The sequence below is a fragment of the Pseudomonas taiwanensis DSM 21245 genome (genome assembly GCF_000425785.1).
Taxonomy (GTDB): domain Bacteria; phylum Pseudomonadota; class Gammaproteobacteria; order Pseudomonadales; family Pseudomonadaceae; genus Aquipseudomonas; species Aquipseudomonas taiwanensis.
Map to the genome: position 1 here is coordinate 511,836 of NZ_KE384450.1, position 56,168 is coordinate 568,003.

A 56,168-nucleotide genomic window follows, 5' to 3' on the forward strand; every position below is an offset into this window, starting at 1 on the left:
GTGGCCGAGGATCATCGGGCCCCAGGAGCCGACATAGTCGACGTAGCGCTTGTCGTCCTCGTCAACCACGTAGGCGCCTTCGGCGTGCTTGAAGAACAGTGGCGTGCCGCCGACGCTCTTGAAGGCACGGACCGGCGAGTTGACGCCGCCGGGGATGTGCTTCTGGGCTTGGGCGAACAGGGATTCGGAACGGGACATGGAGTTATCTCTCGAAATCAGGAAGCGAACAGGGCGTTGAAGGCGCGGGCGCGGCGGGTAACTTCCTGCGCGCTGTCGGCACCGAACAAGCCATGGATCACCGCCAGCAGGTCTGCACCATGGGCGACCAGCGGGGCGGCGTTGTCGAGGGTGATTCCGCCGATCACGGCGATCGGCAGCTTGACCTGGGCACGGGCCTGTTCCAGCAGCTCTACGCTGGCGGCCGGCGCACCGGGCTTGGTCACCGAGTTGAAGAAGCGCCCGAAGGCCACATAGCTGGCGCCTTCGTTGGCCGCTTGTCTGGCCAGGTCGAGCTGGGCGTGGCAGGTCGAGCCGATGATGGCATGGCGGCCCAGCAGGGCGCGGGCGGGTGTCAGTGGGCCATCGGTTTGGCCCAGGTGCACGCCGACGCCCAGGCGCGCGGCCAGTTCGGCATCGTCGTTGATGATCAGCTGGGTGCCGTAGCGCTCGCAGAGCTGCTTCAGCGCCTCTGCTTCGCGCAGGCGGCGGGCGGCATCGTCGCTTTTGTCACGGTATTGCAGCAGGCACACGCCGCCTTCAAGGGCTGCCTCGACGTGGGACAGGAAACGGCCGGCGAGCAGCTGGCTGTCGGTGATCGCGTACAGACCGCGTAGCTTCATCGGAAAGCCTCGTATCAGGAACAGAAGTCCAAGGGCAGACGGCGCGGGACGAACTGGCCTTTGCCCAGTTGTTCGGCATCGCGCAGGGTTCGCCAGGTGTAGTCCAGGGCACTGCGTACGGCGCTCTGGAGCTGCTCGCCAAGTGCCAGGCGACCGGCTAGGGCACTGGCCAGCGTGCAGCCCGAACCATGGTAGCTGCCGGGCAGACGTTGGCAGGTCCAGGTGTGGCTCTGGCCGTCGCGGCTGTACAGGCGGTTATGGATTTCGTCTTCGTCACCGTGGCCACCGGTGATCAGCAGGTGTTTACAGAACGGCAACAGTTTTTCGGCACACTCGTCGGCGCTGCCGTCGGGCAGTTCGGCCAGAATGCGTGCTTCGGGTAGGTTTGGCGTGGCGATGGTGGCACGCGGCAGCAGGCGTTCGCGCAGGGCATAGCCGACCTCGTCCTTGCCCAGGCGGCCGCCGCCACCCGCGCGCAGCACGGGGTCGCAGACCAGCGGGAGGTGAGGGTGGGCGCTGAGCAGTTCGGCAACGGTGTCGACCATTTCGATCGACCCGAGCATGCCAAGCTTGACCGCAGCGACATCGGAGTCGGCCAGCACGGCGTTGGCCTGTGCCAGTACCCATTCGCGGTCGAGCACGCGGAAATCGGTAACGTTGACGGTATCCTGGACGGTCAGGGCTGTTACCGCGGGCGCGGCGTGACAGCCTTGGGCGATCAGGGCTTCGATATCTGCCTGCAGGCCGGCACCGCCACTGGGGTCGTGGCCGGAGAGACAGAGGACAACGGGGCGGGAGCTGTAGGTATTCATGGTCGGCGAGCTTACCACCAATCCCATTTGCGCGGATCGTCCTACAAACGCTATTTGTTGATCAATCGGTCAAATTATTGGTTTCGGATGTCTGCAAGCCATTGATCTAGAGCGGTTTCTTTAAAATATGAAGTGGCCCAATGCTATCGTTGAAGGCTATGCTAGAGTGCTCGGATAATTCGACTAACGGGTACTGCCGGGGTACGTCGTCTCAAAGGGATGGGGGGCAACCACGACGCGACCGGACAGGCCATGCTGGGGCTGTATGCGCTATTTGCTGATTGTGCTTCTGGGCTGGCTGCCCGTGCTGGCCGGTGCGGTCGAAATAACCGACGCGACCCGGCATCTCCCGCTTGGCAGGGTCATGCAGGTCTACGAGGACCGCGACGGCAGCGCCAGTATCGCTCAGGTCAGCGCACCTGCGTTCGCCAGCCGTTTCCGCCAGCATGGTCAGGACGTGCTGAATGCTGGTTACTCGACGTCGGTGTTCTGGCTCAAGTTCGACCTGCGTTACGCCGCTGCCCCGGGTGCGGCGCCGCGTCAGTGGCTTCTTGAACTGGCCTACCCGCCATTGGACCATCTCGAACTGTATCTGCCTGACGCCAGCGGAGCCTACCGCCTGGCCCAGCGTACCGGCGACGCGCTGCCTTACCACAGCCGGCAGATACGGCAGAACAACTACCTCTTCGAACTGCCCTTGCGCCCGGGCCAGGCGGTCACGGCCTATCTGCGCCTGCACAGCCAGGGCTCGGTCCAGGCCCCCTTGGCGCTGTGGTCGGCCGAAGCCTACATCGAAGAGCAACCTGCGCGTTTGTACGTGCTAGGGATCATCTACGGCGTTTTGCTGGTGATGCTGGTGTACAACCTGTTCATCTACCTGAGCGTTCGCGACGTCAGCTACCTCTATTACATTGCCTATATTGCGTCGTTCGGCTTGTATCAGGTATCGGTCAATGGCGCGGGCGTAGCCTACTTCTGGCCCGACAGCCCCTGGTGGGCGAATGCGGCGACGCCGATGTTCATTGGCGCTGCCGGCTTGTTCGGGTGCCAGTTCGCCCGGCATTTCCTGCAGTTGAGCAGTATTGCCCGTGGTTTCGACCGGCTGTTGCAACTGTTGATGCTGGGCGGTGCGCTGGTCATGGTGCTGGCAGTGAGCATGCCCTATGGCGTCGCCTTGCGCATGGCCACCTTGCTGGCGCTGGCGTTCACCGTGAGCATTTTCGCGGCGGGGCTTTATGCCTGGTGGCATGGCCTGCGGGTGGCGCGCTGGTTCATCATCGCCTGGTCGGCGTTCCTGCTCGGCGGCCTGGTCAACACCCTGATGGTGCTGGGCTATCTGCCGAATGTGTTCCTCACCATGTACGCCAGCCAGCTCGGCTCGGCCCTCGAGGTGGCGCTGCTGTCCTTGGCCCTGGCCGACCGGATCAACAGCCTGCGCGAGCAGCAGGCCAGCACGTTACGCGACACGGGGCGGACGTTGGAGCAATTGAACCAGCAACTGGCACGCAGTAACCGCCTGAAGGACGAGTTCCTGGCCACTGTGACCCACGAACTGCGCACGCCGATGAATGGTGTGATCGGTTCGCTTGAGTTGATGCACACGCTACCTATGGACGCGGAGATGGCTCAGTACCACCGGACGGCGGTGGGCTCGTCGCAGGACATGATGGACATGGTCGACGACATTCTCACCCTGACCGAACTCCAGGCCGGCCGCCTGCGTGTGCAAGGCACGCCGTTCAGCCTGCGGCGTCTGGTCCAGGACCTGCGGGCGGGCTACGCCGGGCGTGCGCTGGGCAAGGGTTTGTACCTGAGCCTGGACATTCCTGCAGAATTGCCTGACGCGCTGGTTGGGGACGCGCAGAAGCTGGCCCGCTGCCTGGGTTGCCTGGTGGATAACGGCCTCAAGTTCACCCATCAGGGGGGTGTCATGATTCAAGCCCGAGGCCGGCGTCTTGGCCCGGACAGCCTGTCGCTGACCTTCACGGTCAGCGACAGTGGCATCGGCTTCGATGACCTGGACCAGGCGATTCTCTACCAACGCTTCTTCCAGGTGGATGGCTCGATGACCCGACGTTATGGCGGCCTGGGTATCGGCTTGTCGATCTGCCGACAGTTGGGCGAGTTGCTCGGGGCCACGTTGTCCCATGAGTCGACGCGGGGGTTGGGTAGCCGATTCGAACTGACGCTGGAGGTGGCCATCGAGCAGGTGCAGATGCCTCCCGGGCGGACGGCCTCCGGGGCAACGCGGTTCTAGGTCATTCCGTCGCCGTCTGTTTAGTCATATTTGTCACTATGACTGCCTGGCAGGGAGTGCTTCACTGGGGTTTCAGGCTTGCCCGGATCCAGGAGCTCGACGATGAACCTGCACCAGTACGCTGAAACCCACGAAGTGACGAACCAGCCGCCCTCCCTGGATGGCGCCAACCTGTACCGTCTGGACCAGCCGCTACAGGAGTGGTCGCAGCGTTGCGGCGCGGGCTGGGCGGAGTCGCGGATCGACGCCTATGGCGCCCTGGCCGGCGGACCGCTGATGGCGGCTGGCTTTCTGGCCAATGCGCACAAGCCGGAGTTCAGCAGTCACGACCGTTATGGCCATCGGATCGACCTGGTGGAATTCCACCCCGCGTATCACGAGCTGATGCGCACGGCCGTCGAGCACGGGTTACCTTCACTGCCCTGGGCCGAACCACGCCCGGGCGCCCACGTGGCCAGAGCGTGCATGACCTACCTGCACAGCCAGGCCGAAGCCGGCACGGGCTGCCCGCTGACCATGACCTTCGCTGCGGTGCCGGCTTTGCGCGTGCAGCCGGAGCTGGCCGAGTACTGGTTACCGAAGATCCTGGCGCGGGAGTACGACCCCCGAAACGTCGGTGACCGGCACAAGGCCGGGGTTACCCTTGGCATGGCCATGACGGAAAAACAGGGCGGCACCGACGTGCGTGCCAACACCACCCGGGCCTACCCGGTTGGCGCTTCCGGGCCCGGCCAGGCGTACGAGTTGGTCGGGCACAAATGGTTCTGTTCCGCGCCCATGTGCGATGCCTTCCTGACGCTGGCCCAGACGGAAAAGGGCCTGAGCTGTTTCCTGTTGCCCCGGCATCGGCCTGACGACAGTCGTAACCAGTTCTATATCCAGCGGCTGAAGAACAAGTTGGGCAACAGCTCGAATGCTTCGAGCGAAGTGGAGTTTCGTGGTGCCTTGGCGTGGATGATCGGTGAGGAGGGGCGGGGCGTGCCGACCATCATCGAGATGGTGGCCATGACCCGTTTCGACTGCATGGTGGGTTCCAGTGCCTTGATGCGGCAGGCGTTGACCCAGGCGGCCCATCATTGCGCGTATCGCAAGGTGGGTGGCCGGGTATTGAGCGAGCAGCCGTTGATGCAGAACGTGCTGGCTGACCTGGCCCTGGAAAGCGAGGCGGCGCTGGCCTTGAGCTTGCGCATGGGGCAGGCGCTCGATCAGTTGGACGATCCTCAGCAAGCGCACTTCGCGCGGTTGGTGACGGCGGTGGGCAAGTATTGGATCTGCAAGCGGGCGCCGGGGATGATCAACGAAGCGGCGGAGTGCCTTGGGGGCGCGGGTTATGTCGAGGAGAGCATCTTGCCCCGGCTGTACCGAGAGGCGCCGGTCAACTCGACTTGGGAGGGTTCTGGGAACGTGCAGTGTCTGGATGTGCTGCGGGCGTTGTCCAAGGAGCCGGGAGTGTTGGACGCTTTGTTCGCCGAGTTGGGCGATGGCCATGGTGACCCGCGGCTTGCAGCGCATATTGGCAATCTCAAGGGGGCTTTTGCCGACACCGGAGACATTCAATACCGCGCCCGGCAGTTGACCGAAGATATTGCGCTGGCGCTGCAGGCCAAATTGTTGCTGGAGGCAGGTAATACAGCGGTGAGTGATGCATTCATTGGCAGCCGGTTGTGCACGGGTGGCCGGGTGTATGGGGCGTTGCCCAGGGGTATTGATGTAGGAGCGCTCGTGGCGAGAGCTACGCCTGTTTGGTCAAATTGAGAAACGCCTCATTTTGAGTTCTTGCTCTTGCTTTTGCTCTTGCTCTTGCTCTTGCTCTTGCTCTTGCTCTTGCTCTTGCTTTTGCTTTTGCTCTGCTTTTGCTTCTAATGCGCGATAGTCCAGACGCCACGAATTGCGACGTCAGGAGGCCGAGCGTAGGGCTTGCGGAGGGAGGTGACGGGCATGGATGCCCGTCAAGCGCTGCGGCCCAGGATGGGCCGTTCAGCGCGGTCCTCCCGGGAGCAAGACCGTAGCGAGGGGACCCCGAAGCGCAGCGTAGGGGCCGGATGATAGGAGCCAACGGTTTTGGTTACTTTGGCCACGACCAAAGTAACCCGCCGGAAGGGCGGAAAGGTGAATAGGCGCCTCCATGGCAAATGGATATTCACGCTATTTGAATGCCAGTACCAAGTATTCGCTTTGAGGTTTGAGGTTTGAAGTTTGGTATTTAGATTTATGAGCATATCCATTTGCCAAGGCGACGCTCAATCACCTTTCCGCTCTTACAGCGGGTCACTTTTTGGCAGACGCCCCAAAAAGTAACCAAAAAAGTCTGGCTCCTATCATCCGGCCCCTACGCTGCGCTCCGGGGTTCCCTCACTCCGGCCTTGCTCCGGGAGGACCGCGCTGAACGACCCATCCTGGGCCGCAGCGCTTGACGGGCATCCATGCCCGTCACCTCCCTGCGCAAGGCCTGCGTTCGGCCTCCTGACGTCGCAATTCGTGGTGTCTGGACTATCGCGCACGAAAAGCCAGAGCAACAGCCAGAGCACAAGCCACAGCACAGCCAGAGCACAAGCCACAGCACAGCCAGAGCACAAGCCACAGCGACAGCCAGAGCGACAGCCAAGCCACAGCGACAGCCAAGCCAGAGCGAGATACTCCTGATCAATGGGGATGTAATTACCCGCGAAGGTAGGCAAGATGACTCCCATGCATGTCCAGACAGGAAGCCCAGTGTGAGCCAAGCTTTTGTAGTCGTTGATACCCCCGAACAGGCCGTCGATCGTCTGGCGGCCTTGCATGAACAGGCCACCGGGGCCCTCAGCCAGGCCCTGAAGCTTTACCTGAAGGACCGTACCCAGCCCAATGACGACGAGCGGGCCTTGTTCCGCTACCCGGCCCTGCGCCTGACCTACTACAGCCATGGCGAAGTCGCCGCCACCACCCGGGCCTACGCCAAAGTCCAGGTAGCCGGCACCTACAGCGTTACCGTCACCCAACCCGCCGCGTTCAGAAGCTACCTCCTGGAACAGCTGCGCCCGCTGATGAGCGACTACACCGTAACGGTGGAAGTCGGTGTCAGCGAACAGAACATCCCATACCCCTACGTGGTCGACCAAGGCGACGAACTCGCCGGCAGCGGCATCACCGCCGCAGAACTCGCGCGGGTATTCCCCAGCACCGACCTGTCAGCCGCCACCGACAACATCGCTGACGGCCTGTGCGACTGGGGCAGCGCCGAAACCCTGCCGCTGGCGCTGTTCGACGCCGCCCGCGTCGACTTCTCGCTGCGCCGCCTGGTGCACTACACCGGCAGTGACTGGCGCCACATGCAGCCGTGGATCCTGCTGACCAACTACCACCGCTATGTCGACCAGTTCATCAGCCACGGCCTGGAGCAATTGCGCGAGGACCCACGCTTCGTACGCATGGTGTTGCCAGGCAATGTAGTGATCGAGAAGGGCATGGACCACGGTGAGGCCCAAGCGCTGGTCGCCAGCGTCGTCTGGCACCGTTACCAGATGCCGGCCTACCACCTCATCGCCGGCGATGGTGATGGCATCACCCTGGTCAACATCGGTGTCGGCCCGTCCAACGCCAAGAACATCACCGACCACCTGGCGGTGCTGCGCCCGCACTGCTGGCTGATGATTGGCCACTGTGGCGGCCTGCGACAGTCGCAGACCATCGGCGATTACGTGCTGGCCCACGCCTACATGCGCCGCGACGGTATCCTCGACCGGGTCGTGCCGCCGAACATTCCGATTCCGGCCCTGGCGGAAGTGCAACTGGCACTGCAGGAAGCCGCGGCGCAGGTGACCGGCGAGCGTGGCGAGGCCTTGAAGAAGCGCCTGCGCACCGGCACCGTGCTGACCTACGACGACCGCAACTGGGAGCTGCGTTGGGCCCAGGAGCGTCCGCTGATCAACCTGTCCCGCGCCGTGGCGGTGGACATGGAAAGCGGCACCATCGCCGCCCAGGGCTACCGCCTGCGTGTGCCGTACGGCACCTTGCTGTGTGTTTCGGATAAGCCGCTGCACAGCGAGATCAAATTGCCTGGCTCGGCCAATGCCTTCTACAACCGCGCCGTCAGTCAGCACCTCAAAATCGGCATCGCTGCCCTCGATCTGTTGCGTACCGAGCTCAATTCGTTGCACTCGCGTAAACTGCGCAGCTTCGATGAGCCGCCGTTCCGCTGAGGATCCATGCCCCTGCCACCCCGTTCCAAGCCGCGCCGCCCCTCGGCGCGGCCTGCCGGTCCCCGTCGCCAACCCAAGGCGCCGCCGGCCGAGCCCCGCCTGATCCTGTTCAACAAGCCGTTCGACGTGCTGACCCAGTTCAGTGACGGCGAAGGGCGTGCCACCCTCAAGGACTACATCGACATCCCGGGCGTCTATCCAGCCGGGCGGCTGGATCGTGACAGTGAAGGCCTGCTGCTGCTGACCAACGACGGTGGACTGCAAGCGCGCATCGCCGATCCGAAGCACAAGTTGGCCAAAACCTATTGGGTGCAGGTCGAAGGCGAGCCGAGCGACGAGCAATTGCAGCGGCTGCGCGACGGCGTGGAACTCAACGACGGGCCCACCTTGCCAGCACAAGCGCGGCGCCTGGATGAGCCTGATCTGTGGCCGCGCAATCCGCCGGTGCGGTTTCGCAAGAGCGTGCCGACCAGTTGGCTGGAGCTGGTGATTCGCGAGGGGCGCAACCGCCAGGTGCGGCGGATGACGGCAGCGGTAGGGCTGCCTACCTTGCGTCTGGTGCGGGTACGTATTGGTGACTGGACCTTGGATGGCCTGGACCAGGGCTGCTGGCGCGAGGTGGCGCCAAAGCTCGTGCGCTAACCCAGCGCCGTCGGCAGGGGCAACACCGCCCCTGCAGGAGCTGGCTTGCCGGCGCTGAGCTCCGCCAAACCGCTAAACCCCCTCCAGAAACCCCACCACCACGCTCTTGATGATGAAGGCCAGTACACCCAGGCCCAACACGAAGAACAGAATCAGCGTACCAAAACGCCCCGCCTTGGATTTCTTGGCCAGGTCCCAGACGATGAAGCCCATGAAACCGATCAGCACGGTCACCAGGACGATCATCATCCACTCTTCAAATACAGCCGGATCCATCTGTTTTCTCCTGTTGCGATCAGCGCAGGTGGGTCAGCGGCATTTCGGTGCTGGCCAGCACCTGGTTGAGCACGAAGCTCGAACGCACGCTGGTGACGCCTTCGATACGGGTCAGGCTGCCTAGGAGCAACTTCTGGTAATGGTCCATGTCGGGCACCACGACCTTCAGTTGATAGTCAGCGTCCATTCCCGTGACCAGGCTGCATTCCAGCACCTGGGGCAGGTTGCGGATGGCGGCTTCGAAGGTTTCGAAACGCTCCGGGGTGTGACGGTCCATGCCGATCAATACATAGGCAGTCAGGCTCAGGCCGAGTTTCTTGCGGTCGAGCAGGGCGACCTGGCGCGAGATATAGCCGTCGTCTTCCAGTTGCTTGACCCGACGCGAGCATGGGGAGGGCGAAAGACCGATACGTTCTGCCAGCTCCTGGTTGGAGATGCGTGCGTCACGCTGCAATTCGGCGAGGATGCTCAGGTCGTAGCGGTCAAGCTTGCTCATGGGAAAGGCCTTTTCTGTTCAGATTGCGATGAATTATCAATCCAGGGTGAAAAATTGCGCAAGTGCTATTTATCCGAGCAATCTTCGCAATCATCTGCTGCACCGTCTCCCGTATCGTTACTCACAGAATCACTGCCCGGACATGAGTCCACGGCGACGCGCCCTAGGCGGGCGGTCGCGGCCAGCCATCCAACAGGATCCGCCAGGCCCCCGGGCTACACACCGTCCAGAAGACGATGTGAGGTGAGCCGGTGCCACAAGCACCGAGCACGGACGACAATTCCCAAAGGGAGGCCCAGCGGCCTCCCTTTTTTCATGCCTGCGTTTTTCATCTGCCCTTGCCATGGGCGCGGTAGACTGGCGGCCAGTGCAGTGCATTCACCGAGAGGAACAACATGAAGTCGCGCATCTGGCAGTTGGCAGGTGTTGGTGTGTTGGGGCTGGGCATCAGCTTGGGCGCTTTGGCCCAAGGGCCGGGCGAGGGCTATGGCGGTCAGGGCGACACCCCCCAGCAAGGCGCCAATGGTGGCGCCCCAGGCCGTGCGCTCAACTCGCGCGACGAAGTGCGTCAAACTCAACCAGCGCGACAGGGTTACTACCAGGACATCCCGCGTCGCAATGGCGAGGTGCGTTCGTGGGAGGCGGGTGGCCCAGGTCAGCGGCCTGGGGGCGACTGGCATGGGCGTCCGGACGGGCATGGCAATGGCTGGGGGCCTGGGCCGCAGTACCGCCCTGGGCATACGGTAGACCGCTTCCCCGACCGTTACTGGAAGGTGCCCTACCGTGGGCAGGATTACTTCTACTCTGGCGGTTACTGGTATCGCCCTCATGGGGGCCGCTATATCGTGGTGACCCCGCCGTATGGTGTGCGGGTCGATTACCTGCCGCCTTACGCCCGCGAAGTATGGCTGGGCGGGGCGTTGTTCTTCCTGGTGGCCGATACCTATTACCAGTACCTGGCCGATAGCCGCGAATATGTAGTGGTCAACCCGCCTGTGGCCAGGCCTGCACCGGTAGTGCCCGCCGCCAACGGTTATGACGTGGTGGCCTACCCGATGTATGGCCAGGGGCAGGAGCAGCAGGATCAGGATCGCTACCAGTGCCACCGCTGGGCCGTAAGCCAGTCGGGGTTCGACCCCGCGAACGCCAGCTATGCGCCCGCCGCCAACGTGGCGGACACCTACCGACGTGCGCTGGGCGCTTGTCTGAGTGGGCGGGGATACAGCATCAACTGAGGCTGTGTGTCGCCTGGATAGACCCTATCGCCGGCCAGCCGGCTGCCGCACCCGTTGGCGATAGGGGGCTCAGACAGGGTCCGCATGCACCATCACATCCGCCTTCGGATACCGCTGGCGGATCGCCGCAGATGCTGCCACGCACAATGCATGTGCCTCGTGCAGCGGCAGTTCCCCGGGCAGCTCCAGATGCAGTTGCACGAACCATTGGTTGCCTGACATACGCGTGCGCAGGTCATGCACGCCTTTTACCCCAGGCACCGCCAGCACTTGTTCGGCCATGCCTTCGGCGACATCCGCAGGCAGCTCCTGGTCCATGAGGATCGCCGTGCTCTCCCGGGCAATCTGCAGCGCGCTCCAAAGGATGTATACCGCGATGCCGAGGCCGAACAGCGCATCCACTTGTGGCCAGCCGAAGCGGGCCAGCACCAGGGCCAGCAGGATGCTGCCATTGAGCAGCAGGTCAGAGCGGTAGTGCAGCGAATCGGCGCGTACGGCCGTGGAGCCGGTCAGGCGGATGACCTTGTGCTGCAAGGCCAGCAACGCCACGGTCAGTACCAGCGACAGCAACATCACGGCGATGCCGATGCTGGTGTCGCCCAGAGGCTGCGGTGTCTGCAGGCGCTCGACCGCTTGCACCGCGATCAGCACCGCGCTGCCACCGATGAACAATGCCTGGGCCATGCCGGCCAGGGCTTCGGCCTTGCCATGGCCGAAACGGTGGTCGTCATCGGCCGGGCGCAAAGCGTAGTGCACGGCCAGCAGGTTGAGGAACGAGGCGACGGCGTCCAGCGCCGAGTCGGTCAAGCCCGCCAGCAGGCTCACCGAGCCGCTGAGCCACCAGGCGACCGCCTTGCTCAGGACCAGGATGCTGGCCACGGCCAATGAGGCGCGGGTAGCCAGGCGCAGCAGGCGTTGGTGTTCAGCCGGGGTGATCATGCCGGAGGCGATGTCCTTGTGTGGTTCAGGCGGCCGGGACCAGGCCGTAAGCGGCCAGTTGCTCGACGCTGCCACGGTGCTGGATCAAGCGCGGGTCGTTCAGCGGCAAGCGCTGGCCCAGCTCGCTTTCGAGAATGGCCTGCAGCTTGAGGTTGTCGACCTTGCCGTCGGGCGTAACGGCTTGGCGCAGTTTCTCCGGCGCGACCTGGGCCGTGGTGCCGCCGGGGTAATAGATGGCACCGGTGGCGAAGTCCACGCCGAAGGCGATCAGGCCAGGAATGACATAGAACAGGATACCGATGGCATCGAGCGCGGCGACCACAGGGTCGATCTTGCCTTCGATCTGGCCGCGACGGTCAGGGTAGAACAGCGTGCCACAGGCCGTCAGCTGGGTCAGCAGGGTGGCGATGAGTACGCTGCCAATGACGCGGGAAGGGATACGCATGTGAATCTCCGAAAAAGGTGTACTGCAAGGCTAGGCGTTACGCCAGCACCTGATGCTAAGACCATGATAGAGCAGGCTCGGTTCGCCGTTATACTCGGACGATTGTTCGAGGACCACCATGATTTCATTACCAATCGATGCTGTCTTGCCCGCCCTGCGCCGGGCGCTGGAAAACCGTGACGAAGCGGTGCTCGAAGCGCCTCCCGGTGCGGGCAAGACCACCCGGGTACCCTTGGCGTTGCTGGACGAACCTTGGCTGGCCGGCCAGACCATCCTCATGCTCGAACCCCGTCGCCTGGCCGCCCGTGCGGCGGCCGAGCGCCTGGCCAGCGAGCTGGGCGAGAAGGTCGGGGAAACCGTGGGCTATCGCATCCGGCTGGACAGCAAGGTGGGCCCCCATACCCGCATCGAAGTGGTCACCGAAGGTATCCTCACGCGGCGCCTGCAGGCTGACCCGGCGCTGGACGGGGTGGGCTTGCTGATTTTCGACGAGTTCCACGAACGCAGCCTGGACGCCGACCTGGCCCTGGCGCTGAGCCTCAGCGGCCGCGAACTGCTGCGCGACGAGCCGCCGCTGAAGATCCTGCTGATGTCCGCGACCTTGGAAGGCGAACGCTTGTCGCGGCTGCTGGACGATGCGCCGGTGGTCAGCAGCGAGGGTCGCATGCACCCTGTGGATATCCATTGGGGGCGCCCGTTCCAACCCGGTGAATTCATCGAGCCACGGGTTGTGGACAGTGTGCTCCAGGCCTTGGCGGACCAGACCGGCAGCCTGTTGGTGTTCCTGCCCGGTCAGGCCGAGATTCGACGTGTCAACCAGAGCCTTCGCGATGCCCTCGGCGAACGTCCCGAGATCCTGCTGTGCCCATTGCACGGCGAACTCGACCTCAACGCCCAGCGTGCGGCCATCGACCCTGCGCCCAAAGGCCAGCGCAAGGTGGTGCTGGCCACCAATATCGCTGAAACCAGTCTGACCATCGACGGTGTGCGCGTGGTCATCGACGCCGGCCTGGCACGCGTCCCGCGTTTCGACCCAGGCAGTGGCATGACGCGCCTGGACACGCAGCGCATCTCGCGGGCCAGTGCCACCCAACGTGCCGGGCGGGCTGGACGTCTGGAGCCGGGGGTGTGCTACCGACTGTGGTCCGAAGCCCAGCACGACCAGCTGGCGGCCCACGGCAGTGCCGAAATTCTTCAGGCCGACCTGGCAGGCCTGGCCCTGCAACTGGCGCGATGGGGGGTTGAACCAGGGCAACTGCGCTGGCTCGACCAGCCGCCGACTGCTGCGTTCGCTCAAGCCCGGGACCTGCTGGCACGGCTGGGCGCGTTCAAGCCGGGCAGCCGCGATCATCTCAGCGAGCACGGCCAGGCCATGGTCGAGCTGCCTGCCCACCCGCGCATTGCGCACCTGCTGTTGCGCGGGCAGAGCCTGGGGTTGGCCGACATGGCCTGCGATGTCGCCGCCTTGCTGGGCGAGCGCGATATCCAGCGCGGGGCTGGCGCCGACTTGCACAGCCGACTGGCGCTGGTCAGCGGCGAGGCCAAGGCCGGTCGTGACAGCCAAGGGGGCGTGCAGCGTGCGCGCCAGCTGGCCCGTCAGTACCGGGGGCTGTTGCGCGGCAAGGCCGCAGCGGCGGTTACCGACCCTGATCATCCTCGTTGGCTCGGTGCGCTGTTGGCGCTGGCCTATCCCGATCGGGTCGCTCAGCAGCGCCGCGAGGGCGGTGCCGAGTATCGCCTGGCCAATGGCCGCGCAGCGCTGTTCGCCGAGGTCGATGCTCTGATGAAGTGTCCATGGCTGGTGATCGCCGACCTGGGCAGCCGTCAGGGGCAGCGGGAAGAGCGCATCTACCTGGCGGCCGAGTTCGACCCGGCGCTGTTGGACGGCGTGCTGGCCGAGCAGGTCGATGTCCTCGATATCCTTGACTGGGACGAGCGGGAGAACGTTTTGCGTGCCGAGCGTCAGCGCAAAGTGGGCGAACTGGTACTCAGTCGCGAACCCTTGCCTGGTTTGGATGAAGAGGCGCGAACCAAGGCCCTGCTCGGTTTGGTGCGACGCAAAGGCCTCAACCTGCTGACCTGGACGCCGGAACTGCGCCAGTGGCAGGCGCGTATTGCGTTGTTGCGCCAGCTCGATCTCGCGCAGGACGGCCAAAGCGAATGGCCTGATCTGAGCGACGAGGCATTGTTGGCGAGCCTCGATGTCTGGCTGCAGCCGTACCTGGGCAACGTGTCGCGGCTGAGCCATTTTGCCGCGCTGGATGTGTCCTCGATCCTGCGCAACCTGCTGCCCTGGCCGTTGCCGCAACGTCTGGATGAGCTGGCGCCGCAATCGCTGACAGTGCCTTCGGGTTCGAACATCAGGCTCGATTACAGCGAGTACCCGCCGATTCTCGCCGTGCGCCTGCAAGAGCTTTTTGGCTTGGCGGATACGCCACGTCTTGCGCAAGGACGCCTGCAGGTGAAGCTGCACTTGCTGTCACCCGCGCGCCGACCGGTGCAGGTCACTCAGGATCTGGCCAACTTCTGGCGCACGACCTATGCCGAAGTGAAGAAAGACTTGAAAGGACGTTACCCGAAGCACTACTGGCCGGATGACCCGCTGGTGGCCGAGGCCACGGCGCGGGCCAAACCACGCGGCACGTGACAGCGCCGGCACCGTTGCTGAAATGGGCGGTGCCGGTCAGGTATCACACGCCAGCTTCGCCTTCGAGCAGCATGAACAGGCGGTAGAGCACCACGGTGCTGAACAGTTGCAAGAACCCGCTGAGGCTGTCCATGGCCAGCTTGGCGGCCGGCGAAGGCTCTGCAATGGCCATCAGCAGCGTGCCATCGATCAGCCAGATCGGCGCCAGCACGCCCACCACGCAGATCATGATGCGCATGAAATGGCCGGTGGTCATCCGCGCGCTTTCGCGCATCGCTTGCACCACTGGCAGGCCGCGCAGAACCAGCAGGTACTCGGCGAACACCAGGTTGATCATGATCCACACGCCCGGGAAGATGAACAGCGCCAGGCCCGCCATGATCAGCAGCGAGCTGATCAGGATCAGCAGCGCCAGTTGCGGCCACAGCTGCACGGCGCGGGCGAACAGGTTGCGCTTGGGGATGTCCTGGCCGTTGCTGCGGGTGTCCAGGTAGAGGATCAGCGCCGCGCTGTAGAGCGGGTAGAACAGAAGACTGACCAGCATGCCGTAGGCAGGTGAGGCCTGCTCGCCCATTTGCCGGTACAGCAGTTGAGTCAGCAGGGCTTCGAGCACCACCAGTGGCAGGCACAGCGCAATGATGCTCTGCAAGTGGCGGCGGAAGAAGTACAGGGAGTCGCGCAGAACGCTCAGCGGATTCATCAGTCAACATCGCATGGCTGTAGAAGCAGGGGCCTTACTTTAGCCCAGAGCGGCCAGTTGCTAAAAAATGTTTCACCGTCTCGATGATTGAATCCTCTGGTTACGCGCCCCATCTTTGACACATCCGATGTCCTGCTCCCCCATGAGGTAGCTCCATGAACACTGAAGAACAAACCCTGATCGACGGCCTGTTCGGTCGCATCAAGCAAGCCGAGGACCCGAGCCAGCCTCGCGATGCCCAGGCCCAGGCGCGCATCGAGGACCACCTGCGACAGCAACCGGCCGCGCCTTACTACATGGCCCAGGCCATTCTGGTCCAGGAGGCTGCGATCAAGCGCCTGGACGAGCAGAACAAACAGCTCGAAGCCGAACTCAAGCAAGCCCGTGCCCAGCTTGAGGCAACCCGCAGCAGCAACAGCAGCAGCGGTGGTTTCCTGTCCAGCATCTTCGGCGCAGGCACACGCAACCCAGAGCCGGTTCAGCAACCTCAACGCCCAGCAGCGCCTGCTTCCGGTGGAGGCGGCTGGCGCGAGCCGTCCGCACCTGGGTTCTCCCAGCCCCCTGTGCAGCAGCCAGGTTTCGGTGCAGCCCCGGCCCGCAGTGGTGCCAGCAGCTTCCTCGGCGGTGCCATGCAGACCGCGGCCGGTGTGGCGGGCGGCGTCTTGCTGGCACAGGGCATCAGCAGCCTGTTCAACCATCACTCGCAGCCGGATGAGGTGGTCGAGGTGATCAAGGAAGAACCGGCCCCGGCCAGCGACAACGGTGGTTGGAACGACGCTTCCGAGCCTCGGCAGGTCGCCGACAACGGTGGCTGGGGCGCTGATCAGGGGGGGTATGCGGATACCGACTATGGCAGCGATGACGGCGGGTTCTTCTCCGACGACGACACCTTCGTCTGACCGGTCTGGCATACTGGCGGCATTTCAGGGGTGCGTTGCGCCCCTTCCTGCCGAGAGTGAGTCGTGAAGAAGATCGCGCTGTTCGCCGATGTGCAGAACCTCTACTACACCGTGCGCCAGGCCTACGGTTGCCACTTCAATTACACCGCGCTATGGGCCGATGTGTGTCGCGAGGGCGAGATCGTCGAAGCTGTGGCGTACGCCATCGACCGTGGCGACACCAAACAACAGCAATTTCAGCAGATCCTGCGCAACCTCGGTTTCGATGTACGTCTCAAACCCTTCATCCAGCGCAGCGATGGCTCGGCCAAGGGCGACTGGGACGTGGGTATCACCCTGGATGTGATCGATGCCGCCAGCCGTGTCGACCAAGTGGTGCTGGCCTCAGGCGATGGCGATTTCGACCTGTTGCTCGAGCGCGTGATCCAGCGCCATGGCACCGAGGCGGTGGTCTATGGCGTGCCAGGGCTGACCGCGTTGTCGCTGATTCGCGCCGCCAGCCGCTACGTACCTATCGAGGGGCGCCTGTTGCTGCGCCATTGAACTCAGCTTTTCTTGCCATTGCTCTGCAGGTGATCCAGCGGCACCCGCCGTTCCACCGCGCTGGACAGAATGATCGAGGTCTTGCTGAAACCCAGCTGCGAAACGCGGTTGATCAACGCTTCCAGTTCAAGCATCGAACCCACGGCAGCCTGCATGATCACGCAAGGGTCGCCGGTCACCCGGTGGCACTCGGTCAGCTCGGGTATGCGGGCCAGCTCGTCGTAGCTCTGTTGATTGCCATGGCTGGCCAGCCGCAATTCGATCACGCACTGTATCGGCAGGCCGATCTTGGCCAGGTTGACCTTGGCCGTGTAGCCAGAGATGACCCCTGTGGCTTCAAGCTTGGCCACCCTTTCCGCGACCGCCGGCGCCGAAAGATTTACCTGGCGAGCCAGTTGTGCGTAGGTGGCCCGTCCGTTTTCGAGCAGGGCGGCGAGCAGCATGCGGTCGTATTTGTCCATCTGAGGTTCCTGCTTTGCATTCAACGGCAAAATGGCCGAACAAACGTTCATTGCAAAGTGTAAGGGCGTGTTAAACGTGTTTTGTAACTTAAGTTTGCACGGAAGCCTTTCTAAACTAAGTCACCCGTAAACGGATTTCGAGTCTTTTTCCATGCCTGCCTCCCGTCGCCTTCCCTGGTTGCTCATTGGTGCCTTCCTGGCCTTGTATCTGGTCTGGGGTTCCACCTACCTGTTCATCCGCATCGGTGTCGAAACCTGGCCGCCGATGCTCATGGCCGGGGTGCGATTTTTGATTGCCGGTAGCCTGTTGTATGGCTTCCTGCGCTGGCGTGGGGTGCCGGCACCGAGCTGGACGCAGTGGCGTGCGGCAGGCGCCATCGGCTTTCTGTTGCTCAGTTGCGGCAATGGCGGTGTGACCCTGGCCGAGCATGCCGGGGTTGCATCGGGTGTGGCGGCCTTGGCGGTCGCCACCGTGCCCCTCTTCACCTTGCTGTTCGGGCTGCTGTTCGGTCACCGCAACTCGCGGTTGGAGTGGGCGGGGATCGTCCTTGGCCTGGTCGGTATCGGGCTGCTGAACCTGGGGTCGAACCTGCAAGCCAGCCCCATGGGCGCGGCACTCATCCTGTTCGCGGCGGCGGCCTGGGCGTTCGGCTCGGTGTGGAGCAAAAAACTGCCCTTGCCCCAGGGCGCGATGGCCAGTGCCGCCGAGATGCTGGTCGGCGGCGCGGTATTGCTGCTGGGCAGTGCCCTGAGCGGCGAGCGCTTGACGCAGATGCCCACCGCAGCCGGTTGGGGCGCGCTTGCCTACCTGGTGTTCTTCGGCTCGATCCTGGCCTTCAGTGCCTACATGTACCTGCTCAAGCACGTACGTCCGGCGGCAGCGACCAGCTATGCCTATGTCAATCCGGCAGTTGCGGTGTTGCTCGGCATCGTCTTTGCCGGTGAGACCATTGGCGCCGAAGAATGCCTGGCCATGGCGGTGATCATTGGCGCGGTAGTGCTGATCGGCCTGCCACAGTGGCGCAGGCCGCCGCAGCCCGTGCAGCCGTTGAAAGGCGAAATCTGCAAGTAGGGTGGGGTGTTGCGGTAAACTTGCCGCCTTCGCTGAACCCCCCTGACGGTATTGCCATGAATTTCGCCAAACTCGGCCTGATCGAACCCTTGCTGCGCACGTTGCAGCACCTGGACTACAACACTCCGACCCCAGTCCAGGCCAAGGCCATTCCCGCCGTGCTGGCCGGCCGCGACCTGATGGCCGCGGCCCAGACCGGTACCGGCAAGACCGCGGGTTTTGCCCTGCCGGTGTTGCAGCGCCTGGCCCTCGAAGGGGAAAAAGTCGCCAGCAACTCGATCCGAGCGCTGGTGCTGGTGCCGACCCGTGAACTGGCCGAGCAGGTGCATGCCAATATCCGTGAGTATGCCGAAAACCTGCCGCTGAGCACCTATGCGGTGTATGGCGGTGTCAGCATCAACCCGCAGATGATGCGCCTGCGCCGGGGTGTCGACCTGTTGGTGGCAACCCCAGGGCGACTGCTGGACCTGTTCCGTCAGAATGCGGTGAAGTTCGCACAAGTGCAGACCCTGGTGCTCGACGAAGCCGACCGAATGCTCGACCTGGGGTTCGCCGAGGAACTGCAGGCGGTGTATGCCGCCTTGCCGCGCAAGCGCCAGACCCTGCTGTTTTCCGCCACCTTCTCCGACCAGATCCGCATGTTGGCGGGCCTGGCCCTGAACGATCCGCTGAGCATCGAGGTCAGCCCGCGCAACACCACGGCTTCGACGGTCAAGCAGTGGCTGGTGCCGGTGGACAAGAAGCGCAAGGCCGACCTGTTCTGCCATCTGCTGCGCAAGCAACGCTGGAAGCAAGTGCTGGTGTTCGCCAAGACCCGTAACGGTGTCGACCAATTGGTGGAGCGTCTGATGGGCGAGGGCGTGAACGCCGATGGCATTCATGGTGACCGGCCACAAGCCACGCGCCAGCGTGCGCTGGACAGTTTCAAGGCCCGCGAGATTCAGGTGCTGGTGGCCACCGATGTGGCGGCGCGCGGCCTCGACATCGACGACCTGCCACTGGTGGTCAACCTGGACCTGCCGATCGTGGCCGAAGACTATGTGCACCGCATCGGCCGCACCGGCCGGGCGGGCAACAAGGGCGAGGCCATTTCGCTGGTGTGTGCCGACGAAGTGCAACTGCTGGCCAGCATTGAAACCTTGATCCGCCAGACCCTACCGCGTCATGAAGAGCCGGACTTCATCCCCGATCACCGGGTGCCGATGACCGATGCCAGCGGCCAGGTGATCAAGAAGCCGAAGAAGCCCAAGAAGCCGAAAGAGAACAGCGCCAAGCGTGGGTTGGGACGGTGGATGGACAGTGCCGAGTCTGGCGCCTCGGAAGCCCCGGTCAAGGCAGTACGCAAGGTGCCGAGTTTCAACAGTGGGCCGCGTAAGCGTAAGCCTTGAGGTGGTCGGGGCCGCATTGCGGCCCAATCGCCGGTGAGCCGGCGCCTACCGTGCGGGTTTGGGATGGGCCAACCACTGTGCCGCAGCGCGCCCCGCTCGCAGCCCGCTGGCAAAGCACGCCGTCAACAGGTAGCCCCCGGTCGGGGCCTCCCAGTCCAGCATCTCTCCGGCACAAAACACGCCGGGTAGTTGCTTGATCATCAACCCCTCATCCAGCCCCTCGAAGCGCACGCCGCCGGCGCTGCTGATCGCTTCATCCAGCGGCCGTGGACGCAGCAACTCGATGGGCAATGCCTTGATCGCCTGTGCCAACGCTTGTGGGTCGGCAAAGGTGGCCTGGTCGGTCAGTTCGCGCAGCAAGGCGGCTTTCACGCCGTCGAGCCCCAATTGGCTGTGCAAGTGCTTGGCCATGGAACGCGAGCCTCGTGGCTTGGCCAGGGCAAAAGCGATTTTATCCACAGGCCGGTCGGGCAGCAGGTCGAGTCGCAACGTTGCTCGGCCATCACGGTTGATCGCCTCGCGAACCGGCGCCGACCAGGCATACACCAGGCTGCCCTCGACACCCTGGGCGGTAAGAATGAATTCGCCCTTGCGCGGCGCACTGCCAGGCACGCTGAGGGCGATGTTCTTCAGTGGTGCGCCGGCGAACTTGTCCTTGAGCAATGCACTCCAGCCTGCGACTTCAAAGCCACAGTTGCTCGGTTGCAGCGGCGAGATATCCACACCCCGGGCGGCCAGCAGCGGCTGCCAGCTGCCATCCGAGCCCAGGCGTGCCCAGCTACCACCACCCAACGCCAAGACTACCGCACTGGCGCGTACACTCAGTTCGCCCTGTGGATAAGCAATCCGCAGGCTGCCGTCATCGTTCCAGCCCAGCCAGCGATGGCGGGTGTGGATAACCACGCCACTGTCGCGCAGGCGCTTGAGCCAGGCACGCAGCAGTGGCGCGGCTTTCATGTCGCGGGGGAAGACACGGCCCGACGTGCCGACGAAGGTCTCGATGCCCAGGCCGTGGATCCACTGGCGCAAAGCATCGGCATCGAAGTCGTGCAGCAGGGCGTCGACCTCACCCTGGCGTTCGGCGTAGCGCGAAACGAAGGCCGGGTAAGCCTCGGAATGGGTGATGTTCATGCCACCCACGCCCGCCAGCAGGAACTTGCGACCCACCGAAGGCATGGCGTCGAACACCTCCACGGCGAGGCCGGCCTGGGCCAGGGCTTCGGCGGCCATCAAGCCAGCGGGGCCGGCGCCAATGACGGCGACCAGGGGAGGGGAGGCAGGGTGTAGATCGGGCATGGTGGGGGGCAGGCTGTGGAAAAGAGCGCGCATTCTACCGCAGGCAGGCCTGTGGCGGCACTGAACAAAAAATGATCAGTACCTTGTACGCCAGGTGTTCAGAGGGCTGCAGCCGCTTTCCCGCAGGTTATCCACAAGCGGTTCCACAGTCATTGTGAACAACCGATGACTTTCGCAGCGCTGTGGTGAAGGATCCCGTGGCGCTTGGCCAGGGCCAGACGGTCCTTGCTGTAGCCGCCACCGATGACGCCCACCACCGGGATATCGCGGCCCAGGCAATGGCGCAGGACCTGTTCGTCACGCGCAGCCAGGCCCTCATCGGTCAGTTGCAGGTAACCCAAGGCATCGTCCTTGTGCACATCCACCCCAGCGTCGTACAGCACGAGGTCGGGCTGGTACAGCGGTAACAGGTAGTTGAGGGCATCGTCCACCACCTTCAGGTACGCAGCGTCGCCCATGCCTCGGGGCAACGGGATGTCCCAGTCGCTTTGCGCCTTGCGGGCCGGGAAGTTCTGTTCACAGTGCAGCGACACGGTGATGGCATCGGGGGTGTCATGGAGAATGCGCGCGGTGCCGTCGCCCTGATGCACGTCGCAGTCGAAGATCAGGACCCGGTGCACGCGCCCAGCCTCCAGCAGGTAACGGCTGATCACCGCCAGGTCGTTGAAAATGCAGAAGCCGGCGGGGTGGTCATAGTGGGCATGGTGGGTGCCGCCGGCCAGGTGACAGGCCACCCCATGGCGCAGCGCCATTTCGGCGGTGAGCAGCGACCCGCCGACGGCGCGCACGGTCCGCCGAGCCAGGGCCTCGCTCCATGGCAAGCCAAGACGGCGCTGGTCTTCGCGAGACAGTTCGCCACTCATGTAGCGCTCGATGTAGCCCCTGTCATGGGCCAGGGCGAGGACGTCGTTCGGGCAGATTTCCGGACGCAGCAGCGCCTGGTCGGTGGTCAGTCCGCTGTCGATCAGGTGATCGTGCAACAGGCGGAACTTGTCCATCGGGAAGCGGTGCTCGGGGGGAAATTCCGGGCTGTAGTCTTCGTGGTAGATCAACGGCAACGGCATGGCAGGTTCGCATTCAGGGCCAGCGGCCATCTTGCCAGCAGTTGCCGTGTCGTTGCCAATGCCAGCGTTGCAAGGCTACCGCTCGGTCGTGGCCAGTACCCGCTGCCAGTCCGGCGCGTTCATGCGCCCCAGGATCCTTGCCTTGCCGGTGCTGTCCACCGAAACGAACAGGGCGCTGGCGTATCCGCTGTCACGCTCGCCGCCAGCCACCTTCTGCGCGCGCTGGAAATGGTCGATGCAACCATTGTGGGTGACCAGCACCAGGTTGTGGCCTGGGCGCTTGCGAGCCAGCGCATCGTCGACGAACGAGCGGTCGCAGCGCTCCAGCCAATCTTCGCTGGGCACGGCTTGGCCAAGAATGAAATGAGCCGTCTGGCGTGTGCGCAGCTTGGGGCTGCTGAGCATGTCAGCGTTGGCCAGCCCCAGGTGTTGCAAGCCCTGGCCGACGCGGGTGGCGGCCTCACTGCCGGCCACGGTGATGCCGGTGGGGTCGTCCAGGCACGGGCCGGGGGCGCTGTCGCAGCGTTCGGCATGGCGGACCATGACGATCACCGCACCCTCGGCCCAGTCCTGCAGTAGGCCGCTGTCACTTAACTGTTGTTCGTTGCCAAGGTCCACGATATGCGTCCTCGTTGCCAGCCAGGTGCTCAACGCCGCCAGTATCAGGCACAGGCCGAAGGCGGCACCGAGAAGCGTGCGCAGGCGTCCACTTCGCTTGCGTTGGGTGTGGGCGATAGGGGCTTCCAGTGTGTTGCTCGACTGCATGCGTCACTCCGATGGCATGACCGCGCCAGGCGCGGCGTTGGATGCCGGCATTCTGGAAAGCGTGCTGTCGGGAGGCGGTGAAGGGGTTGTGAAAATTGCATTCAAGGCGCCCTGGCCGCGCCTACGCTTTAAACTGCAAGACCGTGAAACCGGAGCCTCATCGATGACCCCTATCCTGCATCTGGAAAGCGCACGTCTGGTGCTGCGTCAATGGCACGACGACGACTTGCGTGAGTTCGCCGCCCTGTGCGCGGACCCGCAGGTGATGCGTTATTTCCCTGCCCCCATGACGCGCCTGGAAGCGGCAGCCTTGATCGGACGGATCCGTGGTCACTTCAACGAATACGGCTTTGGCCTGTGGGCGCTCGAGCGCAAGGACAGTGGTGCCTTCATCGGCATGACTGGCCTACTCAACGTCAATTTCGACGCCCCCTTCGCCCCGGCCGTCGAGATAAGCTGGCGCCTGGCGCGGCGGCACTGGGGGTTGGGTTTCGCCAGCGAGGCGGCCTGGACGTGCCTGCGTTGTGCTTTCGCCCAATTGCGCCTGGATGAAGTGGTGTCGTTCACTACCGAGGGCAACCTGCCGTCGCAGAAAGTCATGCAGGCCATTGGCATGGTGCAGGACGTTTCTGGCAGTTTCGAACACCCCCGCCTACCCGCAGGTCACCCTTTGCGCCCCCATGTGCTGTATCGCATCGACCGAGCGCACTGGGAGCAGACCCTGCGCGGCTGAATGGTTGGCCATGCGCGGTGCCGATGACAAACCCTGTATCATTTACCCCGATGAGCGCGCCGAAGAGCTGTGATGCCTTGCTAGGAGAACCCCCGATGAGCCATGTGTTGGACGACCTGGTCGACCTGTTGAGCCTCGAGTCGATCGAGGAAAACCTGTTCCGCGGACGCAGCCAGGACCTGGGCTTCCGCCAGCTGTACGGTGGTCAGGTACTGGGCCAGTCGTTGTCGGCGGCCAGCCAGACGGTCGAGGATGCGCGCCATGTGCATTCGCTGCATGGCTACTTCCTGCGGCCGGGCGATGCCAGCCTGCCGGTGGTCTATTCGGTCGACCGCGTGCGCGACGGCGGCAGCTTCAGCACGCGCCGGGTGACGGCGATCCAGAAGGGCCAGACCATCTTTACCTGCAGTGCCTCGTTCCAGTACGACGAGGAGGGCTTCGAGCACCAGGCACAGATGCCTGATGTGGTGGGCCCCGAGAATCTGCCCAGTGAAGTCGAGCTGGCGCGCACCATGGCCGATCACCTGCCCGAGCGCATTCGCGAGAAGGTGCTGTGTGCCAAACCGATCGAAATCCGCCCGGTCACCGAGCGCGACCCGTTCAATCCCAAGGCTGGCGACCCGGTCAAGTACGCCTGGTTCCGCGCCGACGGCAGCCTTCCGGACACCCCGGCGCTGCACAAGTACCTGCTGGCCTATGCCTCGGACTTCGGCCTGCTGACCACCTCGCTGCAGCCCCATGGCAAGTCGGTGTGGCAGAAGGATATGCAGATCGCCAGCCTCGACCACGCGCTGTGGTTCCACCGTAACCTGCGCGCCGATGAATGGCTGCTGTACGCCACCGACAGCCCGTGGGCTGGTAACTCCCGTGGTTTCTGCCGTGGCAGCATCTACAACCGCGCCGGTCAGTTGGTGGCGTCCTCCACCCAGGAAGGTCTGATTCGTCACCGCAAGGACTGGGCATGAGCCTCGCCGAGATTCGCAACTGGGTGTTCGACATGGACGGCACGCTCACCGTGGCGGTGCACGATTTCGCGGCCATCCGCGAGGCGTTGGAGATTCCTGCCGAGCATGACATCCTCACCCATCTGGCGGCGTTGCCAGCAGCGGAGGCGGCAGCCAAGCATGCCTGGCTGCTGGAGCACGAGCGTGACCTGGCCATTGCCTCCACGGCCGCGAGCGGCGCGGTGGAGCTGGTGCGTGAGCTGGCCGCGCGTGGCTGCCGGCTGGGTATTCTGACCCGTAATGCCCGGGAGCTGGCGCATGTGACCCTGGAAGCGATCGGTTTGGCGGACTGCTTTGCAGTCGAGCACATCCTCGGGCGTGACGAGGCCGCGCCCAAGCCCAGCCCAGATGGCTTGTTGAAGATCGCTGATGCGTGGGGCGTGGCCCCGGGCGAGCTGGTGATGGTCGGGGACTATCGTTTCGACCTCGATTGCGGGCGCGCAGCGGGCGCGCGAACGGTGTTGGTGAACCTGCCGGACAACCCCTGGCCTGAGCTTGCCGACTGGCATGCCGCCGACTGCCACGCGTTGCGCAGCCTGTTGGGCTGAAGGGCCTGTCGCCAACGGACAATCCGCCTGGGGCTGCGCGGCGTCCGCCGGCGATGGGGCCATTACAGACACCGCCGCCATTGCTGGCTAAGCTCCTGTTCTGCTTCCCCATCCAAGGAGTTCCAGCCATGAGCAGCAAGGCCATCTACGTCCAACCCGGCGGCGGCTACGACAAGGTCCAGGTCGGCACCTGCGAGGCCCCGGCACCAAAGGCCGGCGAGATCACCGTGCGCCTGCACGCCAGCTCCCTCAACTACCATGACTTCGCCGTGGTCAGCGGCATGTGGGGGCCGAGCGAGCGGCGTATTCCCATGGCCGATGGCGCGGGCGACGTGGTTGCGGTCGGCGCGGGTGTCGATGAATTCAAGGTCGGCGATGCTGTGGTCAGCACCTTCTTCCCAGGCTGGCTCGACGGCCAGGCCCAGGTCGAAGGCTTCGCCAGCGTCCCCGGTGATGGCATCGACGGTTACGCCCGCGAACACGTGACCGCCCGTGCCACCGCCTTCACCCTGGCCCCCAAAGGCTACAGCCATGCCGAAGCCGCCACGCTGACCACCGCCGGCCTCACCGCCTGGCGTGCGCTGATGAGCGATGACCACCTCAAGCCCGGTGACACGGTGCTGGTGCAAGGCACCGGTGGGGTGTCGATCTTCGCCCTGCAATTCGCCAAGTTGGCCGGCGCGACGGTCATCGCCACCTCATCCAGCGACGCCAAGCTCGAACGCCTCAAGTCGCTGGGCGCCAACCACCTGATCAACTACCGCACCACCCCCGCCTGGGGCGAGCAGGTGCGCCAGCTCACCGACAACCGGGGTGTCGATCACGTCATCGAAGTGGGCGGCCCTGCGACCCTGGAGCAGTCGATGATCGCCGCACGGATCGGCGGGCATATCTCGCTGATCGGCATCCTCACCGGTGTGGCAGGGCAGTTGCCGCTGGTGCAGGCGCTGGTACGGCAGATCCGCCTGCAGGGCGTGCTGGTGGGCAGCCGGGCGCAGCAACAGGCGATGGTCCGGGCGATCGATGCCAATGGCCTGCGGCCTGTGGTAGACAAGCACTTCGAACTGGAGCAGATCGTCGATGCGTTTCGCTACCAGGAGAGCAATCGCCATTTCGGCAAGATCTGCCTGACCTGGTAACCCGTTCGGTCAGTCCGGCAACAAACGGTCCCGGCTGTTGGACAGGTGCAAGCAGATCGCCGCCCGCGCCGCATCCGGGTCCTTGCGCCGAATGGCATTGAGGATGGCCTCGTGTTCGAGGTTGGCCAGGTAGGCATGGCGAGCCAGGTTGGCGCCCGAACGCTCGTTCAGGGCCATGCGGTTGCGCGGGATCATGCCATTGCCCAACTGCATCATCATCTCGGTGAAGTACAGGTTGCCAGTGGCTTCGGCAATCAGCAGGTGGAAACGCCGGTCGGGCTCGATGCAGCTGTCGCCGGCCGCTGCCAAGTCCTGGTAGTCGTCCAGCGCCTGGCGCATGCGCTTCAGGTGCTCGTCGCTGCGGCGCAGGGCGGCGAGGGCGGCGGCCTGGCCTTCCAGGCCGATTCTCAACTCCAACAGGTCGCGCACACTGGCGGCGTTCTCTGCCGCCACCCGCAAGCCCGCCTGGGCCTGGCGCTCGATCACGAAGGTGCCGATCCCGTGGCGTGGCTCCACCAGTCCCGACGCCTGTAGCTTCGACAAAGCCTCGCGTACCACCGTGCGGCTGACGCCATGCTCGCGCACGAGCGTGTTTTCTGAGGGCAGCTTGTCACCGGGCTGGAAGGTGCCCAGCAGAATGTGTTGGGTCAGGCTCGAAACCAGGTCGTGGGCGCGGCTGTGGCCACGGGAGTGGGTGTCCATGGGTTTTCCTGGTAGCCGTTAACTTGTATGACAAGATAATGCATCGAAATATTTTTTGCAGATTTTTTGTATCGAAGACGGAGTGGTCTTGCCGCTGTTTTAACGAATATCGCGCAATTTAGGCTTTTTGCAGCTTGTATTTTGCCATTTAGACGGTTTTTCACGTCTTGTCGTACAACTGCCCGGCGAATATGCTCGTTCCCACTGGCCTGTCAGACAACCCCGGCGGACTGCCTCCCGCCAACGACAGCCTCTCGACCCGCACAAAAACAATTAGTGGGAGATTTCACGTGAACGACACCCTCGATCCGTCCGCCCGAAGCGGTGGCGACGCGTTGGCCAGTGCCGTGGCCAAGGTCAAGCGCCATGTCCTGCCGCTGTTCGTCATCATGTTCATCGTCAACTACCTCGACCGCGTCAACATCGGTTTCGTGCGCCCGCACCTGGAAAGCGACCTTGGTATCAGCGCGGCGGCCTACGGTTTCGGCGCAGGGCTTTTCTTCATTGGCTACGCCCTGTTCGAAGTGCCGTCGAACATGCTGTTGCAGCGTGTCGGTGCACGCCTGTGGCTGACCCGCATCATGTTCACCTGGGGGCTGGTCGCTACGGCCATGGCGTTCGTGCAGAACGAAACCCAGTTCTATGTACTGCGCTTCCTGCTGGGGGTGGCCGAGGCCGGTTTCTTCCCAGGGGTCATCTATTACTTCACCCGTTGGTTGCCAGCTGCTGAGCGCGGCAAGGCCATTGCCATCTTCCTCAGCGGTTCGGCAGTGGCATCGCTGATTTCCGGGCCCCTGGCCGGCGCCTTGATGCAGATTCAGGGCATGGGCCTGCACGGCTGGCAGTGGATGCTGTTCATCGAAGGCATGGCCTCGGTGGTGCTGTGCTTCTTCGTGTTCTTCTGGCTCGACTCCAAACCACAGGACGCCAAGTGGCTGAGCAAGGCCGAGCAGGATGCCCTGGTCGAAACCATCGACCGCGAGCAGCGTGAGCGCGAGGCGGGCGGGGTGGTGAAGGTGTCGGCCTGGCGACTGCTCAAGGACCGTCAGATCGTGCTGTTCTGTGTGATCTACTTCTGCATCCAGCTGACCATCTACGCAGCGACCTTCTGGCTGCCGAGCATCATCAAGCGCATGGGCGAGCTGTCCGACATTCAGGTGGGCTTCTTCAACTCCATCCCCTGGCTGATCTCGATCCTGGCGATGTATGCCTTCGCGGCAGGCTCGGCGCGCTGGAAGTTCCAGCAGGCCTGGGTGGCCGCCGCGCTGGTGGTCGCGGCCATCGGCATGTTCATGTCCACCACGGGCGGGCCGGTCTTCGCATTCGTCGCCGTGTGTTTCGCCGCCATCGGTTTCAAATCGGCCTCGTCGTTGTTCTGGCCAATCCCCCAGGGGTACCTGGATGCGCGGATCGCTGCGGCGGTGATCGCCCTGATCAACTCCGTCGGCAACCTCGGTGGCTTTGTCGCTCCCACCACCTTCGGCCTGCTCGAGCAGCAGACCGGCTCGATCCAGGGTGGCCTGTATGGCCTGGCGGTGACCTCGGTACTGGCAGCGATCCTGGTGTTCTTCGTCCGCACCCGCCCCAACACCTCCTCGAACAGCCTCAAGCCGCAGTCGGCGTTGAGCCAGACCCACTGAACCTGCAGGAAACCCTACATGAACATGCAGAGCACTCCAGAATCCTTCAGCGGCTCCCCGGTACACACCGCCACCCCAGTGGTCACCGACCTGCGCGTGATCCCGGTGGCCGGCCACGACAGCATGCTGCTCAACCTCAGCGGTGCCCATGGCCCGTACTTCACCCGCAACGTTGTGGTGCTGCGTGACAGTGCTGGCAATACCGGCCTGGGTGAAGTGCCTGGCGGCGAGAGCATTCGCCAGACCCTGGAGGACGCCCGCAGCCTGGTGGTCGGCCAGCCCATCGGCCACTACCAGCGCGTGCTCAACGCCATGCGCCAGACGTTCGGCAACCGCGACGCTGCTGGTCGTGGCCTGCAGACCTTCGACCTGCGCATCACCGTGCACGCGGTGACGGCCATCGAGTCGGCCTTGCTCGACCTGCTTGGCCAACACCTGGGGGTGCCGATGGCAGCACTGCTGGGTGAAGGCCAGCAGCGCGAAGCAGTCAAGATGCTGGGTTACCTGTTCTACATCGGTGACCGTCAGCAGACCAGCCTGGCCTACCGCAACGAAGCCGACGCCGATAACGACTGGTTCCGCCTACGCCACGAAAAAGCCCTGACCCCTGAGGCCGTGGTGCGCCTGGCGGAAGCTGCGAAGGCGCGTTATGGCTTTGGCGACTTCAAGCTCAAGGGCGGCGTGCTGCGTGGCGAGGAGGAGATGGAAGCGGTCACCGCCCTGGCCGAGCGCTTCCCTGAGGCACGCATCACCCTGGACCCCAACGGTGCATGGTCACTCAAGCAAGCCATCGCCCTGTGCCGCGACAAGCACGCTGTGCTGGCTTACGCCGAAGACCCATGCGGTGCCGAAAATGGCTACTCGGGCCGTGAAGTGATGGCGGAATTCCGTCGTGCGACCGGGCTGCCGACCGCCACCAACATGATCGCCACCGACTGGCGGCAGATGGGCCACGCGATTCAGTTGCAGTCGGTGGACATTCCGCTGGCCGACCCACACTTCTGGACCCTGCAGGGTTCGGTGCGTGTAGCGCAGATGTGCAACGACTGGGGGCTGACCTGGGGCTCGCACTCCAACAACCACTTCGATATTTCCCTGGCCATGTTCACCCAGGTGGCGGCCGCGGCGCCGGGCGAGATCACCGCGATCGACACCCACTGGATCTGGCAGGACGGCCAGCGCCTGACGCGCGAGCCGCTGCGCATCGTCGACGGCCATGTGCGCGTGCCGCAGCGCCCCGGGCTGGGCGTGGAGCTCGATGAAGACCAACTGGCCAAGGCCCATGAGTGCTACCGCAACATGGGGCTCGGCGCACGGGATGACAGCGTGGCGATGCAATTTCTGATTCCGGGCTGGACGTTCGATCACAAGCGGCCCTGCCTGGTGCGCTGATTCCAATCTGCTCGCGAAAGCCCTTTCGCGGATAAACCGCTCTTGCAGGCACGGCGCCGTCCCCAAAAACCGCTGGGATCCTGTAGGAGCGCGTTTCACTCGCGAACACCGGCGAAGCCGGTGCCATCCTCCCGGAAACGTCTACTCCGCCCTTAACCCCGCCCCGCAGGCTCACGCCGCCCCAGCACATCCGCATGAAAAACGAAACCTCCAATCCGCCAGCAGGCGCGTTCAGACACGCCATCTGCAACTTGTGACGCAATCGGAAAACCCTTGTCGTGATCGCGCACCTACGGGACGTTCTCGTGTAATTTCCTACAGCCTCACGGGGCTTAAATGAAGCCCGAATTCCGCTGGCGCGTTGCTCTGTAAAGCGTGCAAAAGGCCTACAACAGAGCGCGAGTGACGTGCCCCTTACGTTCTTCCCAAGGAGATTTTTTCGCTTACGTCTGCCCGTCCTTTCCTTGTGTCAGCAAAAAGAGAACAACATCAATGAGCACCGTGGGATCTGATGGCAACCTTGCACAAGGTTTCAAGCCACGTCACGTAACGATGCTGTCCATCGCGGGCATCATCGGCGCCGGACTTTTCGTGGGTTCCGGGCACGCCATCGCGGCGGCCGGGCCAGCAACCATTCTTTCTTACTTCGTGGCCGGAACCCTGGTGGTGCTGGTCATGCGCATGCTCGGCGAAATGGCCGTAGCGCACCCCGATACGGGTTCATTCTCCACCTACGCCGACCAGGCCATAGGCCGCTGGGCCGGCTACACCATCGGCTGGTTGTACTGGTGGTTCTGGGTCCTGGTGATTCCCATCGAAGCACTTGCCGCCGGGCACGTGCTCAACGCCTGGTTCCCGCAGGTGGACAGCTGGATCTTCGCCCTCGCGTCAGTCCTGCTGCTGGCCAGCACCAACCTGTTCAGCGTGGCCAAGTACGGTGAGTTCGAGTTCTGGTTCGCCATCCTTAAGGTCACGGCGATTCTGGGCTTCATCGGCCTAGGTTTCGCCGCGCTGATGGGCTGGCTGCCCAACCGCGAAGTCAGCGGCCTGAGCACCCTGATGGCCGAGTACGGCGGCTTCGCCCCCAAAGGCTGGTCGGCGGTGGTCGGTGCCTTCATCACCGTGATGTTCAGCTTCATTGGCACCGAGGCGGTGACCATCGCCGCATCCGAGTCCAGCGACCCCTCGCGCAACATCGCCAAGGCCACCCGCTCGGTGATCTGGCGCATCAGCACCTTCTACATCCTGTCGATCTTCGTGATCATCTCGGTGGTGCCGTGGAACGATCCACAGCTTGCGGTGGTGGGTTCGTACCAGCGCGCGCTGGAGATCATGAACATCCCCAATGCCGCACTGATGGTGGATTTCGTGGTGCTGATCGCCGTCACCAGTTGCATGAACTCGTCGATCTACATCGCCTCGCGGATGATGTACTCCTTGGCCAAGCGCGGTGATGCCCCAGCCTTCCTCAACAAGACCTCCAAGGTCGGCGTGCCGCGTGCGGCCGTGTTCGGCAGCACCCTGATCGGCGCGGCCATCGCCGTCCTCAATTACTTCGCGCCCAAGGGCGTTTTCGAGTTCCTGCTCGCAAGCTCCGGCGCCATCGCTTTGCTGGTGTACCTGGTGATCGCCATTTCCCAGCTGCGCATGCGCCGTCGCCTGGAGCGGGAAAATGCCGAGCTGAAGTTCCGCATGTGGCTGTTCCCATGGCTGACCTGGGCGGTGATTGCCTTCATCAGCGGTGCGCTGGCGGTGATGATGTATACCCCGGAGCACCGGGCTGAGGTGACGGCGACCTTGAGCCTGGCGATCGTGATTTCCTTCCTAGGGATCGTGACCTCGCGTGGGCATGCGCGGGCAGTGGCGGTGCGGTCGGTGGGCTGATGGGGTTCACTGATTGAAGGTGAAAAGAGCACCCTGGGATGGGTGCTCTTTTTGTTTGGGGGCGACTTGCTTCAACGCAGCAGGCCCAATTCAGCATCATCCAGCAGGGCTTTGCCCAGCGCGCAGAGGTAATGCTCAGCCCATATCAGGCTGGGTTTGTCCTCCATCAACCCGTCGATGGTCAGGTCTCGTGCATAGCCCATCAGTTCCGAGGCCTGTTCGCGGGCGTTTTGGCAGGGGATGCCGGCTTCGATGCGAAACAGGGGGTGGGTCTGGTTTTCACCTTGGTAGAAGATGGTTTTGCCCACTGTGCATTTGATGTCTTCGGTGGCCATTGAGGAGTCTCCCTGGGGTGGGACGGTGCCTGGGCTGGCCCTATTGCCGGCAAGCCGAGCTCGTACAGGTTCAGCGCTCGACGAGGCGGGGCTGAGTGGGGGGAAAAGGGCCAGGCAGGTCGTGATGGCGGGTCAATGCAGCGTTTGCGGGTCCGCTGGTTTTTGGACCTGGGCCAGTGCGGTTTCGAGTAACCTTCGCAGGGTTTCGAGCTCGTGCATCGACGCCATGAGCAGCAACGATGCGGGCGATTTGGGCTGCATCAGCATCGCTTGATGCGCGACGGCTTCGGCACAGACTGCGTAGTCCGAGGCCAGGATGAGCGTGTCTTCCAGGGAATGGAGGTGGTGGGGTGGATCCGGCACTATCTTCAACATGATTGCTTCCATATCAGGGCTCTCACTCCCTGCTGTCAAACAGAGGGTGGCAGCTGTACGCGGGTTGACAGACCGGCGGAAACAACAAAGTTCCGGCGCACGCAAGCGTGCCCGCACGTACAGCTGCCATAGAGGCGAGCCGTGCTGTTGTTTACCGTCGCGACCTGTCAAAGTCATGCCGTTGATGAGCAACGACCGCCCGAGACTAAGACCCTGAATAGACGTCTGCAACGGAAAACAGGCGCGGGGAGTATCTTTGGGAAACGTCCTACATGAAAGGGGTTAAATCTGATTTTCCTGGTTCGCGTACCCAAAATGCCAGGCGCAAAAAGACGCACGAAGGCGTCTTCTTTTTTGGAATGTTTGGTGGGCCGGGGTAATCTGAAACAAGTCGGTATCTATTTGTTTTGGCTGGTGGACAAAAGTGCTTGGAATACCAGTTGGAACGCTGCGTGGTCTGGATTCCGATGGACGGTGCGTTTTGAGAACCGCCCCCAAAAACGAATCGGGTCGAATTTATCAAGCAAATGGTCGCACTGTTGATCGTTACCCCTGCGCTCGCCGGTACAGGGGCTTTCTAGCAAACGATATCTTCAATGATTGCCGTGTTGGCTAAGCCGACTCTCGAAGTATTGCGCCGTCTCTTTGTCGGTGCAGTACAGGTAGCAACCCTTCATCCCGCGTGTCATCAGGGTTCGGTACGTATTTTTGATGATCAGGTCTGTTTCACTTTTCGCGAGGGTAGGTTGCTCTTTCATCATTTTTTTCCAGCCGCGAATCGATTTATCGTGCTTGTCGCGCTCATCCGGGGATGTCACTACCTGACCGTCACGTACGACTAGATCTGGCCCGATAATCACGCCGATGTAGTCGACTTCCAAACCTTGGCAGGTATGAATGCAGCCAACCTGCTCGATGGAGTTCTCAGCGATGATCCATAGGCTGCCATCTTGATCCAGGTTCCATTGGCGTTTGTAGTCACCAATGACGATATCAGCAGCGGTGGGGTCTTTCTTGCTCAACCAAGGCCAGCAATAGCCCGCGACCACACGAGCTTTGTTTCCGTGGTTTTTCTCGTTGATTGCGTCATGCATCGCCTGAGGTGAGTCGAACACCTTAAACTCGTACTCTTGGGTCTCAAGCGTCGGATTTGCCGTCGAGCGAATGCCTAGCGTGTCATCCAGCCATGCCAGGTAACCGTCAGAACCACTGCAGCGAAACTGCGAAGACAGCACGTGTTCTTCAACCACAGCACCCTTGGCTTCTGCAAAGGCGCGTATCGCCTGCTTGCTGCCGATATCGCTCAAGGTTACACGCTGGTCCTCATCAATAAAGAAAATGGAGCATTTCGTTGAGTCAATCAGCTCCTTGATCTGGTTCTCCCCAAGGTTTCCATACAGCCCGCTTTTCTCATTCAGTCGGTGAGCTTCGTCCACGATGAGCGCATCGAATGTGTTGGGCTCAGTGTCGATGAATGCCCCAGAGCCTGAAAAGAAATTCGAGAAATGGCTGCGCTTGATGGTGCCAACCAGTTTGCTTTCGTAGACCTTGCGAGGGGCGGCATTCTTGGAGACGTATTTGCTCATCAGCTTCAATTCGGTGAGCTTCACCAGCAGATTGATAGCCAGAACAGTTTTTCCGGTGCCCGGTCCACCTTCGATGATCATCACCTTGGGTGCTTGGTCCGAAGCCTCGCTTGCCGCCGCAAGCGCCGACTCAAAAATTGCTTTCTGATCGTCAATCAATACGAACTCGGGTTTGCCTTTCATCAACCCCGCGAGGGCTTCGGCTAGCGCCTTGGATGGGCGAATTTTTCCTTCGGACAGCTCGTAAAGAACCTCTTTGTTGTCGCCATGACTTATATGCTTTTTCAGAAAGGTTCTGAGTTTACTGAGCTCTTCCGGGCCTTTCAGAAACAGCGGAGCCTTGCTGATGTGGGGCTCATAGTGGGCTGAATCTATGACACCGTCGCTGACGTAGTTATGGAGGTAGGCGCACGGACGGATTTCGATGCTTTTATTATACACCGCCTCGTTGAAGCCTTCCAGCAGCGCTGCATAGGACCATACCTGATAGGACGGGTGAATGGTCTCAATGAGGCCGCCACCCAACGCCGTTTTGACGATGGCGTCTTTGGTTGTGGCGTTGGCCTTGCTCCATTGCTTCAGCTCGATGAGTACGGCCTTCTTGGCCTGGTTTTCGTCGCGACCGGTGAGTAGAAAGTCGATTCGTTTCGACGACTGTGGAATGTGCAATTCAATGGCCAGACCTGCATCGCTCGGGAGACCCTCATCTCTAAGGACCTTGGCCATGTACGTCAGAGACCCTTGCCACGATCTGATTTCCGAGGAGCCAACGTTCTTGCCGGTAGCTTCCTTGTAATGCCTGAGGATCACCTCCTCAATGTCATCGTTATCGTTGTCTTTAAGAAATTGCTGTTTGGTCGCAGCGTAAACGATCACGGGTTGTCCTTAGGTGCGTGTGGGTCAGAGTCGGTCGTACTTTTTGCTGCTGCTTCTGGCTTTATCTACGGGGTACTTCTGACCATTCGAGGCGAGTTTCTGTGTCACCGCCTCGTTGAGGTCAATGCCAAGTACGCTGCTCAGGCGAACCAGGTACATCAATACGTCCGCCAATTCGTCCTTAACGGCTTGGCCGATTTCGGGATCTGTTGCGGCGGAGATCGAATCGGCATCGCTCATCCATTGGAAAATCTCGCACAGCTCGCCTACCTCGCCAGTGAGAGCCAGGATGAGATTTTTGGGGGAGTGGAATTGCTGCCAGTCGCGATCATCTGCGAACCGCTGGAGGGATGCGGCGAGCTTCACTACGTCAACCATGGGTGTGGATGAGCTGTCTGAGTCACTCACGGGGCTATCTCTTGGGCATCGTTGAGAAAATGTGTAGGAAATACGCCTGAGATTGTAAGAGTTTTTGCTGCTTTCGCATTTTTTTTGTGTCTTGTCTCGCCTGTTTGCTGTTAGCAAGACTGCTAGCCATAGTTCGCTATCCGCATCGAGCGAGGCGGCCATTCGTCCTCGCGAGATGGATGGATGAGCCAATCAAACTGATCGGCAGCAAACGCCCCAAATTTATGGTTGGTAGCGGGATGCTTTCGGCCCTCACCGGCCCATGTCGAAGGGCCGCTGACGGCCAAAAGCGGACGATTGAAGCGCCACCGGTTCAGCAGCCGTTTGGAATGTCTGCTTTAGCTAGATCTCTGTGCTCTGCGAAAGGCAGCTTGGGTCGTCTGCTGCCCTCCAGTTCAAGTTGCAGATTTTCGAGATTCGGTTTTAGTTAAAATTTTTGCTGCCTTCATCTGAGATTTTCGTGGCATCTGAAGCGTTTTGCTACTTTTCGTTAAAACACAATAAGCCGATTTGTTGGGCCAATCTTTAAGCTCGGTTTTTACCAGTTTTGCCGGGCAAAGCAGTAGCACCTCCCCAAAAGAAAAAAGTGGAAATGCGGAGACCAGAGGATGTGTGCGTAATGTCTCTACTGAATCCCAAACCTCAGTATCGAAGTCTTCTGTAGCGTAATTCTCGGTCAGCAAGAATTTGGCTACCATTGGGTCGCGGACCTTCATCAGGGAAGCCGCTGAGTACACAATGGTCAGAGTGCCTCCCGGTGCCCCCCCAATGATGACTACCGAGACCACGGATGCCGTCGCTAAGCATAGTGATATTCGTTTAAAAAGATCGGCTTTACTGGTATAGAATACGACTACTGGAATCAGCGTCATACTGGCGAAAATAATAGATATCAGCATCAACTTAGTAATGGCCTCAGGCGTATCTTCACCTGAGTAGGCCTTAAGAATGAGGCTCACGGGTAGCACCGTCGAAATAACCGTGCCGATCAGGCTTAATGCCAAGATAATCAAAAAGAAGACGCGAGTCACCTTGCTTTTTAAGCTTCCCGCTAGGTCTATGGTTGTGCAATAGTCCACAGCTTCTCTGAACGTCTGGCTTTTCCGAAGAGCCAAAATTGTTAAACACCCATACAAGACTACGCAAATTAGTTTATAACCGTCAGCGATCGTTACGCCTTTGAAAATCATTACCATCAGCGCTGCAATTCCAAACAGTACTGGGAAAACTAGAACTATTACCAAGTCGGCTTGAAGATTAGGACTGTCATTGAAGAGCGAGACAGATAGCCCAAATAACATGCTCGTTGTCATGAGCACAAGAAAATAGACCGCAACCAATAGCGAGATTACTGAAAGCCAAAGTACCAATGCTGACTTAGCTTCAATTGCTGAAGCCATCAAATCCGGACGACCGATGGCTGTCGTATAGGCCGACAGTGTATAGAATCCCAAAGTCGTCCCAATACCACCTATAATCATACTGAGTGGTGCCCAATATGTAAAAATCCGTTTAAATGTCCTTTTTATTTCCTCTTGAAAGGTTAAAGGCTTCTTTAGGTTCATGCATTAATTCCTTGGCATAATTTAAATACAGGGCGATCGTGCGCGAAGCTTTTGTCGCGAACTTCCCAGCCAGTCCTGTTTTCTGTGTCTGCGTCATCACCCGCGCGCCGGAGGACAAGGCCGCGGGCGCCAACTTTATGAGTATCAAAGTTCTAAGTTGTGGCTGTGTGGTGCTTCCGTCCGCTAGGGCTGGATTGATTGGCTTGTGATCAGGCCACAGTACGGGCATTAATCAGGCGGACTCCCTCGTAAATCTGTAGCAGAGAGTTTCATTCCTTGAATCGCTCATACGCTCGCCGCAAGTCGCTCGTATTCACCATCCAGGTAAGTGTCGACGGCTTTGATGTCGAGCCTTCCGTCCTGGTACCAGGAGTTGAGTTCCTTGAGTGCAAGGGTACCGAAGCGCGCCCAGGCAATAAGATTCGAGCGCAACATGAACTGGATCATGTCGCCGCCCGATCGAATCGCCGCATCGGCGCCATCCACTACGCAAAGCGTGCCGTGCGCCACCAGTAACATCCGCTGAAGTTCGGGGTTGGTGGACGATGGAATGCACTGAGCCCATTCCTTCTCGTGATAGAAGCGCTGTTTCACGATCCACATCACTCGGGTCAACATTTCGCTAAGCATCACCGGAATAGCCATTGCTAGGCCATGACGTAGGTCGTAGCCCTTTTCGAATACTTGGACGGCGATCGTGGCGAAGGTTTGCCGATGTTGCCCAAACTCGCCAACGTTGATGAATTGCAATAGCGAGTAGAACGGAATCGGAATACCCGCCCCCCGTGTCTTCGCGCCAGAGGAACCGGCCACATCCGAGAACAAGTGCCCCAGCCAGTTCATGAAACCGCAGAACAGCTTGGCCACCAGGTTCGATCCCTTGAGTTCGAAGGTATCGGTATTGACACTGATGATTCGGCCGCCATCGACGAAATGTGCGGTACTGATGAATTGATCGAGTATCGAGAAGAACAACCCGACAAGGTCCGGAGAATGCGCCAGGCTCTTGATGTGGTGGTTGCGTGTACTCATCTTGAACAGGCCGCTGACATCGCCCCCGTGCCGATGGTCGTAGTTGACCTTGTACTGCCTTTCAAGGAATCCAATGGCACTGGTTACCGGGTCACTGTCTTTGTTGGGACCTTGCCAACCGTTCCAAGAAGCAAACTTATGCACCGCTTTATCGGTCATGTCGTCCGTAAAGTGGGTGAGCGCCCCCTTGCCGGGGAGGCCGACGAATAGAACGTCCACTAGGCCGCCGATCAAGCCGCAGGTGCCGGCGATCATGTAGTCGTATTTGTCGCAGTGAGCGCCCTTGTACGAGAACTCGTCGCGTATGCGCTTTTCCAGCGCAATGCGTTGGCTTGCGCTCATCAGGTCGCGGAACGGATCGTGGCCAAACTCGATCCGCTGCCGCTGGGCATAGGCAGTGACTTTGTCGAGGTAACCACTCCAGCCGCTGTTGCCATTCATGTCGATGAAGTCGAGGCTTGGCAACGGCGTGGCGACGCTCACGATGTTTTCCTGTACGACATAGCTGCTCTCGACAAGCACCGCATCGTCGTCATCCACCTCGAAAATCACCTGGTTCCTTTCGACCAGCGTTTGAGCTTCGAACAGCATCAGTTCGAGCTGCTTGCGCCTCTGTGACTGCGTAACCTGCAGGTTTTGCAGTACACCATCGACCAGTCCCAAGTGGTTTTGCGCGGAGTTCAACTGGTGCTTTTGCACCAGCATCGCCTGGGCCTGTTCGGTCAACGCATCCTTCTTGCTCATGAGAACAGGCCAAGCAGCTTGCCCTTGGCCTTGTCTGCGATATCGGCGGCGCCGCCGACAAGTACATCGCTGACGTTGAAATAACCGACCGCTTCGAAAGCTCGGGCAAGGTTCTCCAGTGCCTTCGGCGAAACGCCTGGTTTGATCGCGAGCTTGAACGTCTCGATCTGCTGGCCATCTTTCTCCTGGGAGAACGAACGCTCTTCGTAGAACGACCTGATGAAGTCGTAGAGCTCTGCCTTAGTAGGCTCTTTGATGAGCGTCTTTAGCTTGGCGTCGTCGAGGAAACGAGCGCAGCGCAGTTTGGTCGCGCTGCTTTGGGTCGCTTCGCACTTGTTGGTCAGCACTGTACCGGCGCCGGTCATCTGCCCCATCATGGCGGTAAGGCGCTGAATCATTTGACCTTGCTCGCCATGCTCGGCCAGGGCCTGGTTCAGCCGATCGGTGATGTGGTTGAGGTCTTGCATCAGCAGCGAGATGGTGGCCTGGGTCTGCTTGATGACCTCGATCAGCATCAGTTCGCGTCGCTTCGAGCGCGTGAGCTCATCTGCACCCGTCAGTTTGCGCATGCCTGCGTATGCGCCCACACCGAGCAACACGGCGACACCAATTCCCGTGGTCATGCCGGACAGGCCGAGTATACCGCCCATGCCCAGAGTCGCTAGGCCGGACGTAAGCCCGGCCGCGGACATGCCCACCACCGAACCCGAGAGATACACCGCGGCCAATGGAGTGCCGACAGCCGCGGCCTTCGCCGAAAGAAGTTTCAGTGCGCTGACGATTTGGTCATCGGTGACGTCATCCTTCAGCATGCTGTGGTCGTTACGGATGGCGGTGACAGCGAGATCGATCTCGTCATCGGTGACCTGCAAGAGCGCGCGATTTTTTTGCAGGAAGCCGAAGGTCTCCAGCGAGCTGCCGCCAGTGGAGAAGTACAGGTTGATCAAGTCTTTGGTCAGCGAGATGTGCAGCGGCCTGATCTGCCCCCGTGGGCAATGCCTGTCCAGCTCCGCGAGCAGCGTTTCTAGCGGTGCCACCTGGTTGAAACCGGTCATGTAGGAGCGCATAGTGAGGCGCGACTCGGGTTCCAACTCCAGCCGCGTCATCAACAGCAGGATCTCCGCGAACTCTTTTTCATCGATGACCTCGTCGTTGTCGTAGGCCATGTTCACGATGACTTTGAGGTAAGCCACCTTGACCGCTTCGTCCATCTCTTCGAGCGGGATGAGCTGCTTTTCGTCCTGGAAATCGGTGAAGTTTTCGATCACGCCCTGCAGTACGGATGCGAGCGCCGCATAGTCGCAATCACTCAGGTCCTTGATGACCAGTTGGCTATTGTCCTTGCGCTCGATGATCAGGGCGTGTTCGAGCTTGTCCATGCTTCCGGTGTGCATCTGGGTGTACTTGGCGCTGCGGATCCCCTCGTAGGGGAAATGGATCGGGTCGGCAAATCCGGAGCGGTAGATCACTTGCTCGCCAGTGAACAACAGGCCGTCCTTTGCAGTGCCGAACAGGGTGTTGTCGAACAACGCCACGACATTTCCAGGCAACCCGTTGTATGCGAATGCCTTGAGTGCGTTGTTCAGCTTTTTTTCGTCGATCCCCGGAGCAACGGAAACATTCTTGGAAGAGATAGAGCCGAGGTTTTCGCGGAGATAGGCGCTAACGCTCATGAAAGATCCTTTTCTAGGTTAAGCGAGTCGCGACATGCTAACTCGGATGATGGCGCAATGCCATTTTGACTTTAGGCGATAGCGGCTAAGCGCAGGCCGTTCACGATTGGGCCTCCTTGCGTGCCGAATGGGCGCGCTTTAGCTCAGAATATTCGCGGTACAACTCGTAGCTCTTCTTGATCAGCACCACGAGCCCAATGGCTGCCAAGAGATTTTTCATGGCTTGTTCCTTTCGGGATTTGATTTGTTGGATTTGACGCAGCGCCCTGACTCGATGAGGAAAACTGTGTCAGGACAGGGGCACGATATGTAGGCTTCCAGCGCGTATCTAGAGTGTTTACATGTACAGGTAAACAATCCATGCAGGTTGTGGGGGCTGAGGCACGGGTGCATACCTGGGGTAGTTGGAAAGGGGCTGGTAGTTCGATAGGGGATATTCGAGCCTGGGGCCGGGAGGGAAGGGCGCTTGCCCGTGGACTACTCGATGTGGAGCTTCGACAAGTGAGTCAACGGGTGTCGAAGCGCCGCACATCTCTAGCACCATGGTGCGTCGCAAACTTTATATACGCCTGCACACTGGCCGCGATTCAACAGTCGTATCTCCTGCGACAGGGCTTATATATAGAGCCAAGGGGTCAATGTCTCCAGGTTCTTTACGACGATCTGCTGCGCTGAAGCCTTGGGCTCTAATTTTTTCGGATCGATTTGGTAGCGCTGAAGCACGTAACCCACGAGCGCGCACCGCGTCGAAATGACCAGTTCGCCATCGTCCATACCGAAGTCGACTTCGATGATCGCCTTCTGGTCAGGCTTCAGTCGCGAATCTGGCTCGATGATCACATCGATGAAGGTGTTCCATTCCTCGTCATCGCTGATCAGCTTCTCGCTCATACGCTCGAATTCCGGTTCCCCGCGGAATCTGCTCAACACGAAATCCCGATACTTGCGGTTCTTCTCGCAGTAGGCCCGTACATGCCAGCGCATGCCTGTGTAGATCAAGGTATGCGGCGAGATTAGTCGCGTCTCCGGAACCGGGTTTGCCAACGACACGTATTCAACGGCAATCACCTCTCCATTACGGCATGCCTTAAGCAGCGGTCTCAGCACCTCTGGACGAATTGTACGGTCCGGTACCTCCAGCACCTTGGTGTGTGCATAGGCCAGCGCCAGTCCCTCCACATGCGGTGCTCGCGAGTGGGTCTGGTTCAGCAGTTGTAGGTAAGCATTGGCACTGTCGTCGATGAACAGCGGCTTGAAGTGCTTACTCGGCACATAGCCCTTCAGTTGCTTGTCATATGTAAGGTTTTGAGGCGCATGTTCGGCGATGTAGGTATTGATGTCCTTGGACGCCTGCTGGCGGCTGATGCCGAAGCTCTGCATCAGATGGCCTGTGGTCAGGCGGCCTTCCCACCAAGCCACGGTCTCGATCAAACGATAGCGAAGTGCCAGGTCCCAGCGGATCTGATTGATCTCTTGAGTGCGTTTCATGGGCCGTCCATGTGCGTGATTTGTTTACCTGTACAAGTCTACAATCTATACGTGTAAAAAATCACTACATATCCTCTGGCTGTCTTCGGAACAAATTACCTAGCGAAAGGATGAGCATGACTACGATGGATGTGATTTCGATAGCGGCGCTGGTGATGATGGTGGTGATTGCTGTACTGCTGTTGGCCCACTACCTGAAGCTGCAGAAGATGTGGGCGGTGATCGTCAATTGTCGTACGAGCCTGCGTTGGGCGCGTATTCATGAGGCGGAGAATAGGGAACTGCGTTCGGCGTTGCGGGCGGAGAAAGCGCATGTGGATCAGTTGCAGAGGAAGGTAGCTTTAATGAACGCGGTAGGGCCAGAGGGCAAATGAATAGCGCCTCTGGGGCGAGCTGACCATCCTTGTCCTCCCTCACATGGAGGACAAGCCATGAAAACCACTTCGACCAGCAGCCATCAGACTTGGAACAAAGGAAAATTGGTCGGGCGAAAAGCACCGCTCCGACTGAAAGACAGCTGGGCCATTCCGGTAAGGCTTCAAATCGCGGAGGAAACTCGAGATTTAGCTCTTTTCTATCTGGCCATCGACAGCAAGCTACGAGCATGTGATCTGACCAAGCTTCGCGTACGCGACGTTGCTCATGGGGAGCACGTGTCATCGCTAGCGATAGTGATGCAGCAGAAAACCCAGCGGCCTGTGCAGTTTGCCAGACCGCTGTGGCTTGATTTCAAACCGAAAAATCGTCGGAAAACGCACTGACGGTTGATGCGATGGGGGCTTAGCCGCAGATGTGGAATGGGCTAGGAAGGCTGTCATAAAGCTGGCATTACCGAGCCAAAACAACCCATTTAGGCACAAAAAAGGCACTTGCGAGGTTCGCTAAGTGCCTGATTTGTAAGGATTATTTGGTGGAGCCGGGGGGATTTGAACCCCCGTCCGCCAGTACTCCGCTGTCGGTACTACATGCTTAGCCGTGTCTACTGAGTTAATCCGCAGCCGCCCGACGGGCAGGGTGCTTTGGACGAGTTGGGTAAGTTTTAGTCGCTTTGCCCCCAACGTGCTACACGACGATCCTGTTCTGTATGACAATCATTTCGGGTTTACAGGCATCCCCTGATGATTGCTGGAGCCGAAGCTACCAGGAGAGCGGGCTCAGCTGCTTACGCAGCGAGAGCGTAGCCCTCGTAGTTTTCGTCATTGGCAACTATAGAAAGTTGCAACAGTGGATTTACGAGTTCTGTTACCAACTCGGCATGCACCTAGAGTTTCGCTACCGGCGTCGAATCCTGATCGGCCCCACGCTACAGCTCTCTAGCTGGCTTACCTTTCGGTACGCACGATGGAGTATACGCGTTTGCGCGGGCGACGTCGACTGTCCGTCCTGTCGCCCGCCCCTTGGGGTCACGCTCCGCTCGGGGAGCCACTGCTCTTGTCGGTTTTCTCCAGACGCTCAAGCACTTTGGTGGTGATGGCGATGCACTCTTTGGTATCGCCTGAGGCTTGTGCTGCCTTGGCTTTGTCGACGTGCTCGGTGATGGCTTTGTCCAGGCCTTCGGAGGTGGCGCCGGCGGTGGCCATGCTGTCGTCGATTTTCTGCAGGTTGGCCGTGCAAAGGTCTTCGGCGGCGAACGCTGGGGCAGCCAGGAGGGTGGCCGCGGCGAAGAGGGCGGAAAGCGCAGTACCTTTCATGGGTGTCTCCTTTGAGGGCCTCTGGAAGGTGGGCCTGTTAGGTGGACTGTGGGGAGGTGCCGAGGGTTCAATCGGGGTGGTGGTGGGGGGGAGGGCTTGGGTTGTTAGGGGGATTGGGCGCGGCGCATCGCGAGCAAGGCTCGCTCCTACACTGGTTGGGGGCCGTTTTTGCCGATGCGATATGCGTGCGAGCGCTTGGGTGCCTAGCGCGATACCGGGTCGTACATACCAGGCGGTCGCGCGGATCTGTCACTGGCGTTATTGGCCCGAAACAGACGTAGGGAGCCAACTGTCTTTGCGCTTACGCCCGACCAACGCACCTATTAGGGCGTGCAGGCGCTAATTCTGCCTCCAGGGTACACGTTCGAACTGGCTGATCACCCCCAAGGCATCGCCCATGGGGGCCTGGGAGATCGAGCGCCGCCTGCGCGGCGCATCGCGAGCAAGGCTCGCTCCTACGATTCCTGCGGGATTCGCGCGCGAACGCCTGGGTGCATGGCACCATATCGTGTCGTACAAACCAGGCGGTCGCGCGCACCTGTCACTGTCGTGACTGGCCCGAAACAGACGTAGGCGCGAGCCTTGCTCGCGATGCGCCGCGCGGGCGGCGCTCGATCTCCCACCCCCTGAACACCTCAAGGCGATCACCTCTCGAGACCACCCACCGCCCTCAACTCAGCCCCCCCGAGGCCGTGTCACGCGGTCCACCAGGTACACCAGCCCGTGGTAGTCGATACCGCTATGACTGGACAACCCAATCTCACAGGTACGACTCGTAGAAATGCCCTCACTGCAATACTGCACCGCATCCTTCAAGCTGCGCAGCGAATGCGCATTGAGCTCAGGCGTGGTGAAGCCCTTGTCACCGGCAAAGCCGCAGCAGTGAATACCTTCCGGGATCACCACCTGATTGCTGCAACGCCGCGCCAGGTCGATCAGGGCCTGGCTCTCGCCCAGGTGCTGGGTGCTGCAGGTCACATGCACGGCCACCGGCTCGTCCTGAGGGGTGAACTCCAGCTTGTCGAGCAGGTGAGTGCGGATAAAGCGCACCGGGTCGTACAGGTCCAGGCGGGTTTCACCCAGGTCCTGCACCAGGCGCAGGGTGCAGGGGCTGGTGTCGCAATAGATCGGGTCGAGGCCGCCACGGCTGGCATGCAGCAGGGCGTTGATCAGCTCCTGGCGCTTGTGCTCGGCCTGCTCGGGATAACCTTTCGAGGCGAACGGCTGGCCGCAGCACAGGCTGTCGGCGTTCTCCGGGAACACCACTTGGTAACCTGCCTTTTCCAGCAGGGCGCGGGTCTTGTCGAGCAGTGAACTTTGCTCGCGGTCGGCATAAGCCGGGCCCATCACCCGCGAGACGCAGGCAGCCAGGTACACCACGCGTGGTCGGGCGTCGTTGCTGGCCGTGCCGAAATCCAGCGGGCGCAGCGGCTGGGGCATCGCCGGCGTCCACTGTGGCAAGCGGCCTTTACTGGCTTTGCTCAGGCTGGCGCTCAGGCGGCCCAGGCGGGGGGCGCCGAGCAGCTTGCGGGCGGTGTTGGCGGCGGTCAGGGTCAGGCGGGCACCGCCCAGCGCGGTGCCGAAGTGGTCGGCCAGCCAATCGGCGGTCTTGCCATGCTCGGCGGCCTGGCTGCGCAATTTCTTCACCAGTTCGCCGGTGTTGATGCCCACCGGGCAGCGCTGGGCGCACAGGCCGGTGGCAGCACAGGTGTCGATGCCTTGGTATTGGTAGGTCTGCAGCAGTTCGCGGGTGTCGATGCCGGCGCGTTTCTTGGCCTGGATGTCGCGCCACATGACGATGCGTTGGCGTGGGCTGAGGGTAAGGCCCTTGGACGGGCACACGGGCTCGCAGAAGCCGCACTCGATGCACTTGTCGACGATCTCGTCGGCCGCTGGCAGGGGCTTGAGGTGCTTGAGGTGGATGTCCGGGTCTTCGCTCAGCACCACGTCCGGGTTGAGGATGCCGTTGGGGTCGAGCAGGCGCTTGAGCGTCCACATCAGCTGATAGGCATCATGGCCCCACTCCAATTCGACGAACGGCGCCATGTTGCGGCCGGTGCCGTGTTCGGCCTTGAGCGAACCGCCGAACTCCACCGCCACCAGTTGCGCCACGTCATCCATGAAGGCTTGGTAGCGCGCCACTTCCTCGGCGCTGTTGAAGCCTTGGGTGAAGACGAAGTGCAGGTTGCCCTCCAGCGCATGGCCGAAAATGATCGCTTCGTCGTAGCGGTGCTTGTCGAACAGCTGGATCAACCGGTTGACGCCTTCGGCCAGTTGCTCGATGGGGAAGGTCACGTCTTCGATGATCACGGTGGTGCCGGTCTGGCGCACGGCGCCGACAGCGGGGAAGGTGTCCTTGCGGATTTTCCACAGCTGGTTGTACACCGCGGGGTCTTCGCTGAAGTCGACTTGCTGCTCCAGCGGGAACTCGGCGATGGAGGTCATTACCTGCTGCAGTTGTTCGTGCAGCAAGCTCCGGCTGGCGGCGCGGGACTCGATCAGCAGGGCGCAGGCGTGGTCCGACAGGCCTTTTACCCACAGCGGCATGCCGGGCATGTCCTGCACTGAACGCAGGCTGCGGCGGTCGAGCAGTTCGACGGCGGAAACCGGCTGGCGCTTGAGCACGGTCACGGCGCGGCAGCAGCTTTCCACGCTGGGGAATACCAGCAGGGCGCTGGCTTTGTGCGGGTGGTCCGGCACGGTGTCGTAGGTGACGGCACTGATGAAGCCCAGGGTGCCTTCGGAACCGACCAGCAGGTGCTGCAGGATATCCAGCGGTTTGTCGTAGTCCACCAGGGCGTTCAGCGACAGACCGGTGGTGTTCTTGAGCCGGTACTTGTGGCGGATGCGGTCGGCCAGTTCGGTGTTGGCGCGGGTTTCCCGACCGAGGCGGGCCAGGGCGTCGAGCAGGCTGGCGTGGCTGTGCTCGAAGGCTGCGACGCTGGCGGGGTCCTCGCTGTCCAGGCGCGTGCCATCGGCCAGCACCAGGCGCATGCCGGCCAGGGTGTGGTAAGTGTTCTGGGCCGTGCCGCAGCACATGCCGCTGGCGTTGTTGGCGACGATGCCGCCGATCTTGCAGGCATTGATCGAGGCCGGGTCGGGGCCGATCTTGCGGCCAAAGGGGGCCAGCCAGGCGTTGGCCTGGGCACCGATGACGCCGGGCTGCAGGCGGATCTGCTCGCCCTGGCCACGGATTTCGCGGCCGTTCCAGTTGTCGCCCAGGACGATCAGCACCGAGTCGCTGATGGCCTGGCCAGACAAGCTGGTGCCAGCCGCGCGGAAGGTGACCGGCACGCGTTCGCGCTGGGCCAGGTGGAGCAGGCCGACCACTTCGTCCTCGGACTCGACGCGCACGACCAGTTTGGGAATCAACCGGTAAAAGCTGGCGTCCGTGCCGAAGGCCAGGGTCGAGGTCGGGTCGTCGAAACGGCGTTCGGCGGGGATCAGGCGCTCGGCATCACGCAGGAACGCGGCGGGCAGGCTCATGCAGTCTCCTCGCGGGGCCGGGCGTCTGTCGCGCCGCGTGCCCCGGGTTTATCAGGCAGTCAGGCGGGGATGGCTTCGTGGGAGCGGCTCAGCGCGCCCAGTTCGCGAACCAGCGAATCGCGGGTGATTTCGCTGATCGACTTGGCACCGGTCAGCACCATCGCCACGCGCATTTCCTTCTCGAACAGTTCGAGCAGGTTCTTCACCCCAGCCTGGCCGTGGACGGCGAGGGCATAGAGGAAGGCGCGGCCGATCAGGACGGTGTCGGCACCCAGGGCGATCATGCGCACCACGTCCAGGCCACTGCGAATGCCGGAGTCGGCGAGAATCTTCAGGTCGCCTTTCACCGCGTCGGCAATCGCCGGCAGGGCGCGGGCGCTGGACAGCACGCCGTCGAGCTGGCGGCCGCCGTGGTTGGACACCACGATGCCGTCGGCGCCGAACTTGACCGCGTCGCGGGCGTCGTCGGCGTCGAGGATGCCCTTGATGATCATCGGGCCGTCCCAGAATTCACGAATCCATTCCAGGTCTTTCCATGAGATCGACGGGTCGAAGTTGTTGCCCAGCCAGCCGATGTAGTCGGCCAGGCCGGTGGGGTTGCCCCGGTACTTGGAGATGTTGCCCAGGTCGTGCGGGCGGCCCATCACGCCAACGTCCCACGCCCATTCAGGGTGGGTCATGGCTTGCAGCACGCGGCGCAGCGGGCCGTTCTTGCCGCTCATGCCGGAGTGGGCATCGCGGTAGCGGGCACCCGGCACTGGCATGTCGACGGTGAACACCAGCGTCTTCACGCCGGCGGCCTTGGCGCGCTCCAGGGCGTTGCGCATGAAGCCGCGGTCTTTGAGGACATACAGCTGGAACCACATGGGCCGGTCGATGGCCGGAGCCACTTCTTCGATCGGGCACACCGACACCGTGGACAGGGTGAACGGAATGCCATGGGCAGCGGCTGCGCGCGCCGCCTGCACTTCACCACGGCGCGCGTACATGCCGGTCAGGCCAACGGGCGCCAGGGCCACGGGCATGCTCAGGGTTTCATCGAACAGCTGGGTCTTCAGGCTCAGCTCGGACATGTTCTTCAGTACGCGCTGGCGCAGGGCGATGCTGGCCAGGTCCGAGACGTTGTGACGCAAGGTGTGCTCGGCGTACGCGCCGCCGTCGGCGTAGTGGAAGAGGAAAGGGGGCAGCTTGCGTTGGGCCGCGGCGCGATAGTCGGTGGAGGCGGAAATGATCATGGATTCTCGCAGCGTGGGTTGAGGAAGTTACCGGGCGCGCCATGGCGCCCGGCCCCTTTCACTTTAGTGATGAACCAGCATGCCGGTCAGCCAGTAAGCCTGGATCAGGGTGATCAGGCCGACGATGGTGGCGAAGAACAGGCTGTGCTTGACGGTGAAGCGGAACAGGTCGGATTCCTTGCCGACCAGGCCGGTCGCGGCGCAGGCCACGGCGATCGACTGCGGCGAGATCATCTTGCCGGTCACGCCGCCGCTGGTGTTGGCAGCCACCAACAGGGTGTCGTTGACCCCGATCTGGTGCGCGGTGGTGGCCTGCAGCGAGCTGAACAGCGCGTTGGACGAGGTGTCGGAACCGGTCAGGAACACGCCCAGCCAGCCGAGGAACGGCGAGAAGAACGGGAACGCAGCGCCAGTACCAGCCAGCACCAGTGCCAGGGTCGACGACATGCCCGAGTAGTTGGTGACGAAGGCGAAGGCCAGCACCATGCCAATCGAGAGAATGGGCCAGCGCAGCTCCCAGAGGGTTTCCTTGAAAGTGGTCAGACCAGTTTTGACGTTGATCTTGAGCACTGCCATGGAGATCAGCGCCGACAGGAAGATCGCGGTGCCGGTGGCGGAGATTGGGTCGAGCTTGAACACGGCCGGCATCGCGGTGGCGGTGGTGACGATCGGCGCGGTCTTGATCACCAGCTGGTCAAGGTGCGGGATGGCGAAGTTGAACACGAAGTTGTACATCGATCCGCCAGCGGCGAAGGCGGCTTTGAACGGCTTCAGGGTCCAGAGGGTGACCAGCACGGTGAGGATCAGGAACGGCGACCAGGCCTTGAAGATCTCGCCCAGGCTGTAGGGCGAAGGCTGGCTGCCACCGCTGCTGACCACGGCGGCGCCGACACTGCCCTTGGCTTCTGCGAACGAACGCTTGGGTTGCCACACTTTCAGGAACAGGGTCAGGGCGATCAGGCTGGCCAGTGCCGAGGTGATGTCCGGCAGTTCTGGGCCGATGAAGTTCGAGGTGAAGTACTGGGTGACGGCGAAGCTCAGGCCTGCGACCAGGGCTGCTGGCCAGGTTTCTTTCACGCCGCGCAGGCCGTCCATCATGAACACCAGCCAGAACGGTACGAACAGCGACAGCAGCGGCAGTTGACGACCGGTCATGGCGCCAATGTGGAAGGCGTCGATACCGGTGACCTGGCCCGCAACGATGATCGGGATACCCAGGGCGCCGAAGGCCACGGGCGCGGTGTTGGCGATCAGGCACAGGCCGGCGGCGTACAGCGGGTTGAAGCCCAGGCCGACCAGCAGCGCGGCCGTGATGGCCACCGGTGCGCCGAAGCCGGCCGCGCCTTCGAGGAAGGCACCGAAGCAGAAGCCGATCAGCAGCACCTGCAGGCGCTGGTCATCGGTGATCGACAGCACCGAGCTGCGGATGACTTCGAACTGGCCGCTCTTGACCGTGAGTTTGTAGAGGAACACCGCGGCAACGATGATCCAGGCAATTGGCCAGAGGCCGTAGAGGAAGCCATAACCGGCGGCGGCGAAGGCCATGTCGGCAGGCATCTGGAAGGCGAAGATCGCCACCAGGATCGACAGTGCAAGGGTGATGCTGCCGGCGACGTGGCCTTTGAGGCGGAACACGGCGAGCGCGAGGAAGAAGAACACGATAGGGATGACCGCCGCCAGTGCGGACAGGCCGAGACTACCAAGCGGGGTATAGAGTTGTTGCCAGGTTTGCATATGGGGTGGCCCCTAATTGTTGTTGGTCAGGCACTGGCATTGGATAATTGGTAAGACCAATTTACAATGGCTGGACGCTAGGTTAAAAGCGCTGTCGTGGGTGTGTCAATTTGTCCGAGGCAAAACTTTGGTCGCGTGCCGATGAGTGGCCAGCTGATTGGCTGGCAAAATCCATAGCTGATGGGTGTCTGCGCGGCGCGGATCGGCGAGAATAGACGCCCCCCGAAACAAGCAGGGGGTTCGTGGAGAGCATGTGATGGTTTTTGATCAGGTCCGCCAACGGCGTCTGTCCGACGACATCGTCGATCGGTTGGAAGGGATGATTCTCGAGGGTACCTTGACCTCCGGGCAGCGGCTTCCTGCGGAGCGCGTGCTGGCCGAGCAGTTCGGGGTGTCCCGTCCGTCGCTGCGCGAGGCCATCCAGAAGCTGGTGGCCAAAGGGTTGCTGGTCAGCCGTCAGGGTGGCGGCAACTATGTCGCGCAGAGCCTCGGTTCGACCTTCAGTGACCCTCTGCTCCAGCTGCTCGAGCACAGCGCCGAGGCGCAGCGCGATTTGCTCGAGTTTCGCCATACCCTGGAGGCGTCCTGCGCCTATTACGCGGCGCAGCGTGCCACCGAGCCTGATCGCGTGCGCCTGAAGGCGGCATTCGACACCTTGCAGGACTGCTATACCCGGGTCGATGAAGTCACCCGGGCGGAGGAGGGCGCAGCCGATGCGCGTTTCCACTTGGCCATTGCCGAGGCCAGCCACAATGCGGTGCTGCTGCACACCATCCGTGGGTTGTTCGACCTGCTCAAGCGTAACGTGGTGACCAATATCGGCGGCATGTACCAGCAGCGCTCAGAAACCCGGGACATGCTGATCAGTCAGCACCGGGAGCTGTACCTGGCGATTGTCGAGGGCAGGGCTGACGATGCGCGGGAGGTGTCCAGCCGGCACATTCTGTATGTGCAGGAGGTGCTGGAGGAGGCGCATGAAGAGGCGCAGCGGGTCGCGCGGGCGGAGCGGCGTAGCGGGCGTTGAGTACGCTGGCCTTTTCGCGGGTTTGCCCGCGAAAGGGCCAGCACAGGCCGAAGCGTATTACTCTTCCTTGCCCTTGTTGCGCACCGCACGCTGCAGCTCGCGGTTGGAGTCGCGTTCGCGCATGGTATCGCGCTTGTCGAACTCCTTCTTGCCCTTGCCAAGCGCGATTTCGCACTTGATCAGGTGCTTGCTCCAGTACAGCGACAGCGCCACGCAGGTGTAGCCTTTTTGCGCCACGGAGGCTTCCACGCGCTCGAGCTCGCGCTTGTTCAGCAGCAGCTTGCGGGTGCGGGTGGGGTCGGCGATGACATGCGTGCTGGCGGTGGTCAGCGGGGTGATGTGACTGCCGAACAGCCAGGCCTCGCCATCCTTGAGCAGCACATAGCTGTCGGTCAGGTGTGCCTTGCCGGCCCGCAGGCTCTTTACTTCCCAACCGGACAGGACCAGTCCGGCCTCGAACTTGTGTTCGATGAAGTAATCGTGTCGCGCCTTCTTGTTCTGCGCGATGGTCCCGGTCGGATGTTTCTTTTGTTTAGCCATAGGGGCGGCATTATAGGCAGTCGCTGCGTCGTCGGCTACGGGATTTCAGTGTGCTTGAGCCAGTGGAATGAATACCGGACAATACGGGCCCTGTCTTTTGCACAGAACCTGTTTTCGGCACGCTGCGAAGCGCCGCCACCCAGCCTTGGAAGTGACGCCTGGATGACTACCCATATTCAACGCTCCGCCCTGCTGCCGTATCCCGCCCAGGCGCTGTACGATCTGGTCAACGACGTAGCCAGCTACCCGAAGTTCCTGCCCTGGTGCTCGGCATCGACCGTGATCGAAGCCAGCGATACGCACATGCGCGCGAAGCTGGAAGTGGCCAAGGGTGGCATGAGCCAGCAGTTTGTAACGAGCAATGTGCTGGTGCCAGGCCAGTCCATCGAGATGAATCTCGAAGAAGGGCCGTTCACCCAGTTGCATGGTGTATGGGTGTTCAAGCCGCTGGGTGAAAAGGCCTGCAAGATCAGCCTGGACCTGTCCTTCGACTATGCCGGGCCTATCGTGCGGGCAACCCTGGGGCCGTTGTTCAACCAGGCGGCGAATACCCTGGTAGATGCGTTCTGCCAGCGCGCCAAGCAGCTCAATGGTTGAGCGCTCGCTGAAAATCGAAGTGGTCTACGCCACGCCCGAGCGCCAGTGGTTGCTTGCCTGCGAAGTGCCCCGTGGTACGACCGTACGCGAGGCGTTGCGTGTTTCGGGGATTGCGGGGCAGGTGGCCGGTCTGGATGTCGAAGGTTGCCCTGTGGGCATTTTCGGCAAAGTTGTCAGTGACCCGGCGGTGCGCCAGGTAGAGGAGGGCGATCGCCTGGAGATCTATCGGCCCCTGCTGGTCGACCCTCTGGAGGCGCGCAAGCAGCGCGCCGCCAAGGCCAGGGCCAAGCGCTAGTCGCCTGGGGTGCACAAAAAAGCCCGGATGCGATCCGGGCTTTTTGTTGTCCGCAATATTACTGCGGCGAGGTTTCCAGCGGTGCTGGGGTCGGGACCGGGGTGGTCTCGATGGTGTCGATTTCGCGCTGGATGGATTCTTCCACCGAACCGGGTTTGGCAGGTTTTTCTTCCGGCTGCGGCGTCGGTTGGCCTTCGCCGGCTGGGCTGACGGTGGTGTCGCCGCTGCCGCCGAGAATTTCCTGGTCCTTGCTCACGCCGGGCATGAAGTCGCCGGACAGGCTGACCAGTTGGTCGCTTTCGTTGAAGAAGACGCTCATGCGCTCCTGCTGGCGCTGCCCGCCACCAGGCTGCAGACTGTACAGGTAGTCCCAGCGGTTGGTGTTGAACGTGTCCTGAATCAGCGGGTTGCCCATGATAAACCTTACTTGCCGGCGGGTCATTCCGGGACGTAATTGGTCTATCATGTCTTGCGTAACGACATTGCCCTGCTGGATGTCGATTTTGTAAACCCCGGGAAACGAGCAACCGGCGAGTGCGAGCAGTCCCACAAAGGTGAGGCTGGTTAGCAAGAGCTTGGTGTTTTGCATCGGTGGGCGACTTCCACTATCTTGGCTGGACAACGTAAACCCCGATCATACCCGTATTAAGAGAAGCTGCGAAGCAGCATCGGCGAGAAAGCTGACCATGGTTGAAAATAGCGAATTGCGCAAAGCCGGTCTCAAGGTGACCCTGCCTCGAGTCAAGATCCTTCAAATGCTGGACTCGACCGAGCAGCGTCACATGAGTGCCGAGGATGTCTACAAGGCGCTGATGGAGGCGGGCGAGGACGTCGGTCTGGCTACTGTTTATCGCGTACTGACCCAGTTCGAAGCAGCGGGTCTGGTGGTTCGCCACAACTTCGACGGCGGTCATGCAGTGTTCGAGCTGGCGGACGGCGGTCACCACGACCATATGGTCAACGTGGACACCAGCGAAGTCATCGAATTCATGGATGCCGAGATCGAAAAACGTCAGAAAGAGATCGTCGCCGAGCATGGCTACGAGCTCGTGGACCACAATCTGGTCCTGTATGTACGTAAGAAGAAGTAACGATTTTTATCGTTGTTCATGACAAAGGCGACCTCAGGGTCGCCTTTGTACTTTAGGGCTCGGGTGATTCATGTCTGCCCAATCGCCAGCGCGCCGGCTCGGACACGGCTCCGGTGGGCCCGAAGATCTCAAGCCTTCCCGCTGACCACCATCTTGCGCGCATGCGCCAGGGATTCCTTGGTCAAGTCGATACCGCCGAGCATCCGCGCCACTTCCTCGACCCGCTCGCGCTTGGCCAGGCTGGTCACTGCGGTGTGAGTGGTGTCGCTGTTGCGCACCTTGTGCACGAACAAATGGTGATGCCCTTGTGCGGCGACTTGCGGTAGGTGGGTCACGGTCAGGACCTGGCCGCGTTCACCCAATCGGCGCAGCAACTGGCCGACGATTTCGGCGGTGGGGCCGCCGATGCCGACGTCGACTTCGTCGAACACCAGCGTCGGGATGCGGGAGGTTTGAGCAGTGATCACCTGGATCGCCAGGCTGATGCGTGACAGTTCACCGCCCGAGGCCACCTTGGCCAGGCCCTTGAGGGGTTGCCCAGGGTTGGCGCTGACCAGCAGTTCGATCTGCTCAAGGCCGTGGGGCGACAGTTCCTGGCCGTCGTTTGGTGTCAGTTCGATGCAGAAACGCCCGCCGGGCATGCCCAGGCGCTGGATCTCCTGCTCGACGGCAGTTGCCAGCTGGCTGGCGGCCTGCCGACGCAGTGCGCTCAGTTCGCTGGCCTTCTCTTTATAGTGGTGGGCGTAGGCGGTCAGCTCATCGCCCAGGCGTTCGATGGATTCGTCACTGGCATTGAGCCCTTCCAGCTCTTCCATCAGCTGTTGTTGCAGGTGCGGTAGCTCGGTCGGGTGCACGCGGTGCTTGCGTGCCAGGGTGTAGAGGGTGTCGAGGCGTTCTTCCAGGGCTTGCAGGCGCATGGGGTCGGCATCGAAGTTGTCCAAGAAGCGGTTGAGTTCGCCCACGGCCTCTTCGACCTGGATCTGCGCGCTGGCGATCAGGTTGGCGGCCTCTGCCAGTGCCTTGGGGGCATGGTTGGCGGCGCCCAGCCGGTTGAGGCTGGAGGTGAGGGCGCTCAGCACATTGCCCGAGTCGCTCTCGCTGCACTGGTCGATGACCTGGCGGCAAATGCCGAACAGCGCCTCGGCACTGGTCAGGTTCTTGTGTTCCTGTTCGAGTTGTTCGAGTTCGTTTTCGCCCAGGCCCAGGTTGTCGAGTTCTTCCAGTTGATAGCTGAGCAGCTGATGGCGAGCGCGTTGCTCGTCGCTCGAGTTGGTCAGGCGCTCCAGTTCGAGGCGGGTCTGGTTCCAGCGTTTGGCGGCCAATTGCACCTGGCGCGCCAGGTCGATGGCACCGGCATATTCGTCCAGCAGGCGGCGATGGGTGTCGGTCTTGAGCAGCGACTGGTGTTCGTGCTGGCTGTGAATGTCGATCAGCAGTTCGCCCAGCGCCTTCAGGTCGCCCAGCGGGCAGGGTGTGCCGTTGATGTAGCCGCGGCTTCGGCCCTCGGCGGTGATGACCCGGCGCAGGATGCACGGCCCGTCGATGTCCAGGTCGCGTTCGGCCAACCAGGCGCGTGCCTCGGGGATGTCCACCAGGTCGAAGGTGGCGAGGATGTCCGCCTTGTCTGCGCCGGGACGCACAACGCCGCTGTCGGCACGGTCACCCAAGGTGAGGCCGAGGGCGTCGAGCATGATCGACTTGCCTGCGCCGGTCTCACCGGTGATGACGGACATGCCACGGGCCAGTTCGAGGTCGAGGTGCTCGACGATGGCGTAGTTGTGAATGGACAGGTGCACCAGCATGAGGGCGGCTCCCGAAGCGGTTGGTCTGGTTATTTATACAGTAGTTTTTTCGAGACTGACAATGCCCGTTGGCAGATTCTTGCGTTGCCTGAAAACCACATTGCCCCTTGAAGCCTGTTTTTCCGGCCCCATATAGCCGACAAACAAGGCGAGCCAGGCTCGCAGACCAGAAATTTGCGGAGGAGAACACCCATGGCTGACGAACAGCTGGATGAAAACACCCTTAATACCGAAGAGGCTGGTGCGACGTCCGTCGATGCCCGCGTCCAGGAGCTAGAGGAGCAGCTGGCCGCCGCCAAGGATCAGTCCCTGCGCACCGCCGCCGAACTGCAGAACATTCGCCGTCGTGCCGAGCAGGACGTCGAGAAGGCGCACAAGTTCGCCCTTGAGAAATTCGCCGGCGACCTGCTGCCGGTCATCGACAGCCTGGAACTCGCCCTGACGCACTCCAGTGCCGAAGACGAGCACGTCAAGCAGATTCGCGAAGGCGTCGAGCTGACCCTGAAGATGTTCCAGGACACCCTCAAGCGCTATAACCTCGAAGCCATCGACCCGCACGGCCAGCCGTTCAATGCCGAGCACCATCAGGCGATGG

Annotated in this window: 51 protein-coding genes, 1 other RNA gene and 1 pseudogene (2 of these 53 cut by a window edge); 24 read left to right on the forward strand and 29 right to left on the reverse strand. The window is 61.7% G+C overall.

All coding sequences use genetic code 11. The features are described from left to right. The 3 genes in view from hemL to H620_RS0121250 are tightly spaced (at most 17 nt apart) and all read right to left on the reverse strand, a layout consistent with a single transcriptional unit that may run on beyond the window. Positions 1-198: the 5' portion of a glutamate-1-semialdehyde 2,1-aminomutase gene (gene hemL, locus H620_RS0121240; protein WP_023378560.1), read on the reverse strand. 1,086 nt of this gene lie to the left of the window's left edge; the window shows 198 of its 1,284 coding nt (coding positions 1-198); its start codon is at positions 196-198; the stop codon falls past the left edge of the window. Between the two features lie 17 nt (positions 199-215). Further along, a complete protein-coding gene (thiE, locus tag H620_RS0121245) occupies positions 216-839 on the reverse strand; it encodes a thiamine phosphate synthase (RefSeq protein WP_023378561.1) in 624 nt (207 codons plus the stop codon). A gap of 14 nt (positions 840-853) precedes the next feature. Then, positions 854-1,651 carry a hydroxymethylpyrimidine/phosphomethylpyrimidine kinase gene (locus tag H620_RS0121250; RefSeq protein WP_023378562.1) on the reverse strand — a complete coding sequence of 266 codons (798 nt, stop codon included), beginning with the start codon at positions 1,649-1,651 and terminating at the stop codon, positions 854-856. 265 nt (positions 1,652-1,916) lie between these two features. On the opposite strand from H620_RS0121250, the gene H620_RS0121255 reads away from it, so the two are divergent. From H620_RS0121255 to H620_RS0121275, 4 genes are all read left to right on the forward strand, one after another. Continuing rightward, entirely contained in the window at positions 1,917-3,908 is a 1,992-nt protein-coding gene (locus tag H620_RS0121255; protein ID WP_027907995.1) for a sensor histidine kinase, read from the forward strand. A gap of 102 nt (positions 3,909-4,010) precedes the next feature. Further along, complete coding sequence (locus H620_RS0121260; protein WP_023378564.1) at positions 4,011-5,663, forward strand: acyl-CoA dehydrogenase family protein; 1,653 nt, start codon at positions 4,011-4,013, stop codon at positions 5,661-5,663. 959 nt (positions 5,664-6,622) lie between these two features. Further along, positions 6,623-8,086, forward strand: a complete 1,464-nt coding sequence (gene amn, locus H620_RS0121270; RefSeq protein WP_023378565.1) for an AMP nucleosidase — start codon at positions 6,623-6,625, stop codon at positions 8,084-8,086. A gap of 6 nt (positions 8,087-8,092) precedes the next feature. Then, positions 8,093-8,728 (forward strand): pseudouridine synthase, encoded by a 636-nt coding sequence (locus tag H620_RS0121275; RefSeq protein ID WP_027907996.1) that lies wholly within the window; start codon positions 8,093-8,095, stop codon positions 8,726-8,728. A 72-nt stretch (positions 8,729-8,800) separates the two neighbouring features. Here the strand turns inward: H620_RS0121275 and H620_RS0121280 are convergent, their stop codons facing one another. Together H620_RS0121280 and H620_RS0121285 are read right to left on the reverse strand one after the other, a co-directional pair. Further along, the gene (locus H620_RS0121280; protein WP_023378567.1) at positions 8,801-9,004 is read right to left on the reverse strand and encodes a DUF2788 domain-containing protein; all 204 of its coding nucleotides are present in this window, start codon (positions 9,002-9,004) and stop codon (positions 8,801-8,803) included. Between the two features lie 19 nt (positions 9,005-9,023). Then, positions 9,024-9,500 carry an Lrp/AsnC family transcriptional regulator gene (locus H620_RS0121285; RefSeq protein WP_016712159.1) on the reverse strand — a complete coding sequence of 159 codons (477 nt, stop codon included), beginning with the start codon at positions 9,498-9,500 and terminating at the stop codon, positions 9,024-9,026. A 395-nt stretch (positions 9,501-9,895) separates the two neighbouring features. Between H620_RS0121285 and H620_RS0121290 the strand changes: the two genes are divergently transcribed. Further along, entirely contained in the window at positions 9,896-10,735 is an 840-nt protein-coding gene (locus H620_RS0121290; RefSeq protein ID WP_027907997.1) for a DUF6515 family protein, read from the forward strand. Positions 10,736-10,804: 69 nt separating this feature from the next. Here H620_RS0121290 and H620_RS0121295 read toward each other — a convergent pair whose 3' ends face one another. Together H620_RS0121295 and H620_RS0121300 are read right to left on the reverse strand one after the other, a co-directional pair. Continuing rightward, positions 10,805-11,674, reverse strand: coding sequence for a cation diffusion facilitator family transporter (locus H620_RS0121295; protein ID WP_023378569.1), 870 nt, complete (start codon positions 11,672-11,674; stop codon positions 10,805-10,807). A 25-nt stretch (positions 11,675-11,699) separates the two neighbouring features. Then, positions 11,700-12,119 (reverse strand): hypothetical protein, encoded by a 420-nt coding sequence (locus H620_RS0121300; protein WP_023378570.1) that lies wholly within the window; start codon positions 12,117-12,119, stop codon positions 11,700-11,702. 118 nt (positions 12,120-12,237) lie between these two features. Here H620_RS0121300 and hrpB point away from each other — a divergent pair, with 118 nt between their 5' ends. Then, the gene (gene hrpB, locus H620_RS0121305) at positions 12,238-14,766 is read left to right on the forward strand and encodes an ATP-dependent helicase HrpB (RefSeq protein ID WP_027907998.1); all 2,529 of its coding nucleotides are present in this window, start codon (positions 12,238-12,240) and stop codon (positions 14,764-14,766) included. Positions 14,767-14,809: 43 nt separating this feature from the next. Here hrpB and H620_RS0121310 read toward each other — a convergent pair whose 3' ends face one another. Further along, a complete protein-coding gene (locus H620_RS0121310) occupies positions 14,810-15,466 on the reverse strand; it encodes a YciC family protein (protein ID WP_027907999.1) in 657 nt (218 codons plus the stop codon). A 155-nt stretch (positions 15,467-15,621) separates the two neighbouring features. Here H620_RS0121310 and H620_RS0121315 point away from each other — a divergent pair, with 155 nt between their 5' ends. Together H620_RS0121315 and H620_RS0121320 are read left to right on the forward strand one after the other, a co-directional pair. After that, positions 15,622-16,365 carry a DUF2076 domain-containing protein gene (locus H620_RS0121315; protein WP_027908000.1) on the forward strand — a complete coding sequence of 248 codons (744 nt, stop codon included), beginning with the start codon at positions 15,622-15,624 and terminating at the stop codon, positions 16,363-16,365. Positions 16,366-16,428: 63 nt separating this feature from the next. Continuing rightward, a complete protein-coding gene (locus H620_RS0121320) occupies positions 16,429-16,908 on the forward strand; it encodes a LabA-like NYN domain-containing protein (RefSeq protein WP_023378574.1) in 480 nt (159 codons plus the stop codon). 2 nt (positions 16,909-16,910) lie between these two features. On the opposite strand, the gene H620_RS0121325 is transcribed toward H620_RS0121320, so the two are convergent. Further along, entirely contained in the window at positions 16,911-17,369 is a 459-nt protein-coding gene (locus tag H620_RS0121325) for an Lrp/AsnC family transcriptional regulator (protein WP_027908001.1), read from the reverse strand. A 151-nt stretch (positions 17,370-17,520) separates the two neighbouring features. Between H620_RS0121325 and yedA the strand changes: the two genes are divergently transcribed. After that, entirely contained in the window at positions 17,521-18,441 is a 921-nt protein-coding gene (gene yedA, locus H620_RS0121330; protein ID WP_027908002.1) for a drug/metabolite exporter YedA, read from the forward strand. Between the two features lie 56 nt (positions 18,442-18,497). Continuing rightward, complete coding sequence (gene rhlE1, locus H620_RS0121335; protein WP_027908003.1) at positions 18,498-19,829, forward strand: RNA helicase RhlE1; 1,332 nt, start codon at positions 18,498-18,500, stop codon at positions 19,827-19,829. 45 nt (positions 19,830-19,874) lie between these two features. Here the strand turns inward: rhlE1 and H620_RS0121340 are convergent, their stop codons facing one another. From H620_RS0121340 to pmrG, 3 genes are all read right to left on the reverse strand, one after another. Beyond that, entirely contained in the window at positions 19,875-21,125 is a 1,251-nt protein-coding gene (locus H620_RS0121340; RefSeq protein ID WP_027908004.1) for a TIGR03862 family flavoprotein, read from the reverse strand. A 149-nt stretch (positions 21,126-21,274) separates the two neighbouring features. Next, positions 21,275-22,189, reverse strand: coding sequence for a histone deacetylase family protein (locus H620_RS0121345; RefSeq protein WP_023378579.1), 915 nt, complete (start codon positions 22,187-22,189; stop codon positions 21,275-21,277). Between the two features lie 75 nt (positions 22,190-22,264). Continuing rightward, positions 22,265-22,954, reverse strand: coding sequence for a lipopolysaccharide core heptose(II)-phosphate phosphatase PmrG (gene pmrG / locus H620_RS0121350; RefSeq protein WP_023378581.1), 690 nt, complete (start codon positions 22,952-22,954; stop codon positions 22,265-22,267). Positions 22,955-23,117: 163 nt separating this feature from the next. Here pmrG and H620_RS0121355 point away from each other — a divergent pair, with 163 nt between their 5' ends. From H620_RS0121355 to H620_RS0121370, 4 genes are all read left to right on the forward strand, one after another. Next, positions 23,118-23,687 carry a GNAT family N-acetyltransferase gene (locus tag H620_RS0121355; RefSeq protein ID WP_023378582.1) on the forward strand — a complete coding sequence of 190 codons (570 nt, stop codon included), beginning with the start codon at positions 23,118-23,120 and terminating at the stop codon, positions 23,685-23,687. 95 nt (positions 23,688-23,782) lie between these two features. Next, positions 23,783-24,652 (forward strand): acyl-CoA thioesterase II, encoded by an 870-nt coding sequence (gene tesB / locus H620_RS0121360; RefSeq protein WP_023378583.1) that lies wholly within the window; start codon positions 23,783-23,785, stop codon positions 24,650-24,652. Then, positions 24,649-25,239 carry an HAD family hydrolase gene (locus H620_RS0121365; protein ID WP_027908005.1) on the forward strand — a complete coding sequence of 197 codons (591 nt, stop codon included), beginning with the start codon at positions 24,649-24,651 and terminating at the stop codon, positions 25,237-25,239. The genes tesB and H620_RS0121365 overlap by 4 nt, the downstream gene beginning before the upstream one ends. A gap of 128 nt (positions 25,240-25,367) precedes the next feature. Further along, positions 25,368-26,378, forward strand: a complete 1,011-nt coding sequence (locus H620_RS0121370; protein WP_027908006.1) for a zinc-dependent alcohol dehydrogenase family protein — start codon at positions 25,368-25,370, stop codon at positions 26,376-26,378. A gap of 9 nt (positions 26,379-26,387) precedes the next feature. Here H620_RS0121370 and H620_RS0121375 read toward each other — a convergent pair whose 3' ends face one another. Further along, positions 26,388-27,080: a FadR/GntR family transcriptional regulator gene (locus tag H620_RS0121375; protein ID WP_023378586.1), complete on the reverse strand. Its 693-nt coding sequence runs from the start codon at positions 27,078-27,080 to the stop codon at positions 26,388-26,390. A 290-nt stretch (positions 27,081-27,370) separates the two neighbouring features. Here H620_RS0121375 and H620_RS0121380 point away from each other — a divergent pair, with 290 nt between their 5' ends. The 3 genes from H620_RS0121380 (at position 27,371) to gabP (ending at position 31,996) form a co-directional block, all read left to right on the forward strand. Beyond that, entirely contained in the window at positions 27,371-28,720 is a 1,350-nt protein-coding gene (locus tag H620_RS0121380; protein ID WP_023378587.1) for an MFS transporter, read from the forward strand. Positions 28,721-28,744: 24 nt separating this feature from the next. Then, positions 28,745-30,112 (forward strand): glucarate dehydratase, encoded by a 1,368-nt coding sequence (gene gudD, locus H620_RS0121385; protein WP_425311465.1) that lies wholly within the window; start codon positions 28,745-28,747, stop codon positions 30,110-30,112. 492 nt (positions 30,113-30,604) lie between these two features. Then, positions 30,605-31,996 carry a GABA permease gene (gene gabP, locus H620_RS0121390; RefSeq protein WP_023378589.1) on the forward strand — a complete coding sequence of 464 codons (1,392 nt, stop codon included), beginning with the start codon at positions 30,605-30,607 and terminating at the stop codon, positions 31,994-31,996. 71 nt (positions 31,997-32,067) lie between these two features. On the opposite strand, the gene H620_RS0121395 is transcribed toward gabP, so the two are convergent. From H620_RS0121395 to H620_RS0121435, 8 genes are all read right to left on the reverse strand, one after another. Further along, positions 32,068-32,331 (reverse strand): DUF3077 domain-containing protein, encoded by a 264-nt coding sequence (locus H620_RS0121395; RefSeq protein WP_027908008.1) that lies wholly within the window; start codon positions 32,329-32,331, stop codon positions 32,068-32,070. 132 nt (positions 32,332-32,463) lie between these two features. After that, a complete protein-coding gene (locus tag H620_RS0121400) occupies positions 32,464-32,706 on the reverse strand; it encodes a hypothetical protein (RefSeq protein WP_027908009.1) in 243 nt (80 codons plus the stop codon). Between the two features lie 593 nt (positions 32,707-33,299). Then, positions 33,300-35,168 carry a DUF2075 domain-containing protein gene (locus H620_RS0121405; RefSeq protein WP_027908010.1) on the reverse strand — a complete coding sequence of 623 codons (1,869 nt, stop codon included), beginning with the start codon at positions 35,166-35,168 and terminating at the stop codon, positions 33,300-33,302. Positions 35,169-35,192: 24 nt separating this feature from the next. Beyond that, positions 35,193-35,576 carry a nucleotide pyrophosphohydrolase gene (locus H620_RS0121410; RefSeq protein ID WP_027908011.1) on the reverse strand — a complete coding sequence of 128 codons (384 nt, stop codon included), beginning with the start codon at positions 35,574-35,576 and terminating at the stop codon, positions 35,193-35,195. A gap of 395 nt (positions 35,577-35,971) precedes the next feature. Next, complete coding sequence (locus H620_RS0121415; RefSeq protein WP_027908012.1) at positions 35,972-37,141, reverse strand: hypothetical protein; 1,170 nt, start codon at positions 37,139-37,141, stop codon at positions 35,972-35,974. A gap of 285 nt (positions 37,142-37,426) precedes the next feature. Further along, positions 37,427-38,917 carry a hypothetical protein gene (locus H620_RS0121420; RefSeq protein WP_027908013.1) on the reverse strand — a complete coding sequence of 497 codons (1,491 nt, stop codon included), beginning with the start codon at positions 38,915-38,917 and terminating at the stop codon, positions 37,427-37,429. Continuing rightward, positions 38,914-40,386 (reverse strand): hypothetical protein, encoded by a 1,473-nt coding sequence (locus tag H620_RS0121425; protein WP_244880977.1) that lies wholly within the window; start codon positions 40,384-40,386, stop codon positions 38,914-38,916. Before H620_RS0121425 ends, H620_RS0121420 begins: the two co-directional genes overlap by 4 nt. An 819-nt stretch (positions 40,387-41,205) precedes the next feature. Then, a complete protein-coding gene (locus H620_RS0121435) occupies positions 41,206-42,078 on the reverse strand; it encodes a helix-turn-helix transcriptional regulator (RefSeq protein ID WP_027908015.1) in 873 nt (290 codons plus the stop codon). Between the two features lie 116 nt (positions 42,079-42,194). Between H620_RS0121435 and H620_RS0121440 the strand changes: the two genes are divergently transcribed. Continuing rightward, positions 42,195-42,452, forward strand: coding sequence for a hypothetical protein (locus H620_RS0121440; protein ID WP_027908016.1), 258 nt, complete (start codon positions 42,195-42,197; stop codon positions 42,450-42,452). 57 nt (positions 42,453-42,509) lie between these two features. Beyond that, positions 42,510-42,785, forward strand: a pseudogene (locus H620_RS26070) (integrase); the annotation flags it as partial. Between the two features lie 201 nt (positions 42,786-42,986). Here the strand turns inward: H620_RS26070 and ssrA are convergent. The 5 genes from ssrA to H620_RS0121465 all read right to left on the reverse strand — a co-directional run bounded on the left by ssrA (position 42,987) and on the right by H620_RS0121465 (position 50,224). Beyond that, positions 42,987-43,378, reverse strand: a transfer-messenger RNA (tmRNA) gene (ssrA, locus tag H620_RS26755). 103 nt (positions 43,379-43,481) lie between these two features. Further along, on the reverse strand, positions 43,482-43,769 hold the full coding sequence (locus tag H620_RS0121450) for a hypothetical protein (protein ID WP_023378599.1): 288 nt from the start codon (positions 43,767-43,769) through the stop codon (positions 43,482-43,484). A gap of 675 nt (positions 43,770-44,444) precedes the next feature. Further along, positions 44,445-47,255, reverse strand: coding sequence for an FAD-binding and (Fe-S)-binding domain-containing protein (locus H620_RS0121455; protein WP_027908017.1), 2,811 nt, complete (start codon positions 47,253-47,255; stop codon positions 44,445-44,447). Between the two features lie 59 nt (positions 47,256-47,314). After that, positions 47,315-48,490, reverse strand: a complete 1,176-nt coding sequence (lldD, locus tag H620_RS0121460; RefSeq protein WP_023378601.1) for an FMN-dependent L-lactate dehydrogenase LldD — start codon at positions 48,488-48,490, stop codon at positions 47,315-47,317. A 63-nt stretch (positions 48,491-48,553) separates the two neighbouring features. Beyond that, the gene (locus H620_RS0121465) at positions 48,554-50,224 is read right to left on the reverse strand and encodes a lactate permease LctP family transporter (RefSeq protein WP_023378602.1); all 1,671 of its coding nucleotides are present in this window, start codon (positions 50,222-50,224) and stop codon (positions 48,554-48,556) included. Positions 50,225-50,480: 256 nt separating this feature from the next. Here H620_RS0121465 and H620_RS0121470 point away from each other — a divergent pair, with 256 nt between their 5' ends. Next, positions 50,481-51,248 (forward strand): FCD domain-containing protein, encoded by a 768-nt coding sequence (locus H620_RS0121470; RefSeq protein WP_023378603.1) that lies wholly within the window; start codon positions 50,481-50,483, stop codon positions 51,246-51,248. Between the two features lie 57 nt (positions 51,249-51,305). On the opposite strand, the gene smpB is transcribed toward H620_RS0121470, so the two are convergent. Next, complete coding sequence (gene smpB / locus H620_RS0121475) at positions 51,306-51,788, reverse strand: SsrA-binding protein SmpB (RefSeq protein WP_023378604.1); 483 nt, start codon at positions 51,786-51,788, stop codon at positions 51,306-51,308. A gap of 162 nt (positions 51,789-51,950) precedes the next feature. Here smpB and H620_RS0121480 point away from each other — a divergent pair, with 162 nt between their 5' ends. Both H620_RS0121480 and H620_RS0121485 read left to right on the forward strand, forming a co-directional pair. Then, positions 51,951-52,385, forward strand: coding sequence for a type II toxin-antitoxin system RatA family toxin (locus H620_RS0121480; RefSeq protein WP_023378606.1), 435 nt, complete (start codon positions 51,951-51,953; stop codon positions 52,383-52,385). Then, positions 52,378-52,680, forward strand: coding sequence for an RnfH family protein (locus tag H620_RS0121485; protein ID WP_027908018.1), 303 nt, complete (start codon positions 52,378-52,380; stop codon positions 52,678-52,680). Before H620_RS0121480 ends, H620_RS0121485 begins: the two co-directional genes overlap by 8 nt. A gap of 58 nt (positions 52,681-52,738) precedes the next feature. Here the strand turns inward: H620_RS0121485 and H620_RS0121490 are convergent, their stop codons facing one another. Beyond that, the gene (locus H620_RS0121490) at positions 52,739-53,269 is read right to left on the reverse strand and encodes an outer membrane protein assembly factor BamE (RefSeq protein ID WP_023378608.1); all 531 of its coding nucleotides are present in this window, start codon (positions 53,267-53,269) and stop codon (positions 52,739-52,741) included. A 97-nt stretch (positions 53,270-53,366) separates the two neighbouring features. Here H620_RS0121490 and fur point away from each other — a divergent pair, with 97 nt between their 5' ends. Further along, entirely contained in the window at positions 53,367-53,771 is a 405-nt protein-coding gene (gene fur, locus H620_RS0121495) for a ferric iron uptake transcriptional regulator (RefSeq protein ID WP_023378609.1), read from the forward strand. Between the two features lie 128 nt (positions 53,772-53,899). On the opposite strand, the gene recN is transcribed toward fur, so the two are convergent. Then, on the reverse strand, positions 53,900-55,573 hold the full coding sequence (recN, locus tag H620_RS0121500; RefSeq protein WP_023378610.1) for a DNA repair protein RecN: 1,674 nt from the start codon (positions 55,571-55,573) through the stop codon (positions 53,900-53,902). Positions 55,574-55,765: 192 nt separating this feature from the next. On the opposite strand from recN, the gene grpE reads away from it, so the two are divergent. Further along, positions 55,766-56,168 carry the 5' portion of a nucleotide exchange factor GrpE gene (gene grpE / locus H620_RS0121505; RefSeq protein ID WP_023378611.1) on the forward strand. The gene runs 152 nt beyond the window's last position, so 403 of the gene's 555 nt are visible here — the first part of the coding sequence; it begins with the start codon at positions 55,766-55,768; its stop codon lies beyond the right edge, outside the window.

What these genes read in the sequence shown, in the direction of transcription:
- H620_RS0121395 (WP_027908008.1), bottom strand. Translation starts at nt 32,331, where the DNA reads ATGGCCACCGAAGACATCAAATGCACAGTGGGCAAAACCATCTTCTAC.
- H620_RS0121400 (WP_027908009.1), bottom strand. Translation starts at nt 32,706, where the DNA reads ATGTTGAAGATAGTGCCGGATCCACCCCACCACCTCCATTCCCTGGAA.
- H620_RS0121340 (WP_027908004.1), bottom strand. Translation starts at nt 21,125, where the DNA reads ATGCCCGATCTACACCCTGCCTCCCCTCCCCTGGTCGCCGTCATTGGC.
- gabP (WP_023378589.1), top strand. Translation starts at nt 30,605, where the DNA reads ATGAGCACCGTGGGATCTGATGGCAACCTTGCACAAGGTTTCAAGCCA.
- H620_RS0121250 (WP_023378562.1), bottom strand. Translation starts at nt 1,651, where the DNA reads ATGAATACCTACAGCTCCCGCCCCGTTGTCCTCTGTCTCTCCGGCCAC.
- fur (WP_023378609.1), top strand. Translation starts at nt 53,367, where the DNA reads ATGGTTGAAAATAGCGAATTGCGCAAAGCCGGTCTCAAGGTGACCCTG.
- H620_RS0121285 (WP_016712159.1), bottom strand. Translation starts at nt 9,500, where the DNA reads ATGAGCAAGCTTGACCGCTACGACCTGAGCATCCTCGCCGAATTGCAG.
- H620_RS0121255 (WP_027907995.1), top strand. Translation starts at nt 1,917, where the DNA reads ATGCGCTATTTGCTGATTGTGCTTCTGGGCTGGCTGCCCGTGCTGGCC.
- H620_RS0121440 (WP_027908016.1), top strand. Translation starts at nt 42,195, where the DNA reads ATGACTACGATGGATGTGATTTCGATAGCGGCGCTGGTGATGATGGTG.
- H620_RS0121315 (WP_027908000.1), top strand. Translation starts at nt 15,622, where the DNA reads ATGAACACTGAAGAACAAACCCTGATCGACGGCCTGTTCGGTCGCATC.
- H620_RS0121450 (WP_023378599.1), bottom strand. Translation starts at nt 43,769, where the DNA reads ATGAAAGGTACTGCGCTTTCCGCCCTCTTCGCCGCGGCCACCCTCCTG.
- H620_RS0121375 (WP_023378586.1), bottom strand. Translation starts at nt 27,080, where the DNA reads ATGGACACCCACTCCCGTGGCCACAGCCGCGCCCACGACCTGGTTTCG.
- recN (WP_023378610.1), bottom strand. Translation starts at nt 55,573, where the DNA reads ATGCTGGTGCACCTGTCCATTCACAACTACGCCATCGTCGAGCACCTC.
- H620_RS0121435 (WP_027908015.1), bottom strand. Translation starts at nt 42,078, where the DNA reads ATGAAACGCACTCAAGAGATCAATCAGATCCGCTGGGACCTGGCACTT.
- H620_RS0121300 (WP_023378570.1), bottom strand. Translation starts at nt 12,119, where the DNA reads ATGCGTATCCCTTCCCGCGTCATTGGCAGCGTACTCATCGCCACCCTG.
- pmrG (WP_023378581.1), bottom strand. Translation starts at nt 22,954, where the DNA reads ATGCAGTCGAGCAACACACTGGAAGCCCCTATCGCCCACACCCAACGC.
- hrpB (WP_027907998.1), top strand. Translation starts at nt 12,238, where the DNA reads ATGATTTCATTACCAATCGATGCTGTCTTGCCCGCCCTGCGCCGGGCG.
- H620_RS0121470 (WP_023378603.1), top strand. Translation starts at nt 50,481, where the DNA reads ATGGTTTTTGATCAGGTCCGCCAACGGCGTCTGTCCGACGACATCGTC.
- rhlE1 (WP_027908003.1), top strand. Translation starts at nt 18,498, where the DNA reads ATGAATTTCGCCAAACTCGGCCTGATCGAACCCTTGCTGCGCACGTTG.
- H620_RS0121295 (WP_023378569.1), bottom strand. Translation starts at nt 11,674, where the DNA reads ATGATCACCCCGGCTGAACACCAACGCCTGCTGCGCCTGGCTACCCGC.
- tesB (WP_023378583.1), top strand. Translation starts at nt 23,783, where the DNA reads ATGAGCCATGTGTTGGACGACCTGGTCGACCTGTTGAGCCTCGAGTCG.
- gudD (WP_425311465.1), top strand. Translation starts at nt 28,745, where the DNA reads ATGCAGAGCACTCCAGAATCCTTCAGCGGCTCCCCGGTACACACCGCC.
- H620_RS0121310 (WP_027907999.1), bottom strand. Translation starts at nt 15,466, where the DNA reads ATGAATCCGCTGAGCGTTCTGCGCGACTCCCTGTACTTCTTCCGCCGC.
- H620_RS0121490 (WP_023378608.1), bottom strand. Translation starts at nt 53,269, where the DNA reads ATGCAAAACACCAAGCTCTTGCTAACCAGCCTCACCTTTGTGGGACTG.
- H620_RS0121325 (WP_027908001.1), bottom strand. Translation starts at nt 17,369, where the DNA reads ATGGACAAATACGACCGCATGCTGCTCGCCGCCCTGCTCGAAAACGGA.
- thiE (WP_023378561.1), bottom strand. Translation starts at nt 839, where the DNA reads ATGAAGCTACGCGGTCTGTACGCGATCACCGACAGCCAGCTGCTCGCC.
- H620_RS0121465 (WP_023378602.1), bottom strand. Translation starts at nt 50,224, where the DNA reads ATGCAAACCTGGCAACAACTCTATACCCCGCTTGGTAGTCTCGGCCTG.
- H620_RS0121415 (WP_027908012.1), bottom strand. Translation starts at nt 37,141, where the DNA reads ATGAACCTAAAGAAGCCTTTAACCTTTCAAGAGGAAATAAAAAGGACA.
- H620_RS0121455 (WP_027908017.1), bottom strand. Translation starts at nt 47,255, where the DNA reads ATGAGCCTGCCCGCCGCGTTCCTGCGTGATGCCGAGCGCCTGATCCCC.
- H620_RS0121345 (WP_023378579.1), bottom strand. Translation starts at nt 22,189, where the DNA reads ATGCCGTTGCCGTTGATCTACCACGAAGACTACAGCCCGGAATTTCCC.
- H620_RS0121370 (WP_027908006.1), top strand. Translation starts at nt 25,368, where the DNA reads ATGAGCAGCAAGGCCATCTACGTCCAACCCGGCGGCGGCTACGACAAG.
- H620_RS0121480 (WP_023378606.1), top strand. Translation starts at nt 51,951, where the DNA reads ATGACTACCCATATTCAACGCTCCGCCCTGCTGCCGTATCCCGCCCAG.
- H620_RS0121485 (WP_027908018.1), top strand. Translation starts at nt 52,378, where the DNA reads ATGGTTGAGCGCTCGCTGAAAATCGAAGTGGTCTACGCCACGCCCGAG.
- lldD (WP_023378601.1), bottom strand. Translation starts at nt 48,490, where the DNA reads ATGATCATTTCCGCCTCCACCGACTATCGCGCCGCGGCCCAACGCAAG.
- H620_RS0121420 (WP_027908013.1), bottom strand. Translation starts at nt 38,917, where the DNA reads ATGAGCAAGAAGGATGCGTTGACCGAACAGGCCCAGGCGATGCTGGTG.
- yedA (WP_027908002.1), top strand. Translation starts at nt 17,521, where the DNA reads ATGCCTGCCTCCCGTCGCCTTCCCTGGTTGCTCATTGGTGCCTTCCTG.
- H620_RS0121275 (WP_027907996.1), top strand. Translation starts at nt 8,093, where the DNA reads ATGCCCCTGCCACCCCGTTCCAAGCCGCGCCGCCCCTCGGCGCGGCCT.
- H620_RS0121365 (WP_027908005.1), top strand. Translation starts at nt 24,649, where the DNA reads ATGAGCCTCGCCGAGATTCGCAACTGGGTGTTCGACATGGACGGCACG.
- H620_RS0121280 (WP_023378567.1), bottom strand. Translation starts at nt 9,004, where the DNA reads ATGGATCCGGCTGTATTTGAAGAGTGGATGATGATCGTCCTGGTGACC.
- H620_RS0121290 (WP_027907997.1), top strand. Translation starts at nt 9,896, where the DNA reads ATGAAGTCGCGCATCTGGCAGTTGGCAGGTGTTGGTGTGTTGGGGCTG.
- H620_RS0121260 (WP_023378564.1), top strand. Translation starts at nt 4,011, where the DNA reads ATGAACCTGCACCAGTACGCTGAAACCCACGAAGTGACGAACCAGCCG.
- smpB (WP_023378604.1), bottom strand. Translation starts at nt 51,788, where the DNA reads ATGGCTAAACAAAAGAAACATCCGACCGGGACCATCGCGCAGAACAAG.
- H620_RS0121355 (WP_023378582.1), top strand. Translation starts at nt 23,118, where the DNA reads ATGACCCCTATCCTGCATCTGGAAAGCGCACGTCTGGTGCTGCGTCAA.